Genomic DNA, 56225 nt, shown 5'->3' on the forward strand with positions numbered 1-56225 from the left:
CAGAACCCGGTCTTTTCTCCGGTGTCGCCCAGCTGGTCATGTGATGTCAGGACGACCAGAATTTTCTTTGCAGTCGAAGCCATGTGTTTTCTCCTAGTTCGGCCGGTTCACCCGGCCCGTGTCTTGTGTGATCGGGATATATGGCTGTTGCTGCTTGTTGATTAGTGCCGGATTTGGCAAAGCATTATTGCCGGCATGAAATAATGAGGCTGCGAGATGGCGCTGTGGGACGGGCTGGAAGAATTCCTGATGGTGGTCGAGACGGGGGGCTTCACTGCTGCGGCCCGGCGGCTTGGGGTTTCGGCCAGTCATGTCTCGCGTCAGGTCGCCCGGCTTGAGGATCGTTTGGGCGTCAAGCTTTTGGCGCGTTCGACCCGCGTGGTGCGCCTGACCGACGCCGGACGCGACTATCACGCGCGGGTGGCCGGGCTTGTGGCGGGTCTGGAAGAGGCGAACCAGTCGGCGGCAGGGGATCGGGCCCAGATCGCGGGGCGCATTCGCGTGTCGGCCGCCGGGCCATTTGCGGAACAATTCGTGGCGCCCGCTTTGGCGCGGTTCGCAAGCCTGCACCCCAAGCTCTCGGTCACCATCGACTTCAATTCGCGCCTTCTGAACCTGACCGAGGAAGGCTTCGACTTTGCCATCCGCTATGGCACGCTGACCGAAAGCGGGCTGATCGCGCGACGTCTGGCAACCCGACGAATGGTCTGCGTGGCCGCGCGCGGCTATCTCGACCGGCACGGAAGGCCGACCCATCCGGCCGACCTGCGGCATCATCAGTGCCTGATCACCAACAATGACCGGTGGGTATTCCGCGACCCCGGCTCGGGCGACCCGATCGAGGTTCGGGTGCATGGCCGGTGGCAGGCCAACAACCCGCACGCCGTTCTTTCTGCCGCGCGGCAAGGTCTGGGGGTCATGTACGCGCCCGAGATTTTTCTGGGCGCGAAGCGCCCCCCTGAGCTGGAGCCGATACTGCAGGGGTTCGAAGACCCAAGCCGCGCGAGTTGGATCGTCTATCCTGAACGGCGTCATCTGCCGCTGCGGGTGCGCCGGGCGATGGATTTCTTGGTCGAGGAACTGGGCGATGCGGTGCCCGACTAGGCGGGGCGCTGCGGATGCAGGTGCAGTTGCGCGCGATAGGCGGCGCGCTTGAACTCGCGGGTCAGCTTATCGGTCAACGGCGGTTTCGTCTGGATCGTCGAGCCGCCGATTTCACCGGCCACTTCCTGGTTGCCGCTGCCCAACAGCGCGTGGACGGGCTGGCCCGTGATCCAGTGCATCTGCAGGAACGTGTCCACCGGGCGGTCAATGCGGTCGGTGGCCGCCAGCAGACGTTCCGCCGCCTTCCGGCCCACCACCTGGCAGACGCATTGCAGTCCGATGACCTTGGGCAGGATCAGACGAAGGCCGTCATGCTCAGCGAGGGTCTGGGCTGCGGTTTCGCGCTGCTTGACCGGGATGCGGATATAATGGTCAGGGGTCGCGATTGGGCATAGCAGATCCAGCGCCGCCGACATCCGGTCAGTATCGACGCGCAGATCATCCTCGGCGGTGATTGCCAGGTCGATCCCCTCGTCGACCATCTTGCGCCAGATCCGGCGGTGGCTTTCGAACACGCCGATCTCGGCCGGGCGCAGGGTGAACGGGTAGCGTGGGCGATGCAGGTTGCCCGGGTGCAGCGTGACCCCAGCAATCTGCGCCGGATCGCGCCCGTTGACCGCTTCGATCAGTTCGGCATTGGGCAGGTCGGCGCAGAGCTGCTCGGCATTGGGTCGGCGCGCGGTGCTGGAGGACATATGGATGACGAAGGATCGCATGGTGTCGTGCATAGAACAGGGGCGCCGCCCGGGAAAGGCCTCGGTAAAACAAAAAAGACCCCGGCCGGAACCGGGGTCTTGGATCAAGCAAGGGGCAGGGCGGATTATTCCGCGCCTTCCTCTTTCTTTTCTTTCTTCTCGGGCACGATCTCTTCGCCGGTTTCCTGATCCACGCATTTCATCGACAGGCGGACCTTGCCGCGATCGTCGAAGCCCAGAAGTTTGACCTTCACTTCCTGGCCTTCCTTCAGAACGTCCGAAGGGTGGTTCAGGCGACGGTTTTCGATCTGAGACACGTGGACCAGACCGTCACGCTTGCCGAAGAAGTTCACGAAGGCGCCGAAATCGACGATTTTCACGACCTTGCCGGTATAGATCTGACCTTCTTCCGGCTCAGCCACGATCGAGTGGATCATCTCGTAGGCTTTCTTGATCGACTCACCATCGGGCGATGCGATCTTGATGATGCCGTCATCGTTGATGTCGACCTTGGCGCCGCTGGTTTCCACGATCTCGCGGATCACCTTGCCGCCCGAGCCGATCACTTCGCGGATCTTGTCGGTCGGGATCTGCATGGTCTCGATGCGCGGTGCGTGGATCGAGAACTCGGCAGTCTCGCTCAGCGCCTTGCTCATCTCGTTCAGGATGTGCAGACGGCCGTCCTTGGCCTGAGCCAGGGCTTTCTCCATGATCTCGGGCGTGATGCCCGCGACCTTGATGTCCATCTGCAGCGAGGTGATGCCGTTTTCGGTACCCGCAACCTTGAAGTCCATGTCGCCCAGGTGGTCTTCGTCACCCAGGATGTCGGTCAGAACGGCATAGTCGCCGTCGTCTTCCAGGATCAGACCCATGGCCACACCGGCCACCGGAGCCTTGAGCGGAACGCCCGCATCCATCATCGACAGCGAACCGCCGCAGACCGATGCCATCGAGGACGAGCCGTTCGACTCGGTGATCTCGGACACCACGCGGATGGTGTAGGGGAAATCGGTCGGAGCCGGCAGAACCGCCTGCAGGGCGCGCCATGCCAGTTTGCCGTGGCCGATTTCGCGGCGACCGGGCGAACCAACGCGGCCCACTTCGCCGACCGAGTAGGGCGGGAAGTTATAGTGCAGCAGGAAGTTCGATTTGAAGTTGCCGTGCAGCGCGTCGATGAACTGCTCGTCGTCACCAGTGCCCAGCGTCGTCACGGCCAGCGCCTGGGTTTCACCTCGGGTGAACAGGGCCGAACCATGGGTCCGCGGCAGCAGGCCGGTTTCGGCCACGATCGGGCGCACGTCGGTGGTCGAACGACCGTCGATCCGCTTGCCGCCCTTCACCACGTCGCCGCGCAGGATGCTGGCTTCGAGCTTTTTCATCGCCGAACCCAGGTTCGAGTCCTCAAGCTGCTCTTCGGTCAGAGCGGCCTTGATGGCCTCGCGCGCGGCAGCGACGGCTGCGGTGCGCTCTTGCTTGTCGGTGATTGCGAATGCGGCACGCATCTGCTCTTCACCGGCAGCTTTCACGGCAGCGTACAGCTCCGAGTAGTCGGGGGCTTCGAAGGCAAAGGGCTCTTTCGCGGCGTCTTCGGCCAGCGAGATGATCAGGTCGATCACCGGCTGGATCTGTTCGTGCGCGAAGGTCACGGCGCCCAGCATCTCGGCTTCGGTCAGCTCGTAGGCTTCCGACTCCACCATCATCACGGCGTCTTTGGTGCCGGCCACAACCAGATCCAGACGCTGTTCAGGGTTCAGGCGCAGGTCCTGCATGTCGTCCACGGTCGGGTTCAGGACGTACTCGCCATCCACGAAACCAACGCGGGCACCGGCGATCGGGCCGCGGAAGGGCGCGCCCGAGATGGTCAGGGCCGCCGATGCGGCGATCATCGCCACGATGTCGGGGTCGTTGACCAGATCGTGGCTCAGTACGGTGCACATCACCAGAACTTCGTTCTTGAACCCGTCAACGAACAGCGGACGGATCGGACGGTCGATCAGGCGCGCGGTCAGCGTCTCTTTCTCGGTCGGACGGGCCTCGCGCTTGAAGAAGCCACCCGGCACCTTGCCGGCGGCATAGTATTTTTCCTGATAGTGCACGGTCAGCGGGAAAAAGTCCTGACCGGGCTTCTGTTCCCGGGCAAAGGTCACGTTGGCCATGACGCTGGTCTCGCCCAGCGTGGCAATCACGCTGCCGTCAGCCTGACGGGCAACCTTGCCGGTTTCCAGTGTGAGCGTTTCCTCGCCCCACTGCATCGATTTCTTCGTTACATCAAACATATGCGTATCCTAGATGGGAGCACTCCCGCCCCTGCGGGTCTCCCGTTTTGCGTGGCGGCCCCATTGCCGCCGACCCCAATTTATCTTCCATTCGAGTGCCGGGGTCAGGGCACAACGTCTCAGATACCGCGCGCATACATGAGATTGCGTCGGATTGAAAGGGATAAGGCCGCAGAAGGCACACGGTCCTGCATCTGCCGTGGTTCGCCTTTGCGTCAGCCGACACCGCGAACGTTCCGATGCGTAAGCCCGCATAGCATCTGGCGTGCACCCGCTCGCAAACAGGACCATCGCTCGTCATCGAGGATATGCAGATCGGAAATCGGCGCGGCAGAGGCTGGAGAGAAACTCCGGGCTGCGACGGTGGTAGGAAAGCCGCGAAACTAATGCGACCCCGTCCTCTCGACCTCGGTCAGGCCATCGCTGGCCATGCGCAGACATATTCCCGCAGGCGAATGCATTTTGTGAAAAAGTGATTGCAGTGTAGCCTCTTACCACGGAACCCGCGGTCCAGACGACGAAAAGGCGCCAAGGGGGTAAGACTACTCACTGTCGTCCGACGGCCGAATACCTTGGCGTTTGCAATTCGCGCGAACGAAAGGGACGGCCACATGTCTCAGACCAAGAAAATGCTGGATCCGGATCCGCGGATCTATGATTTCGAAACGGAATACGAGCTGGGGCAGGACAATGTTCGCCCATTCGGGCTGGATATTCACAACCCGGTTTTTCTTATCTCAAGCATCCTGATCTTTGCCTTCGTGCTGATCGCTCTCGCCAATCAAGAGGCCGCAGCAACGTTCTTCGGTTGGCTGCGGCCGTGGCTGACCAGCACCTTCGACTGGTTCCTCGTCCTGTCGGTGGATGCAATCACACTGTTCTGCCTGGCCTTGATCGTTCTGCCGGTGGGCAAGGTGCGCATCGGCGGCAAAGACGCCAAGCCCGACTACTCCTACGCCGGCTGGATTGCGATGATGTTCGCGGCCGGGATCGGCATCGGATTGCTGTTTTTCGGCGTGTTAGAGCCGGTCTACTACAATTTCGCCGAGGATGGCGGCGCCCGTCCTTTGGGCATCGACATCGCGGTGCCGGGCAATGAATACATTGGTGTTGTCGGTACCATCCACCACTGGGGGCTGGAGGGCTGGGCGGTCTACGCCGCCGTGGGCCTGAGCCTCGCGATCTTCAGTTACAATCTCGGCCTGCCGCTGACCCTGCGCTCGGCCTTCTACCCGTTGCTGGGCGAGCGTGTCTGGGGCTGGTGGGGCCATGCGATCGACACGCTGGCGGTGTTTGCCACCCTGTTCGGCCTGACCACATCGCTGGGGCTGGGCGCGCAGCAGGTTGCCGCCGGTCTCTACGAGGTGTTCGGCATCGAACCCAGCCCCACCGTCGTCGTCCTGCTGATCATCGGTATCACGATGATCGCGCTGGGCTCGGTGCTGATGGGCATGGACGCGGGTGTGAAGCGGCTCAGCGAGATCAACATGATCATGGCCGTGGGCCTGTTCCTGTTCGTGATTGCAGTGACCGGGATCGGCACGGCGATCTCGCGCTATTTCAGCGTGATGACCGATTACGTCAGGCTGCTGCCGGCTTTGTCGAACCCGTTCGGGCGCGAAGACACCAGCTTCTTCCACGGTTGGACAACCTTCTACTGGGCCTGGTGGATCGCGTGGTCGCCTTTCGTGGGCATGTTCATCGCCCGCATCTCCAAGGGGCGCACGGTGCGTGAATTCGTGATCTGCGCGCTGCTGGCGCCCACGGCGGTCTGTGCGCTGTGGATGTCCACCTTTGGTGGCGCGGCAATCGACATGCTGAACGTCGGCGGTGCCGAGGGCGTCAAGGCCACGGTGATCGACAGCTATGCCCCCGAAGGCGCGCTGTTCGGCTTCCTGAAAGAGCTGCCGCTCTACGGCATCGTGGCCCCGATCGCGCTGATTTTGATCGTGGTCTTCTTTGTCACCTCATCCGACTCGGGGTCGCTGGTGATCGATACGATCACCGCCGGCGGCAAGATGGACGCCCCGGTGGTGCAGCGTGTGTTCTGGTGCACGCTGGAAGGTCTGGTCGCGATCGCGCTGCTGCTGGGTGGCGGCCTTGCCGCGCTGCAAGGTGCGGCGGTGTCAACTGGCATCCCGTTCACGCTTGTGGTGCTGATCATGTGCTACTGTCTGTGGCTGGCGCTGAAGTCTGAGCGCGCCAAGATCTGAGCCGCCCTCGACGGCCTATGAACGCCCGCCAATTGGCGGGTGTTTTTTCGCTTTAACCGGACCCAGCTGTAAGTTCCGAAGGTTTGACCCGGGTCGGAAGTCTCTATTCAGGATCTCGCAACAAAGCCTTCGCAAATTGAATGAACATTGCGATGAACACGCCGACCCCGACGAAAATGTAGATCACGGTGAAGACCTTGCCGATCTTGGTCGCCGGGGACAGATCGCCGAACCCGACCGTCGATAATGTGGTCGCGCTGAAATACAGCGCGTCAACCCAATGCCAGCCCTCGACGCTGCTGTAGAACAGCGTCCCGGACAGAAGAATAAGAATACATAGCAGCAAACCGCCCCGAAAATGCGGATCATCCCACGATCGGACGATCGCCTTGAGCAGACGGTAGGCATTGAGGATCAGAGCTATCATTCTATACGCCTTTCGGCTGTTTCGAGGGTACGTTCAGGATGCATGTTTTTGCGCGAATTTCCGCATGTACAAATCGGATTATTTGCTAAGATGGCGATGTTTGACAGGAGATACTTCATGCGTAGTCATCTTTTGGTGGCGCTGCTTGCCGCCACCTCGGTTTCCGCGCAGCAAGACCCGGCTCAGACCCTGATCACCAATGTGCATGTATTTGATGGCGTCAACGACGGGCGCATCGAGAACGCGAATGTTCTGATCGAGGGCAACCTGATTGCAGCTGTGTCGGCGGACCCGATCTCGGCCGAAGGAGCAACGGTGATCGACGGCGGTGGACGCACCCTGATCCCGGGTCTGATCGATGTACACTGGCACACGACATATGCGTATACCCCAGCAACCGTCTTGATCTTCAATCAAGGCGATATGTCGGAAGTGGCCATTCGTTCGATGACAGGGGCAAAGGAAACCCTGATGCGCGGCTTCACAACAGTGCGCGATCCCGGCGGCAATCCATTTGCAATCAAGAGACTGATCGATTCCGGCGAATACCCCGGGCACCGCATTCTGCCTTCGGGGCCGTTCATGAGCCAAACATCGGGTCATGCCGATTTCCACAGTTTGTTGGAAAACCCAAGAAACTCGACTTCCGAGTTGAGTTATTGGGAAAAGAACATGATGGCGATGGTGGCCGATGGGGTCCCCGAGGTTCGCAAAAGGACCCGCGAGATTCTCAAGTACGGTGCCTCCCAAGTCAAAATAACTACGGGCGGTGGCGTATCCTCACAGTATGATCCGCTGGATGTGAGCGAATACTCTGTTGATGAGATCGAAGCGGTCGTCGAAGAAGCTGCGAACTTCAATACTTACGTACTGGCCCATGTAATGACGGACCGCGGGATTCGCACCTCAGTCGAAGCCGGCGTCATGAGCATCGAGCATGGTTTCTTCGCGTCTCGTGAAACGCTCGAGCTCATGAAAGAAAAAGGGGCATGGCTAAGCCCCCAGACCATGAAAGAAGAGGACATGGTCTGGGACAGCCCGGTCAGCGCGGCAAAATACAAGCAGGTCACAGATGCCGTTGCGAACCTGTACCCGATGGCCAAAGAGGTGGGGGTGAACCTGGCCTTTGGGACCGACCAGCTTCTGGACGCCTCCAAGGCGTATCAACAAAGCCTTTATCTGGTGCGATTGGGCGAATGGTTCACCCCGTATGAAGTGTTGAAAATCGCCACTTCTGAAAACGCCCGGTTGCTGGAACTGAGCGGCCCCCGGCACCCGTATCAAGACGGCCCGCTGGGGGTCATCAAAGAGGGTGCCTATGCCGACCTGATCCTCGTCGACGGCAATCCGCTTGAAAACCTTGAGTTGGTTGGGAATCCGGGCGAGTACTTCGACCTGATCATGAAAGACGGTTTGGTCTACAAGAACACGCTGGACTGAACGCCGCGCGCCTCTGAAAAAAAACGCCCGCCAAATGGCGGGCGTCTCGAACTTGAAAGCGGTGTAGTCCGCGCTTAGCGGCGGATGCCCAGCTTTTTGATCAGGTCCTGGTAGCGCGCTTCTTCCTTGCCCTTCAGGTAGTCCAGCAGCTTGCGGCGCTGGGCGACCATCTTCAGAAGACCACGGCGGCCGTGGTTGTCTTTCTTGTGGGTCTTGAAGTGCTCGGTCAGGGTGTTGATGCGCGAGGTCAGGATAGCAACCTGGACTTCCGGCGAACCGGTGTCGCCGTCCTTGGTTGCGAATTCTTTCATGACGCGTGCTTTTTCTTCAGCAGTGATCGACATCGGGGTCTCCTTCGAAGGTTAGAGTTGATGGCGCAGGCCGGGATGTCGTCCAGCACAGGCCCATGGAGAAAACCGCACCGATTCCGATGCGGATGGGCGCGTATAGGCGCAATCGGAATAAATGGCAAAGGGATTCTGCGTATCTCAGCCCTTGGGGCTGGTCAGGGTCGGGTCCAGACCCGGAGTCAGTTGAATATCTTCGGGCCCAAGACCTTGGGCGCCGAACAGATAGGCCACCTCACGCCCGTTGACCAGAACGCGCGTCAGATCGGCGTTGTCCGCGTCTTGTTCAATCCCGATATCGGGCGCGTCAGGGCCGTTCCATTCGATCAGCAGCTTGTCTTCTCCGGGGGTGAAATCCACGACGCTGACTTCCTTCCCGGTGCCCGCTCCGTCGATGGCGATCTGGTCCGCTCCCTGACCGCCGGTGACGACATCTCCGGCACCGGCCCGGATCGTGTCGTCCCCCGCGCCGCCGTTCAGAAAATCGCTGGCGGGCGTCTCGCCATCGTCCCGGCCGGTCAGAGTGTCGTCGCCATCACCGCCGAACAGCGTGTCTGCCCCTGCGCCGCCGGCGAGCATGTCTTCGCCGTCGCCGCCTTGCAGCGCGTCTTCGCCCTCACCCCCGGCAAGGTCATCGTTGCCCTGACCGCCGTACAGATCGTCATCGCCTTCGCCACCAACCAACTGGTCGTCGCCGGCATGGCCGTACAATATGTCGTCACCGGCATTCCCCGAGAGGTCATCGTGACCGTTGCCACCGTGCAGAACATCATTGCCAGTGTTTCCGTTTAGCGTGTCATCCCCGTCAGCGCCGAACAACGTATCATTTCCGGCGCCACCATCGATAATGTCATCGCCGTCATAGCCGTTGATCTGATCGTTGCCCTCGACCCCGCTCAGATTGTCCACGCCCGGTCCGCCGGCGATGACCAGGTTTCCGTCCACGTCCGAAAGTATGGTTCCGGTGGACGCATCCTCGGCCTCGGCCGGGTCTTCGAAAGAATCGTCAATCTCAAGCAGATTTCCTTCGGGAATGTCTTCGACGGCATCTTCTTCGATGACATCGTCGTTGTCCTCGTCCTCATCCCCCGAGAATACGTCGCTGATCGCGTATGCTGCGCCGCCCATTGCGGCCAGGCCGAACAATCCGAGCAGAAACATGGGAACCCTCCGAAAGCGTGCCGCCCCGAGTGTGAAATATCCCATGTCGCCAGAGGGTTGGTCAAAGCCAACCTGAGTCTGTGGTTAACCCTTTGTCACCGGTTCCACGGTTCGGGTTGCTGGGTATACGCGATGTAGAGCGGATGCTTGGGGTGGCCTGCCTTGCTGAGCCCCAGGTGGAACAGCGGCTGGCCGGTGCCGCGCAGCAGGCGCTCGACCGCCGGGCCGCGATCCAGATGCGCGCCATGGGTGCCCCAGGCGGCGATCACCTGATCGGCCCAGTCCACGCCGGCCAGGATGGCGGCATCGTTCTCGGGCCCCACCGGATCGGCCGCCGCGCGCATCTTGCGCGGGTCGGTGTCGCGCCAGGCAAAGATGTTGGTCACCTGGAACGCCCCGAACCCCAAAGCCCGCGCGCGCCGCTCGCAACGCTCGACGGTCGGGTCATTCTGCACCTCGGTCGCGGTCGAAGGGTTCAGCATCACGAACAGCGCCCGGCGCCCGGCTGGATCCCAGATGCGGGTCAGGCTGTAGCGATAGCGTTCGCAGTCGGAATAGACGGCTGTCGAGGGCGCGTCGCCCTTGGTGTGGGACCGGGTGATCATGCGCCTTCGCTTAGCACGAGACCTAACCGGCGAACACCCGGCTGGGGTGCAGTTCACCGGATTTGTAGACCCCCACCGCCACGGCCTTGCCGTCGAACGATGCCCAGGCCTCGTCGCCGTATTCCACGTCGCCGGCCAGAACCATGCCGGGGTTGCCGTTGCGCAGGCGGGTGGCGCCTTCGGGGGTGCATTTCAGCTCGGGCAGGTCGGCCAGCCCTTCTTCCAGCGGGCGCAGGTGCTCATCCAGCGCCGGGGTTTTCGCCATCTCGTCGATCTGCTCGATGCTCAGGCCGTCCTCGGCCTCGAACGGGCCGGACCAGATCCGGCGCAGCTCCTTGACGTGGCCATGGCAGTCCAGCGTCTCACCCAGATCGCGTGCGATCGAACGGACATAGCCGCCCTTGCCGCAGGTCATTTCCAGCACGACATGGTCGGGATCGGGGCGGTCGACCAGCACCAGTTCCTCGACCCACAAGGGCCGGGCGGCCAGTTCGACATCCTCGCCGTCGCGGGCCAGCTTGTAGGCGCGCTGTCCGTCGATCTTGACCGCCGAGAACTTGGGCGGCACCTGCATGATCTCGCCCACGAAGGGCAAGAGGGCCTGTTTGATCTCGTCATCGGTGGGGCGCAGGCCGCTTTCCGCGATCACTTCGCCCTCGGCATCGTCGGTATTGGTTGCCTGACCCAGACGCACGGTAAAGGTATAGGCCTTGAGCGCATCGGTGATGTAGGGAACGGTCTTGGTGGCCTCGCCCAAAGCGACGGCCAGAACGCCGGTGGCTTCGGGGTCGAGCGTGCCGGCATGGCCCGCCTTTTTGGCGTCCAGCGCCCAGCGGACCTTGTTGACCACGGCGGTCGAGGTCATGCCTGCCGGCTTGTCGACCACCAGCCAACCGGAAATGTCACGACCCTTGCGTTTGCGTCCCATGATGCACCTAGAATTCTGCTGAGGCGCGCGACCTAGCGGATCGGTCCGGCGCTGTCAATTTGCCGGGATGTCCTCGACCACGCCGACGATCGGCCCCAGCGAGAATCCCACGTCCGATCGGTTCGCCGCCCGATCATACATGCGCGAGATGTTGCCGTCGAAAAATAGCGCGTTGGGCGTGTTCAGAACGTCGCGGAACAGGCGGCCGAACTCGTGGAAGGTGACGTAATCTTCGGAAATCACGAATACCGCACGGCTGCCATCGGCGCTGGTGCCCACCCCGTTGCGCACATAGCGCGAGGTCGAATCCTTTAGAAACCGCGGATGCAATTCGCCGTCGATCACCAGCATCGGGCCGGATTGGGTGGCAAAGCGGCAGTCGGGCTTGCGATCTAGATAGTCCAGCGTCTCGAACACGTCGGCACGGCCTTCGCGGATGCAGAACACCCCGTTGGGCAGCAGGCCGAAATTGCCGGGTCCGGCGTTGGGAATCACGCGCATGAGTTCCTGCCCGTCTTCGACATAGTGGCCCACGGGCGAGCGGTCCTCGTGATACATGCCGGCATTCATCGCAAAGCTCAGGCGTTGGCCCGCATCGGCCAGTTCCTCGTTCACCGACGAGAAGTGGCCCAGCACTTGGCCCGCTTCGTCATACAGGAACAGGCGCAGGTCCTCGGTGGTGGCGTCGACTTCGCACACGGTATAGCGCCGGTCTTCGTGTGCCACGCGCTCGCAGGTCACCGCACCGGCCTGTCCGGCCCAGAGCAACGCGATCAAAGCGGCGGTCCTGCGGATCACTCGTCCAGGTCCCGGCGCACGGCGTCCTGTTCGAACATCCGGCGTGTGTCGTCCATGCGGTCGAACGTTTCGTCCAGCCGGAAGCGCAGGTCGGGGGCGAATTTCAGGCCGACCTTCTTGCCGACCATGCGGCGCAGCTCGCCCTTGTTGCGGGCCAGCAGCTCGATCACGGTGTCCTGCCCCTTGCCGCCCAGCGGCAGCACGTAGGCGGTGGCGATCTTGAGGTCGGGCGAGGTGCGCACTTCGCCCACGGTGATCGACAGGCGGTTCAGGTCGGGGTCGTGCACGTCGCCGCGCGCCAGCACCTCGGACAGGGTGCGGCGGATCAGTTCGCCGACGCGAAGCTGCCGTTGCGAGGGGCCGGGGCCGTCGTGGAATTTGTTCTTAGCCATGTCCCCGATCTAAGCGCAAAGCGGGGCTTTGCCAAGCGGCCCCGAACCGGGTAGGAGGCTTTGAGCCGAATTTCAGAAGAAGGACCAGCGCAATGACGCATATTCCGGGAATCGTCGTGACCGGGGCTTCGGGCCGGATGGGGCAGATGCTGATCAAGACCATCACCGACAGCGAACAGGCGCGGCTGGTCGGTGCGGTCGAGCGCACGGGCCATGACTGGATCGGCGAGGACGTGGGCACCGCGATGGGCGGCCAGCCGCTGGGCGTGACCGTCACGGACGATCCGCTCGAGGCTTTTGCCCAGGCCCAGGCGGTGATCGACTTCACCGCGCCCGAGGCGACACTGGAGTTCGCCGCGCTGGCGGCGCAGGCGCGCTGCGTGCATGTGATCGGCACCACCGGCATGAGCGACGAACAGATCGCCGCGCTGGAACCCGCCGCGCGCCATGCGGTGATCGTGCGGGCCGGAAACATGAGCCTGGGCGTGAACCTGCTGGTGCAGCTGACCAAGAAGGTCGCCGCCGCGCTGGACGAGGATTTCGACATCGAGGTGATCGAGGCGCATCACCATCACAAGGTCGATGCGCCCTCGGGCACGGCGCTGATGCTGGGCGAGGCCGCGGCCGAGGGGCGGGGCGTGCAACTGGCCGATGTCGCCGACAGGGGCCGCGACGGGATCACCGGCGCCCGGCAGCGGGGCCATATCGGCTTCCACGCCATCCGCGGTGGCGACATCGTTGGCGAACACGACGTGCTGTTCGCGGCGCCGGGCGAACGGATCGTGCTGCGCCACGTGGCGACCGACCGGGCGATCTTTGCCCGAGGCGCGCTGAAGGCGGCGCTGTGGGGGCAGGGCAAGGCCCCCGGCCAATATGACATGGTGGATGTGCTGGGGCTTTAACCCTCGCCCAGATGCCGGTCGACCATGCGCTGAACCATCGGCGCGAAATGGTCGAAGTCGGGGGTGTCCATGTCGGGCCGTTTGCCGGCCTCGTCCAGATACCGGACCTGGATGATTTCCTTCAGGTTCGGGTTGGCCTCGAATGCGGCGACTTCCTCGGCGCTCATCGGGCCGCCCTGCAATTCCAGCGTATGGACCGAGGCCGCCGACAGGCGGTTGAAATACTCGGGCCTGGTTGCGCACAGGTACCGCTTGGCCGCGACGTGATAGCGGCAGCAATCGGTGATGACCGACGGAAAGAACCGCTCCAGCACCTCGGCGCCGGCATCCTCGTGGTGGCGGTCCTCGGTGTCGTCGGGGTGGTAGGTGCCGAATTCCGAGGTGAAATGCCCGATATCGTGCAGCAGAGCGCCCACGATGATCTCTTCGGGCATGCCGTTCTGCTCGGCGATTGTGGCGCCCTGCAGCATGTGCTGGGCCATGGTTACCGGCTCGCCCAGATATTCTTCGCCCCCGCGCCGGTCGAAGATATCGGCGATGAAGGCCACGATGTTGTCGCGAGTCAGGGTCTGGAAATCGGGTTTCATTCCGCCGCCTCCGGTTGCGCCATCCGCATCGCGGCGAGGGTCGACAGCAGCCCGTCCTTGTCGGCATAGCATCCCTGCAGCCAGCGCGACCCGGCACTCGAATATCCCAGACGCGCATGCAGGACGCGGGTGTTGTCGACGATGAAGCTTTCGCCCGGTTCCAGCTTGAACGCCACGCCCAAGGTCGGGTCGTCGATGATCTCGCCCAAACGGCGGTAAGCGGCGTAATAGGCCTCCATCCGGTCGAAGGGCACATCAACGAACGGGGCCGAGGACCGGTTGTTGAAGCGGATGCCGATCAATTCGCCATCGGGCGACAGCTCGATCATCGGGCGGCGCGCGCGCAGGCAGACCCCGTCCGAACCGCGGTATTCGAACCGCGCGGGATAGCCGGCCAGCAGGGCAAAGCCCTCGGGGTTTTCGTCGCGCAGGCGCTGGGCCGCGCGAAAGCCGTCGACCACGATCGACTCCCCGCCCTCGGCGCTGTTTTCCAGGCAATAGAGGATCTGCAGCGTGGGGACCGGGTCGCGATAGGGGTTGTCGGTGTGCGCCTGCAGGCCAAGGCCGGTATAGGCTAGGTTGGTCGGGTTCACCTCGGTCCGCACCTCGAAATAGGGGCCATAGTTGGTCTCGCGCACATACCCGAACAGATCGGCGACCTTCAGCAGCGAACCGGGCTCGGTCGGGCCGCCGGTCAGCTTGGCAAAGCCGAATTCGGCGACCGCCGCCAGCCAGTCGCGCTTGGCGGCGGGGTTTTCATGCACCTGCGTCCAGTCGCCAGCCGGGGCCGCGAACCCGCCGTCCCAGGTGGTGATACCCGGCGACAGCCAGCCCATCGGGCGGGTCTGGTCCCGATCATAGACATGCGCGGCCAACCAGTTTGCGGGGAAGGTGACGGTCTTGTCTTCGGGGGCGAAGGTCACCTGCAGGTCGCCGCCCGCCACCTCGGCTGCCTGTATCGCGATCTCTGCCGGAATGTCGCCGATCGTGATCAGGCGCTGGCCGTTGCCGGGGTCGCGCGTCTGCGGGTCCAGCGCATTGTCGCGCAGCCAGATGGCGTGGAAACGGGCGCGGGTGCCGTCTTCGAACTCAACCGAAACGACCGCCGGGTCATGGGTGGCGTGGCGCAGCATGGGGCTCTCCTGTTCAGCGCGGGCTTTGATTGAGGAGATACGCGGGATATGGCATTACGACAATTAAGGCTTGTTCCATCTGACGGTTGGAAAATCTAATGAGCAAGAAAAAGGTCGGCCTGCCCCCGCTGGACTGGCTGCGCGTGTTCGAGGCGGCCGGGCGGCTGGGCGGATTTTCGGCCGCGGCGCGCGAGTTCGGCCTGACCCAGGCGGCAGTCAGCCAGCGCATCGCCAATCTGGAATCCTGGCTGGGCCGGTCCCTGTTCGTGCGCGAAGCGCGCGGCGTGTCGCTGACGGTCGAGGGCGAAAGCTATCTGCCGCTGGTGCAGGACAGCCTGCGGGCGTTGGAACGCAACACCGAGGATCTGTTCGGCACCGCCCCGCGCGCGTTGCGGGTGGCCGGGCTGTCTTCGCATATCCAGGCACTCGTGCTGCCCAGCCTGGGGGCCTTTCGCGCCCTGCGGCCCGAGGTGCAGGTCACCACGGATTCGGTGGCGCGGCGGTCCTCGCTGGAGGACGAGCGGACCTGGCTTCAGATCCGCTATGGGCGCGGCAGCTGGCCGGGGCGCACCGCCGACCTGATCGCGCCCGAGGTTCTGACCCCGATGGCGGCGCCGGGCGTCAGCTGGGGCGCGCCGGTGATCGACCTACGCGGCGAACGGCCCGGCTGGCAGGACTGGATGCAGAAGACGGGCGACACGGATCTGCCACGCACCGGTCTGAGCTTTGATTCGATGGAACACGCCCTTGGCGCGGCGCGGCAGGGGCTGGGGGTCGCCTTGGGGTCGGTCGCTCTGGCCTCGGCAGATCTGGCCTCGGGCCGTCTGATCCGGCTGGGGCGTCCCGATTTGAAAACCCGCGACGGATACTGGCTGACCTGGCCGCGGGACCGGGCGCAGTCGAAAAAGCAGCAGGCCCTGATCGGCGATTTCCTGCAGGCCCTGCGCGCGGCGGTCTGAGCGGTCAGAAATCGATCGCGATGCCCTTCTTCTCCCAATCGCCATAGCGCGCGGGATCGAGGCCGTCGCGTCCGCCCAGCTCCTTGGGCAGGGGTTTGGCCTCGGCTTCAGCCTTGCGCCGGCGCTCTTCGGCCTCGGCCAGGGCGCGCCGGGCGGCGGGCGGCAGGTCTGTGCGGTCGTCGCTCATGACATCGGGTTCCTTTCCGTGCATGGCCTTGATATACGCCCTCGTCCGCTGATGGCAATGCGGGCGAAAACCTTGCAAAGGCGGTTTCATGACCAACACCCCGACTGCGGCGCGGCGCAGCGCCATCTATCTGCTGGATCAGATCCTGGGCGACGGGCGCTTGCTGTCCGAATGCCTCGCGGCCGGGGCGCTGGACCGCCTGGCCCCCGAAGACCGCGCCCGGGCGCAGCGCTTGACGCTGGAGACCCTGCGCGGGCTTGAACGCGCAGACCGCCTGCTGGAGGGGCATCTGCGGCGCACACCGGCGCTGACCGTCCAAAACGCGCTGCGTCTGGGAACGGTCGAACTGTGCCAGGGCGAGGCTGCGCATGGCGTCGTGAACGCTATGGTCGAGATCGTCGGCCGCTCGCGCAAGCACGGGCGGCTCAAGGGGCTGGTCAACGCGGTTCTGCGCAAGATCGCCGCCGAAGGCCCCGAGGCCTGGCCGAAGATGCGGGTGCCGCGCCTGCCGGACTGGCTGCGCGAACCGCTGATCGCGGCCTGGGGCGCGGATGCGGTCAAGGGCATGGAGCAGGCCCATTTCGCCGGCGCGCCGCTGGACCTGACGCCAAAACCCGGCGCAACGATCCCCATGGGCACCGAACTGCCGACCGGCTCGGTGCGGGTTGCTGACGCGGGGCAGGTCTCGGCCCTGCCGGGCTATGCGGCCGGAGACTGGTGGGTGCAGGATGCCGCCGCCGCCTTGCCAGCGCGGATTCTGACGCCCCGTCCGGGCGAGCGGGTTCTGGATATGTGCGCCGCGCCCGGCGGCAAGACGCTGCAACTGGCGGCGGCGGGGGCTGAGGTCACCGCGCTGGACATTTCCGAGGCCCGGCTGGCGCGGGTGCGGGAAAACCTCGAACGGACCGGTCTGTCGGCCCGGGTGGTCTCCGGCGACGCGCTGGACCATCAGGGCCAGTACGACGCGGTCCTGCTGGACGCGCCCTGTTCGGCGACCGGCACCATCCGGCGGCATCCGGATCTGCCCTTTGCCAAGGACGGCTCCGAATTCGGTGGGCTGATCGAGTTGCAGGCCCGGATGCTGGCCCATGCCTGGACCCTGTTGAAACCCGGCGGGCGGCTGGTCTATTGCACCTGCTCGCTGCTGCCTGACGAAGGCGAAGTGCAGATCGAAGAGGCTTTGCCGCAGCATTCCGACATGCAGGTGGACCGTGCCGCGCTGCAGGTGCCCGGCGTTCAGCCCGACTGGCTGACCGAGGAAGGCGGGCTGCGCCTGCGTCCCGATTTTTGGGCCGATCTGGGCGGAATGGACGGGTTTTATATCGCCTGCCTGAACAAATCGGCCTGACCGGTCGCTTTTCGATGACTTGACGAACCGGCCCGGCTATCGTTGGTTCAAACGCCAGCAGAGCGGCAGGGGCAGAGCAACACACGTCATGTCGAATTCGGACACCATGGCCAACCGATGGGTGCGGTTTCAGAACCGTCTCTACGCGCGCCTCAGCCAGCGCCGGAAACCCGTCAGCGGCTTTGTCGGTCAGCCCGAGCCGCGCACCGTCGGTTCATTTGCGCGCGGGCGGCAACTGGTGGCGGGAAATCTCTTGTTTGCCGGTTACCTTGTCGAAGCCCCGGACACGGGCTTGTGGGAGGTCGTGGCCCCCAACGCCGCATTCGATGCTGAACGCCACGGGTTTGCCTGGCTGGACGATCTGGCCGCGGTGGGTGATGCCGCGGCACGGGAAAAGGCGCAACGCTGGGTCTGGGGCTGGATCGAAACCCACGGCAAGGGGCAGGGTCCGGGCTGGGCTCCGGACCTGACCGGACGCCGCCTGATCCGCTGGATCAATCACGCGCTGTTCCTGCTGCGCGGTATGGACGAGGCCCATAGCCGCCTGTTTTTCCGGTCTCTGTCACAACAGACCTGGTTCCTGTCCAAACGCTGGCACGCGGCGACACCGGGGCTGCCCCGTTTCGAGGCGCTGGCCGGCCTGGTTCAGGCCGGTTTGGCGCTGGAGGGAATGGAAGACATCTCGGACCCGGCCGTTCGGGCTTTGGCGCGGGAATGCGAGGCTCAGATCGACGCCCAAGGCGGCATTCCCACGCGGAATCCGGAGGAACTGCTCGAGGTCTTTACCCTACTGGCCTGGACATCCGCCGCGCTCAGCGAAGTGGGGCGCGGTACGCCCGCCGCTCAGACGGCAGCAATCAAACGGATTGCCCCGACCCTGCGCAGCCTGCGTCATGCAGACGGCGGGTTGGCCCGGTTTCACGGCGGTGGCCGCGGTATAGAAGGCCGGTTGGAACAGGCGCTGGCCCAAAGCGGGGTCAAGCCCAAACCCGTCAAAGGTCTGACCATGGGCTATGCCCGTCTGGCCGCCGCCCGCACCACGGTGATCATCGACGCAGCACCCCCGGCCAAAGGGGCGGCCTCGTACATGGCGCACGCCTCGACGCTGGCTTTCGAGCTGACCTCGGGTCGTCGGCCATTGATCGTCAACTGCGGTTCGGGCGAAAGCTTCGGGTTGGAGTGGCGCCGGGCCGGGCGGGCCACGCCTTCGCACTCGACCCTTTGCCTGGATGGATACTCCAGCGCCCGGTTGGCTGCCCCGACCAAGGGAACCGCGAACGAAGCGCTGGTGGATGGCCCGAGCGAGGTGCCGGTAGAGTTCGAGGATTCGTTCGAAGGCGCGCGCGTGATGGCGGGCCATGATGGGTACGCCAAGGTGTTCGGACTTACCCATGCCCGTACGATCGAGCTGCGCTTTGACGGGCGCGAGGTAACAGGTGAAGACATCCTTCTGACGGCCACCGACAAGGCAAAACGCCAGTTCGACCGGGCGGTTGACGCATCCAAGCTGTCAGGGATCGGTTTTGACATCCGGTTTCACCTGCATCCGGACGTGGACGCAGCGCTGGATCTGGGGGGGTCTGCGGTGTCGATGGCGCTCAAAAGCGGCGAGATCTGGGTTTTTCGCCATGACGGCGCCGGAAAATTGTCTCTTGAGCCAAGCGTTTATCTGGAAAAAGGCCGTCTGAAGCCCCGCGCGACAAAACAGATCGTTCTATCCGGCCGCGCAATCGAGTATGCGACGCGCATCCGGTGGACGCTGAGCAAGGCGCAGGATACAGCCTATGCCGTGCGCGACGTGCACCGGGACGAGCCCGATTTCGACTGAGCCAAAAGGATCTTTGGACCCATGACCGACCTTCACCCCGTGCGCCGCGCGTTGCTTTCCGTTTCCGACAAGACCGGATTGATCGATCTGGGCAAGGCCCTGGCCGACCGCGGGGTCGAGCTGCTGTCGACCGGCGGCACCGCCAAGGCGCTGCGTGATGCGGGGCTTGCGGTCAAGGATGTCAGCGAGGTCACGGGGTTCCCCGAGATGATGGATGGCCGGGTCAAGACGCTGCACCCGATGGTGCATGGTGGCCTGCTGGCGCTGCGCGACAATGACGCCCATGTGGCGGCGATGCAGGAGCATGGCATCGGCCCGATCGACCTGCTGGTGGTCAACCTCTACCCGTTCGAGGAAACGGTGGCCAAGGGCGCGGGCTATGACGAATGCATCGAAAACATCGACATCGGCGGTCCCGCGATGATCCGCGCCGCGGCCAAGAACCACACCTTCGTCAACGTGGTGGTGGATGTCGAAGACTACTCGGCCCTGCTGGATCAGCTCGAGGAAAACTACGGCAAGACGTCGCTGGGCTTCCGCCAGTGGCTGGCGCAGAAAGCCTATGCCCGCACCGGAGCCTATGACGCGGCCGTGTCCAGCTGGCTGGCCGACGCGCTGCAAATCGACACCCCCAAGCGCCGCGTGTTCGCCGGCGAGCTGAAACAGCCCCTGCGCTATGGCGAGAACAGCCACCAGCAGGCGGCGTTCTATGTCGATGGCTCGGGCCGCCCCGGTGTCGCCACCGCCGTGCAGCATCAGGGCAAGGAGCTGAGCTACAACAACATCAACGACACCGACGCCGCCTTTGAACTGGTGGCCGAGTTCGACCCGCGTGACAGCGCCGCCTGCGCTATCATCAAGCACGCGAACCCCTGCGGCGTTGCAACGGGCGCCACGTTGCTCGAGGCATACAAGGCGGCGTTCGACTGCGACCGGACCTCGGCCTTTGGCGGGATCGTGGCGCTGAACCGGCCGCTGGACGCGGAAACCGCGCGCGAAATCACCGGCATCTTCACCGAGGTCGTGATCGCCCCCGGCGCCACCGACGAGGCCAAGGCGATCTTTGCCGCCAAGAAGAACCTGCGCCTGCTGACCACCGAGGCTCTGCCCGACGTGCGCGCCGGCGGCAAGACCGTGCGCCAGGTGGCCGGCGGGCTGCTGGTGCAGGACAAGGACAACGGGCATATCGAGATGGATGACCTGAAGGTCGTGACCAAGCTTGCCCCCACGCCCGAGCAGATGCGCGATCTGCTATTTGCCTGGAAAGTGGCCAAGCACGTCAAGTCGAACGCCATCGTCTACGTCAAGAACGAGGCCACGGTGGGCGTCGGCGCCGGTCAGATGAGCCGGGTGGATTCCGCCCTGATCGCCGCCAAGAAGGCCGAGCGTATGGCTGAAAGTCTGGGCCTGCCCGAACCGCTGACCATCGGCTCGGCCGTGGCTTCGGACGCGTTCTTTCCCTTCCCCGACGGGCTGATGGAGGCCGCCGCCGCAGGCGCGACCTGCGTGATCCAGCCGGGCGGGTCGATGCGCGATGACGAGGTGATCGCCGCCGCCGACGAAGCCGGTCTGGCCATGGTGTTCACCGGCATGCGGCATTTCCGTCACTGATGCGGGCCCGGGTTCTGCTCTGGGCCGGGCTGGCCGCATTTGTGATCGACCAGCTCAGCAAGTACCTGGTGGTCCACGTGTTGCGCGTGGCCGACCAGCCCGGCGGCATCGACGTGCTGCCGCCGCTGCTGACCTTTCGGTACGGCGAGAACCGCGGCATCAATTTCGGCCTGTTTCAGGGCAATTCCGAAGCCGCGCGCTGGTTTCTCATCGCTATTTCGCTGGCCATCAGCATCGGCGTTTTCGTCTGGCTCTGGCGTATGGCCGCATCAAGGCGGATGCTGGTTTTCGGCGGATTGCTGATCGGCGGAGCGTTGGGGAACGTGGTTGACCGGGTGCTTTATGGATACGTTCTGGATTTCCTGAACATGTCCTGCTGTGGCATCAACAACCCGTTCGTCTTCAACCTCGCCGACGTGTTCATTTTCGCGGGTGCCCTCGGGTTGGTGCTGTTCGAAGGCAAAAAGCCCTCGTGACGCGCCGGATGTTATGCGATAAAAGCGCCTGAAACAGGCTGGAGACCAAGATGCGGATGCCGCGCGCCATTATTGCTCTGACACTTGCTGCTGCGGTCGCAGGATGTTCCGATATCGGCCTGCGCCATCTCGAAGCGCCAGGGCCCGGGCCTGACGAGTTTTCGGTCATGCCGGTCAAGCCACTGACCCAGCCCAAAGATTATGCGTTCCTGCCCGCGCCGACGCCGGGTGGCGCGAACCTGACCGACCCGAACCCGAATGCCGATGCCGTGGCTGCGTTGGGTGGCAATCCCGGGGCGCTGAACCCCGGCACTGGTATTCCGTCGTCGGACGGGGCGCTGGTGACGGCTTCCAGCCGCTATGGCGTTTCCCCCAACACCCGCCAGGTTCTGGCGCAGGAAGATGCGGATTTCCGCAAGCGTCAAAGCCGGTGGACGCGGTTGCGCCTGTTCAAGGTGGACCGCTATTCGCAGGTCTACAAGCGCAATTCCATCGATCCCCAGGTGCAGACCGAAGCTTTGCGCAGACAGGGCGTGGAAACACCCTCGTCGCCGCCGGATGAATAATTCTTAACTTTCCGTCATCGCTCTTGAACCCGTTCGGCGTCACCGTAGTTTGAACACCGTAACGAAACGGAGGATGCCCCATGGCTCGGGCCTTGGCGTTTTGCGCCGCTTTGATGACCGCAACCCCGGTTTTGGCCGAAACCGGGCACGAGGCCGTCACCACCTTTACCCTGGACAACGGCATGGATGTCGTCGTGGTCGAAGATCACCGCGCGCCCGTGGTTCAGCATATGGTCTGGTATCGGGCCGGATCGGCGGACGAGCCGATCGGGTCGTCAGGTGTGGCGCATTTCCTCGAGCATCTTCTGTTCAAGGCCACCGATACGATGGCGGCGGGCGAGCTTTCGGCCACCGTTGCGGCCAATGGGGGCAACGACAACGCTTTCACCTCGTATGACTACACAGCCTATTTCCAGCGCGTCGCGGCCGACCGGCTGGAGTTGATGATGAAGATGGAGGCCGACCGGATGCGCAACATCCGGCTGACCGAGAGCGACATCGCCACCGAGCGCGACGTGATCCTGGAGGAACGCAACCAGCGCACCGAGAACAACCCCCGTGCCCTGTTCGGCGAACAGATGAGCGCGGCGCAGTATCTCAACCACCGCTACGGCGTTCCGGTGATCGGCTGGAAGCACGAGATGGAGACCTTGGACATGGAGGACGCGCTGTCCTTCTACCAGACCTATTATGCGCCCAACAATGCGATCCTGGTGGTGACCGGCGATGTGGACCCGGACGAGGTCAAAGCCTTGGCCGAGACGTATTATGGCGTGATCCCCGCCAACCCGGACCTGCCTGAACGGGTCCGATCGCAGGAACCGCCGCAGACCGCCGAGCGGCGTCTGACCTTCAAGGATGCGCGGGTTTCGCAACCATATGTTCAGCGCAGCTACCTCGCGCCCGAGCGTGATGCCGGTGCACAGGAAAAGGCTGCCGCGTTGTTCTTGCTGGCCGAACTGCTGGGCGGCAGCACCACGTCCTACCTGAACGAGAAACTGCAGCTTGAGCAGCAACTGGCTGTATATGCCGGGGCGTTTTATCGTGGGGTGTCGTTGGATGACACGACCTTTGATCTGATCGTTGTTCCGGCTGAAGGCGTGTCGCTGCAAGAGGCCGAGGATGCGATGGATCAGGCGGTGGTCGATTTCATCGCAGAAGGCGTCAACCCGGATGATCTGGACCGGATCAAGATGCAGCTGCGCGCCGCACAGGTCTATGCCCGAGACAACGTCGATGGAATCGGCAACCGCTATGGTCGGGCGCTGACCAGCGGCCTGACGGTCGAGGACGTGCAGGCCTGGCCCGACATCTTGCAGGCCGTCACCGGCGAAGAAATCATCGCCGCCGCGCGCGAGGTGCTTCAGCCCGAAGCGTCGGTCACCGGCTGGCTGATGCGTGATGACGAGGTGACCCAATGATCCGTTTCCTTGCCCCCTTGATCGCCCTGCTGATCGCTCTGCCTGCCTGGGCCGAGATCAAGATTCAGGAGGTCACCTCGCCCGGCGGCATCCGGGCCTGGCTGGTCGAGGATCACTCGATCCCGTTCACTGCGCTGGAACTGCGGTTCCGCGGGGGCACGTCACTGGACGATCCCGACAAACGCGGCGCGGTCTATCTGATGAGCGGCCTTCTCGAAGAAGGCGCGGGCGACATGGATTCTCGCACCTATGCGCGGGCGCTGGAATCCCTGGCGGCGTCGATCGGATACAGGGCCACCGATGACAGTGTTGCGATCTCGGCCCAGTTCCTGACTGAAAACCGGGACGACGCCGTTGACCTGCTGCGCACCACAATCCAGCAACCACGCTTTGATCAGGACGCGATCGACCGGGTTCGGGCGCAGGTCCTGTCCGGGCTGCGCTCGGAACAGACCGACCCCAATGACATCGCGGGTGAGGCATTCGCCAAAATGGCCTATGGCGATCATCCGTATGGATCCAACGGCAAAGGCTCGATCGACAGCGTATCGGCCCTGACCCGTGACGATATCATCGACGCATACAAAGGCGTCTTCGCCAAGGACCGTCTGTATGTGGGCGCAGTGGGCGACATCACACCCGAAGAGTTGGGTGCGTTGCTGGACAATCTGTTGTCGGACCTTCCCGAAACGGGCAAACCGATTCCCGGGAATGCCGAGGTAACGATCCCCGGTGGCGTCACGGTGGTCGAGTTCGACACGCCGCAATCAGTGGCGCTGTTCGGCCAGAAGGGCATCGACCGCGACGATCCGGATTTCTTTGCAGCCTACATCCTGAACCACATCCTCGGCGGCGGCGGCTTTGAAAGCCGCCTGATGCAGGAAGTGCGCGAAAAACGCGGCCTGACCTATGGCGTCGGGACCTATCTGGTGCCCAAGGATCTGGCCTCGGTCTATCTGGGGTCGGTATCCTCGGCCAATGACCGGATCGGGCAGGCTATCGAGGTAATTCGCGACGAATGGCGGCGCGCGGCGACCGAAGGCGTAACCCAGAAAGAGCTGGACGACGCCAAGACCTATCTGACCGGCGCTTACCCGTTGCGCTTTGACGGCAATGCCCAGATCGCGGGCATCATGGTGGGCATGCAGATGGAAGATCTTCCGATCGACTACATCGCGACCCGAAACGACAAGGTGAACGCGGTTACGCTGGACGAGGTGAACCGCGTCGCGGCCGAGCTGCTGGACCCGGACGGGCTGCATTTCGTGGTGGTGGGCAAACCCGAGGGGCTAGAGACCACGAACTGACGCGAAGGGCCGGCAGTCGGCAGGCCTTTTGCAGAACTCCCGACGAGCGGTCATTCAACGCCGCTCGCCCCGGGTCCCTTGAACCGGAAGCGTCCGCAACCTCTGGATCGTCCGCGGCTCCGGCATTTGTTCCGTGAAACCCGCATGGCCTTCACGGTCATGCGGGTCCGCCGGCGGGCTTGCTTCACTTGATGGACAGATGTCATCATGAAGCGGAACTATTTTCGCGGGTAAGGAAGGAGGGGTCCTTGATGCCCTATCAGTTCTGGCATTCGAAGTTGACCGACCCTCCCATCCACGTCCCGGCGATTGGACTGCAGTTGTTTGTCCGTATACCGCACGACACCACCGACGAGAATATATCGGTCATAGAGACCATAAATGAACCGGGGTTTGGCCCGCCCCTGCACCGTCACCCGCAAACTGAGATCTTTCGCGTTTTGGACGGGCGGTATCTCTATGAGTGCGATGGAAAGCGCTTTGTTGCAGAAACGGGCGACGTCGTCACGATCCCCGGTGGCGCCGCGCACGCATTTCGCAATCTTTCCGACTGGCCAGCGCGGCAACTGGTCATGATACTGCCCTCCTTCGACACGGTCGCCTTTTTCAACGGGCTGGGAGACATCATGGCAGACGGAGTTCCCGACCGGGAGGTGCTGAACGCATTCTCCGAGAAATGGCAGATCGAGTTTCTGGGGCCGCCCCTGCAGCTTTGACGTCAGTCCAATTTGCCTCGGGCGCCAAAGTTGGCGGCTGCGTCATGCATTCACCGGGTTTTCGCGTTTCTTTTCCGGCCAGAACTCATCCACGACCACGTAGGCTATGATGACGAACAGGGCCGCGCTTGCGACTTGCAGAACGCGAGTGATGCTTTTGACATCGGCCTCGTCCGAAAACGGTGAAATCGACCCGCCGTAGACAATCAGGACCGTCGTCAGGGCCGATCCGGCGGCGGCGGCCAGCGGGATCTGGGATTTGCCGAGCGCGCCCAGCGTCACACAGGCGAAAAAGCACAGCAGGATCGGCGTGAGAATGACCGGCGCGATGACGTTGACTTCGTAGCAGATGATGGACGCAGCTGCGCCGAGCAGGTTTGCCGTCAGCATCGCCTTGGCCACGGCTTTGCCGGCGGCAGGCATCGCAGCGAGCTGCTGGCTGAGAAGGGCCACAAAGAACAGAACCAGCAAGGCAGACGCCCCAGACACAAAAAATGCCAGGGCGAAAGGAACCGTGACAAGAGACATTCTGACGATGCGCCGATGCTTGTCAAAATCAGCGGCGGATGCGGCTTTGGCCTGCGTGGCTGTCTGGGGGGCGGCCGGAATCAGCGTGAACATCAGCGTCGATACGAAACCGGCAAACAACAGGTTCAGCGGGATCCAGAATACAAGCACTAGCGCCAGATCCGGAGATTGCAGAACGAGGTTGGGGATCATCAGCGCCCCCATCAGGGCGATGACGCCCGGCAGGACACCGGCGCCTGACACGGACCATATGAAGGACAGGATTATCCCGATCGCCACCAGTATCAGAAACACGACCGGATAGGGCGCGAAAACCGATGAGAGCAGGAAAGAAACGAACATCAACGCAATCGAGAAAACGAACAGTTTCGCAAACGCGGCCAGGGGCAACGCGGTAGGTGCCTGAAGGAAGAGCGCGGTGAACACCGCGCCAACAACCGCCAATGGCCACCCAAGGAAAAGCCCCAGAGAAAAGACGCCGGTCACACCCAGTGCAAGTCTGTAAACGGCGTGTCTGTCCTCAGTACGCATAAGAAAAGATCGAAACCAAACGAATGTATGTCCGACCGACCGCGTTCAGTATCCCGTTGTCGCTGAGGTACATGATGACATCCGCCTGACCGTTCAACTGAAACCTCAGGTCGTCTTCCGCGCTTCCGGCCTCGTAGCCCGGCAGTATGATGCGCACGGGAAACCGTTCAGGTTCGCGCAGAAAGCCTTTGGTGCTCGGCGGGCTTGCCAATTGTCCGGGTGTGTCGCCGCCACTCAGCGAGACCGCCGCGCTGAAGCTTTCGATTTTGCCCGGGATGATCTGACCGGGGTGCATATCCAGCACGACATCCACCGGAGACCCGACGGTGGCGCGCCCCAGATTGTTCTCGGTGAAATACGCCTCGATCCACACGTCCGTCGCATCAAGAAACGTCAGCAGATCCTGGCCGGACCGGGCGTATGTGCCGGGCGCAATCAACAAGTTGGATATGACGCCCGTAGCCGGCGCGCGCAGTTCGGTCCATTCCAGATTGAGCTCGGCATCGGCCAAAGCCGCCAAGGCACGTTGGATTTTGGGATTCTCATTCCCTTCGTCCCCAAGCCTTTGCTTGGCTTTCTCCAGATCCGCTTTGGCGTTTTCATAGTTTGCCTCGGACTCGGCCAGCTGGCCTCGGGCATCGTCAGCTTTCGAGATGGCAATCAGCCCTTTCTTCTCGAGCGCGAAGACCCGCTCCGTCTGAATGCGCATCGTATCCAGATCGCTCTGCGCGCGGGCCAACTTGGCTTGCGCCGCACTTACCTCCGCCGAGGACGCACCCACCTCTTGAGTGGCCGCCTCAAGGTCGGCCTGGGCTCTGTCGCGATCAATCTCGTAGGGTCTCGGGTCGATCCGAACCAGCAGATCGCCGGCCGAGACGATCTGCCCGTTTTCTACCAATACCTCGATCACGGTTCCCGTGACCTGCGGAACGATTTGGGTCGCCACGGCCTTTACCCGTGCGTTCCCGGTGAACGGCGTCTTGCGGTCGGCAACCAGATACCAGATGAGGAAGATGAGAATGACGGCCAGTGTCGTCCAGATCGTCTTCCTCATTTTGCGGCTCCCTCGGCGGTGTCATCGGTCGCTGGTGAGGCGTCGATCCAGACCTTGAACAACTCGTAGAAGACGGCGAACAAGACCGGACCCATGAAGATGCCGATCAGGCCATAGGCCATCATCCCGCCCAGCACCCCGATGAGGATCACGAGCATCGGGGTCTCCAGGCCTTTTGAAATGAAAACCGGCCGCAGGAAGCTGTCCATTATGCTGACGGGAATGGCCAGAACGGTGAAGATCAGCGCCGCACCGCCGGACATGGAACTCCATGCATAGATGACCAGCGGCAGAAGGACGAGGCCGGGGCCGATCTGGATGATCGAGAGGATCAGGCAGATGAACGCCAGCGTCGCGGCCGAGGATATCCCGAACAGCGCCAACAGGACCCAGACAACGACGGCCTGAATGGCGGCAACCCCGATTACTCCCTTGGTGACGTTCCGGATCGTGGCCCCAGCCAGAGTGACGAATTCGCCGCCGCGTGGCGCAAAGACGCGGTTGGCAAAGCGCTGAAGGCCCTGCACCAGATCCGGTCCGGGGCTGAACAGGGCGCCCATGATCAACACCGACAGGGCAAGGCCGAGAAGCCCGATTCCGATCCCCAGGACTTTGCCAAAGAGCGATTTGGTGATCTCGAGGATTTGCGCGCCGTATTTTGCAAGCGCACCATCCAAGTTCCGTTCAAACATGCCCCAGGCATCGGCAAGCTTGGCGCCGACCAGAGGCAGATCCTTCAGGCCTTCCGGCGCCGGCGGTATCTTCAACTCGCCCTTGTCAGCTTGCTCGGCAAACTCGAACCCCAGTTCCGCAGCCCCAGATACCGCCGTTGCTACCGGCCCCAATGTGAGAACCAGACCCAGCAAAACCAGGATCGTCGTTGCCAGCTTCTTCCGTCCTCCCAGCTTGGACTGAAGCCAATCGAAGGCGGGATAAAGCGCGACGCAGAGAATTGTGGCCCAGATGACGACGCTTGCAAGCGGGGCAACCATGACCAAGGCGCTGTAGAGAAACAGCCCGAGAAACAGTAACCTTATCGCAAGGTCGACAATCTTTGCGTCCTGAGTCTTTTCCATTCCATCCCCCTGGTATGTTTTTCCGTATGTTACACTCAAAAAAGCAAATATGTATATTTTTGAGCTCTTAGTGGTTTCCGGCAGTGCGGTGGTTGACTCAGCCCCCACTTTGCAAGCGGATCCTGAGGTGCAAAGCACGCTGTGGCTCACCTTGCCAGAGCCTATTTTTTCGGAGTCTCATCCTCCTGGGACAGGATCGTGTCGGCCACGGTCGTGGCGGCGGTGACGAAGATACCCAGACCCACGATTATGTACGCCATCGTAAAGATCTTGCCCGCAGCGGTTTCAGGAGAAAAGTCGCCAAAACCCACGGTCGAGATCGTCACTACGGAAAAATAGATAGAGTCCAACCAACTCCACCCCTCGACAAAATGGTAGAACACGGACGCCCAAAGGATCATTCCGACGGTGAAGGCGAGTATGCCCTTCACTCTGCCGTCCTTGAATGCGACACCTATCCCACGCGTTATTCTGGTTAGTGAATTCATCATGCCCTCATTCGCAAAAGAATTCACATATAGCAGTAAATGGATGATTGTGTGAATCCAAAGGGTGAGTTGGCCCGGGCAACGGCAATCTCGTGGCCTCAGAAGGCGCGCGAAACATGTATTCCATTAACATGATGGATAAATGCTCTAGGGTAATCACATGCTGAATCGGGACGCTGAGGGGAAACGTGCGAATAATTGTCAAAGGTGTCTTGATCTGTTGCGCGGTCGCGCTTGTGGTTTTTGCCGCGGCTTGGCTGTTTCTGTCTTCCGCTTTGTTCTCGTCGGTGCGGACCAGTTTCGTTGAGAACCTGATCTCAAGGAAGCTGGGTCAGCAGGTCTTGATTGAGGATGAGGTGCGTTTGGGCCTTGGTCGTCAGTTGCAGGTATCAGCAGCTGGACTGGTATTGCCCGCCACACCCAAGGCCGAGGCGGATCTGGCAGCGATTGATCAGATCGAGTTCGACGTATCTGCACGGGACCTGTGGAACAGCAAGCTGTCGGTGAGCAATCTTTCAGTGTCTGGGGTTCGTCTGAACCTGATGACAGACGAAGAAGGCGTGACCAACTGGCAGTCCTTTTCGCGCACCGGGGCCGAAACCGACAAGACTTCGGAACGCCCGACCCAACCTTTGGCCGGTATCCTGACGGATCGCACGATCGACCTCACGGATGTCACCGTACTCTATCAGAACGACCTGAACGGCATTGGACTGGACTTGCAGCTTCCAGAACTGGTTTTGCAGCGCGATGCCGAAACCGATGTTGCCTCGGCGGTCGGAACGGGGTCGCTCAACGGTCAGAGTTTTGACTTGAAGGGCACGTTCCCGCCCCAGGACCCGTTCCAAGTGGCATGGAACTTTGATCAGATTTCGGTCGAAGCCCAACAGATTCCTGTGGAGACCGGCCTTCAGGTCAAGGCGACCCTCGAGGTCGATCAGTTGGGTCAACTGCTCGATGTCTTGAAACTCAACCGCGTGTTGGAGGGTTCGGGCAATGTTGGTGCAACATTCAAACTGGCAGACGGCGTCGCACGGGTTGATGACCTGTCTGTTCTGGCCGAGCTGGATGGTGGCCAAAGCCTTTCCGTCACCGGACAAATCGGGAAATTGGGCAATCCAGAAGATGTTTCTCTGACGACCCGCATTCGCCTGTATCCTGAGGATGCCGAGCCGGCTCCGGCTGCCTCGCGGTATGACCTCAAGCTTATTGCTGTGGATATGGTCATCGACAGTGTCCCGGGACAGGTCCCGCAACGGCAGATGGTCATCAAGACGAACGGTTTCACGCTGGACACCTCTGGTGAGGGCCCGCCGCCGATCAAATTCTCCGAGCTTGCCAGAACGCCCGAAGGTGCCCTGAGCGTGGGCAACATCAATTTGAGGATCGGAAACCCCGCCGATCCGTTTATCATTCTGACCGGTTCGGTCGAGGATGCGTTGCAGTTGCAGGGCGTATCCGCCGAGGGTTTGATTAATATTCCGGCAAGCAGTCTGATCTCGCCCGAACTGCTGGGCCCCGATGACCAGCTGGGCAGGTTTTCGGGAGACTTTCATTTGAACGGAAACATCGAACAGCTTGCTTTGACCAATCTGGATGGTCAGACAAGCGAAACCGAGGTCTGGAGCCTGGAGGTGCACGGAACCGTAGAAAATGTCCTCAAGTTCGAGAATCTGGATCTGGCAATCGACGTGGATGTTCCGTCGGGCGCAGATCTTCTGAAGGCCTTGTCGCTGGAGCCGGTGGACACCGGTCGGGCCCATCTTGAAATCGACCTGGTAAGTGAAGGCACCGATTGGAATGCCAACGCCAATGTCGAGGTTTCCGAGTCGGTCTTGAAAATCGCGGCGGATCTTGATGACGCAACAAGCGATCCCGTGCTGCAGGGGTCGATCGAGAGCGATCTGATAAAAATCGATCAAATCCGGACCATCGTTCAGGCGGCCGCCCAACTGCGCAAGATAGGTGGTTCACCGCCGGAGCAGGAAGATGCCGAGCAAGGCGACGGTGACACAGGTCCGTTGAGGGATGTGACCCTCAAACCCATCGGGCGGGCCATTTTGCTGTCGGGTGTGAATGTAGATGTCGACATAGACCTGCGTCACATTGAGGGTGCCAAGGGCATCAGCAGCCTGCAGAGCGAACTGACTCTGGACGAAAACGAGCTACGGGCCGGACCTCTGAAGTTTGAATACGGAGGTGGTCATTTCGACGTCAGCGGGCAAATGGATCTTTCGAATGAGGCGCATCTGCTGACCCTGACCGGAAAGGCGGGCGGATGGCAGTTGGATGACCTTCTGCAAAACCTGAACTTCAAGAAAGGCGCCAGCGGCACGGTGTACGCAGATTTCTCGGTTACGGGGGGCACGGATACCGTCAAGCAATTCGTCGGCAGCATGAGTGGCAATGCCACGGTTTCAATGCGCGACGGTTCGATCGAAACCCAGCTTCTGGATCTAGCCGGGCTGGGTATTCTTCCGTGGGTATTTACCAAGGAAAAACAGAAAGTGGCGCCAATCGTGTGCCTGCGCGCTCCGATCAGCATTTCCAACGGAAAAATTGAGACGAAACAGACGACGCTGGAAACAGATCATGTTCAGGTCGTTGTCTTTGGCGCTGTCGACCTGACGGACAAGGTGTTGGACCTGAACATCCAGCCAAGAAAGATTGGCGAGCCACTTGCGCGCAGCCCGTGGCCAGTGACCCTGAGGGGCGCGCTCGCTGAGCCCAAGGTCAAAGTCAAGGATGGTCCGAAAAGGCTGAAGCGGTCGGATGGTGCAGACCAGATGCCGGCACAAAGAAAGCTCTGCATCCCGGATATCCTGCAGTTGCAGTAGCGGCGGTTTGCCAAGCGGCCACGGCCCTGCCTGTGTTCGGCAAGGCCGGCCAAGCCTGTCGGACGCGGATCACCCCTTTTTCATGCTGCGCAGCATCTGCCCCATCATCTGGCCGAACTGACCCGAGCCGCGCTGATACAGCGCCCCGTCCACGGCCAGAACCGTACCGCTGACATAGCTGGCCATGTCCGAGGCCAGGAACAGACAGGCGTTGGCCACGTCCTGAGGCGTGCCCCAGCGGCCCAGCGGCACGTCTCGGCGCAGCTGCTCGCCCGCGTCGGGGGTGGGGGCCAGACGCTTGGCGCCCTCGGTGCCCTCGATGAAACCCGGCACCACCGAGTTCACCCGGATGCCTTCCACACCCCATTCCATCGACAGGGTGCGGGTGATCTGATCGACACCCGCCTTGGCCGCGCAGACATGGGCCTGGCCCTCGTAGGGCAGGTAAGATTGCGGGGCCGAAATGTTGATGATGTTGCCGCCGGGCCGTTTCAGATAGGGATAGGCGCCTTTCAGCACATGTACAGTACCCATCAGGTCGATCTCGACCACGGTGCGGAAGGCGTTGACCGACATCTCCGCCATCAGCGCCGGGAAGTTGCCCGCCGCCCCCGAAACCAGCACGTCGAAATCACCGAGCGCCGCGTGGAACTGTTCCAGCCCCGCGGCGACCGCCTCGGCATCACGAACGTCGAAGGCCGCGCCGATGGTCTCGGCCGCGCCGGCTGCCTTCAGCGCGGCGATGGTGTCGTCCACCTTCTCCTGCGAGCGGCTGGCCACGGCCAGTTTGGCGCCCGAGGCCGCGAAGGCCTCGGCGATGCCCCGATTGATACCGCTGGTCCCGCCGATGACGATGACCGTCTTTCCTGCAAAGTCCATGTAGAGCCTCCCGCTTTGGAGGGGCCCTACTCGCCGTAGGGCACCCAGATGTTCTTGATCTCGGTCGCAGCCTGCAGGAAGCGGCGGGTGTGGTCCATGCCCCAATCGAATGCCGTCGCGTTATTGACCCAGGTCCGTTTCAGGTTCCCGGCCGAGACGACCTCGATCTGTGCTGACAGGTCCGACGACGAGAAGGACCAGACCGCATCCACGTTCAGATGCGAGGCCAGCGGTTTGGCCAGTTCCTCATGACTGCCGGTCAGGATGTTGACCACGCCTGCGGGCACGTCCGAGGTGTCCAGTACCTGATAGAAATCGGTCGCCGCCAGCGGATAGGGCTCGGACGCCACCAGAACCACCCGGTTGCCCATCGCGATCGCCGGGGCCATGGCCGAGACCAGACCCAGCAGCGGCGCTTCGTCAGCGCAAAGCGCGCCGATCACGCCCACCGGTTCCTTCATCGCAATCGCCACGCCCCGGATCGGAACGCCATGCACCTGGCCGTCATACTTGTCGGCCCAGGCGGCTGCGGTGAACAGGCGCTGGATTGCGGCGTCGACCTCTTTCGTACCGTCCTTGCGGCCGGTCATCGCGTCGATGCGATGCGCGAACTCATCGGCGCGGGCCGAGAGGTTCTCACCGATGTAATACAGGATCTGCGCCCGCAGATGGCCGGTGGTTTTCGACCAGCCCGCCGCGCCGGCCGCGGCCTCGACCGCGTTGCGCACGTCCTTGCGGTTGGCTAGACCCACATGGCCCAGCAGCCCCGCCTTGCCCCAGACCGCGCGGGAATAGCCGCCATCGGGCCGCGCCTGCTTGCCGCCGACATACAGTTTGGCCGTGCGGTCGACCGGATCGACTGGGCCGCCTTCGCCCACAATAGGTTCGATCTTGGCCAGCGGCTTGGCTTTGCCCTTGGGCTTGGAATAGGCGCTCAGCCCTTCCCAGCCGCCTTCACGGCCAAAGCCGCTTTCGCGCACGCCGCCAAAGCCCGCGGCCGCGTCGAACAGGTTGGTGGCATTGACCCAGACCACGCCCGCGACCAGCTTGGGTGCGATGTCCAGCGCAAGGTTGACGTTCTCGGTCCAGACCGTGGCCGCCAGCCCGTAACGGGTGTTGTTGGCCAGCTCGACCGCCTCGGCCGGGGTGCGGAAGGTTGATGAGACCAGAACCGGACCGAATATCTCCTCCTGCATCAGCGGGTCCGAGGTCTCGAGTCCGGTGATCAGCGTTGGCGGGTAGTAGCAGCCGTTCGCGGGCAACTCACAGGCGGGTTGGTAAACCTGGCCTACCGCGTTGCCCTCGACCATCGACTTGATGGTCTGCAGCTGCACCGGGTCCACCACGGCGCCCACGTCGATGCATTTGTCCAGCGGGTTGCCGATGCGCAGCGTGTCCATGCGGGCGCGCAGCTTGGCATAGAACCGCTCGGCGATGCCCTCCTGCACCAGCAGGCGCGAGCCCGCGCAGCAGACCTGGCCCTGGTTGAACCAGATCGCATCGACCAGACCTTCGATGGCACTGTCGATGTCGGCATCGTCAAAGACGATGTAGGGCGACTTGCCGCCCAGCTCGAGCGTGAGGGCCTTGCCCGACCCGGCGGTGGCCTCGCGGATGCGGCGCCCAACGATCGTCGAGCCGGTAAAGGCGATCTTGTCCACGTCTGCCTTCACGATCATCTCGCCCACCGCGCCGTCGCCGGTGACGATGTTGACCACGCCCTTGGGCAGACCGGCCTGCATGCAGATATCGGCAAACAGCAGCGCCGTCAGCGAAGTGTATTCGGCAGGCTTCAACACCACCGTGTTGCCCATGGCCAGCGCCGGGGCCACCTTCCACGCCAGCATCAGCAGCGGGAAGTTCCACGGGATGATCTGGCCGCAGACCCCCTGCGCCTGTGCGTCGGGCAGCTCGGTTTCCATCAGCTGGGCCATGCCCGCGTGATGGTAGAAATGCCGCTGCACCAGAGGAATGTCGATGTCGCGCGATTCCCGGATCGGCTTGCCGTTGTCGAGCGTCTCCAGCACCGCGAACAGGCGGGCGTGTTTCTGGATCAGCCGCGCGATCGCATAGAGGTATCGGGCGCGGGCGGGGCCGCCCAGCTTTTCCCATTTGGGCTGCGCCTTGCGGGCGGCGGCCACGGCGGCGTCCACATCGGCCTGCGTGGCCTGGGTCAGCTTGGCCAGAACCTCGCCCGTGGCCGGGTTGCGGCTTTCAAACCCTTTGCCGGGCTTGGTGAAGGCGCCGTCGATGAAATGGCCGAACTTGTCGCCCTGATCGACCAGCCATGCCAGGGCCTCGGCGGCACTTTCCGGGGCGGGTCCGTATTCCATGGTCTCGAAAATCTCTTTGACTGTCATTGTTCCTGTCCTCAGCCCATCGGGTGCCGGTAACCGGCCGAGTATGCCCCGGTGACGAAATGTTCCAACTGCCGCTCGATATCGCCCAGCAGGGACGACGCGCCGAACCGGAACAGGTCGGGTTGCAGCCAGCGGTCGCCCAGCTCGTCCTTGATCAGCGACAGGTAGACCAGCGCATCCTTGGCCTTGGAAATCCCGCCGGCGGGCTTGTAGCCCACGCGATAGCCGGTGCGGTCATAGTAGTCACGGATCGCGCGGATCATGACCAGCGACACGGGCAGGGTGGCGTTGACGCTTTCCTTGCCGGTCGAGGTTTTGATGAAATCGGCCCCCGCCATCATGCAGATCAGCGAGGCACGCGCCACGTTGCGCAGGCTGCCCAGCTCGCCGGTGGCGAGGATGGCCTTTACATGCGCCTCGCCGCAGGCTGCGCGGAACGCCTTCATCTCGTCATACAGCGCCTGCCAGTTGTCCTGCAGCACATGGCGGCGCGAGATCACGATGTCGATCTCCTCGGCCCCGGCCTTCACGCTCTCCTCAATCTCGGCCACGCGCAGGTGAAAGGGCGACAGGCCCGCCGGAAACCCGGTGGATACGGCCGCGACCGGAATGCCGGTGCCTGTCAGCGCATCCACCGCCGTTTCGATCATGTCGTGATAGACGCAGACCGCGCCGGTGGTAATCGGCGGCATGCCAAGCGCCCTCAGCAGGGCGGGTGACACGGGCTGGCGGGCCTTAGCGCACAGGCGGCGCACGCGGCCCTCGGTGTCATCGCCCGACAGGGTGGTCAGGTCGATCATGGTGATCGCCTTCAGCAGCCAGGCGGCCTGATGCTCTTTCTTGACCGACCGGCGTCCGGGCAGGGTCGCGGCGCGGCGCTCGATGGCCGAGGTGTTGGCCTGCACGGCGCGCACCCAGTCGAGATCCAGATCCATGCCGGGGTTTCGGGGCTCGGTCACTTGCGGCAGATGCGCGGTGCGCACGGGGCTTTCTGAGCTCTGCGTATCCATTGTCACGTCCTTTGGGAGGTTTGCGCCAAAATCGCACGGGAAACGGCCAAAGGAAAGGCAAACCGGGCGCCTTTGGCCACTTTTTTGACCAAATGGACAAATCCGGCTTTTTCTTGCGAGTAATTCGCAACACGGTTGACTTAGTTGCGAATGGTTCGCATATTCATTCTCAACTGGTACTCGGAACGAGGTCACACATGATTCGCCGCAGTTTTCTTTTTGCCCTTGCTCTTGGTGCCGCGCTGCCCTTGGCGGCGTGGGCCGAGGCGCCGCTGAAGGTCGTGGCGACGACCGGAATGATTGCGGACGCCGTGCAGCAGGTCGGCGGTGATCAGGTCGAAGTCAAAGGGCTGATGGGGCCCGGAGTCGACCCGCACGGTTATCGCCAGACCCGCAGCGATATCGTTGCCGCGACAAGGGCCGACCTGGTCTTGTGGCACGGCTTGTATCTTGAGGCGCAGATGGAAGACTTCTTCCACGACCTCGGGCGCAAACGCAAAGTCGTTGCCGTGGCGGATGCCATCGACAAGTTAAAACTGCGTGCACATGCCGACTATGCCGACAAATACGATCCGCATGTGTGGATGAGCCCGGTTCTGTGGAAAGACGTCGTGGTCGAGGTGCAAAAGGCGCTGACCGACGTGCGGCCGGACTCCGCCGCTTACTTCGCCGCCAACGCCCAGCGTTTTCTGGCTGAAATCGACCAGTTGGACGCCTATGGGAAAAAGGTGCTGGCCCAGGTGCCCGAAGACAACCGTGTTCTGGTCACCGCCCATGACGCCTTTGCCTATTTCGGTGAGGAATTCGGGTTCGAAGTGTTGGGGATACAGGGTATCTCGACCCAGTCCGAGGCGGGGCTGAACCGGATCGGAGAATTGGTCAACACTTTGGTCGCGCGCAACCTGACCGCCGTCTTCGTCGAAAGCTCGGTCTCGGATCGGTCGATGCGGGCGTTGATCGAGGGTGCGGCGGCGAAGGGTCATACCGTCTCGGTCGGGGGTGAGTTGTATTCGGACGCCATGGGCGAGCCGGGCACCTACGAGGGCACCTATATCGGGATGCTGGATCACAACATCACGGTCATTGCACGGGGCCTGGGTGCGGATGTGCCTGAACGCGGCATGTCCGGCAAGCTGTCTGCGGGGCTCTGACCATGTTGGAGCTTGCGGCTGGAAAATCGTCGTCAAGCGGGGACCTGACGGTGCAGGACAGCCCGCTTGTGATCCGGGGGATGACGGTATCCTACGGTCAGAAACCGGCCATTTTCTCGGTAGACATGACCGTGCAACCCGGGGCCATGACGGCCATCATCGGACCGAACGGCGCTGGCAAATCGACGCTGCTCAAGGCGGCGCTTGGTATCGTCAAGCCGCTGTCGGGCCAGGTGCTGGTGTTCGGCAAGGCGTTGGACCGGCAGCGGGCCCGAATCGCCTATGTGCCGCAGCGCGCCAGCGTCGATTGGGATTTCCCGACGCGGGTCATCGACGTGGTCCTGATGGGCCTGTCACGGGAACTGGGCTTGCTGGGCCGGGTCCGGATGCGACACATGGCCCACGCGATGGAGTGTCTGCATCGGGTCGGGATGCATGAGTTTGCGGACCGCCAAATCGGCCAGCTTTCGGGTGGTCAGCAGCAACGGGTGTTTCTGGCGCGCGCACTTGCTCAGGATGCCGATCTGTACCTGCTGGATGAACCGTTTGCCGGGGTCGATGCCGCCACCGAAAAAGCCATCATCTCGGTCCTCAAATCCCTAAAGGAAGCCGGCAAGACGGTGGTCGTGGTCCACCATGACCTTGCCACGGTCGCAGATTATTTCGACCACGTGTTCCTGATCAATACCCGCAAGGTCGCCGAGGGCCCGGTCGAGCAGGCCTTTACCGCCGAAACTCTTCAGGCCGCCTACGGGGGGCGGCTTGCCACCGCCCAGATCAACCAGATCTCGGGCACTTCGGGCTGACACATGCTGTGGGACGCTCTGACCCTGCAATTGGGGTACAACGCCACCTTGGTTGCCATCGGGGCCACGCTGCTTGGTTTTTCGGCTGGCGTGACAGGCACCTTTCTGTTTCTGCGCAAGCGAGCGCTGGTCAGTGACGCCATCAGTCACGCGACGCTTCCGGGCGTCTGCATCGCCTTTATGGTTTTAGTGGCGCTGGGCGGAACCGGGCGAAACCTGATCGGACTGCTGTCCGGTTCCGCGATTTCGGCCGCCATGGGCCTTTTGTGCATGAATTGGCTGATCCGCCGCACCCGTCTGGCCGAGGACGCAGCGATCGGGGCGGTCCTGTCGGTCTTCTTCGGCTTTGGTATCGTTCTGCTGACAATCATCCAGACCATGGGAGTGGGCCGACAGGCCGGGCTTGAGGGGTTCTTGCTGGGCTCGACGGCCGGGATGCTGTGGTCTGACGCTCTGATCATCGCGATCGGCGGCGCTGCAACGCTGCTGCTCGTCATGATCATCCGCCGCCCCATGATGATGGTGGCGTTCGATTCCGAATATGCGGCCGCCTTGGGGCTGCCAGTGCATCGCATCGACCTTGCGATGATGGGACTTGTCATGGCGGTCACGGTTGTCGGGCTGAAGATCGTCGGATTGATCCTGATCGTGGCTTTGCTGATCATACCCGCCGTCACGGCGCGGTTTTGGTCGGACCGGTCCGACTATGTGGTGCTGTTGTCGGGGGTCATTGGTGGGTTGTCGGGCTATCTGGGTGCGACGGTGTCCGCCTCGGCGCCCAACTTGCCGACTGGACCGATCATCGTCCTGTTCAGCTTCGGCTTTTTTGTCGTATCGCTGTTCCTGGCTCCGGTGCGCGGCGTATTGGCCGCAATCGTGCGGCATCTGCGGTTCCAGCGGCGAGTTCACATCCGACAGGGGTTGCTGGCGCTTGCACAAGGCCAGAACATCTATGAGCCCTACACATTGCGCCTGCTGCGTCAGGCCGGACTTGCCCGGCCCGACGGGGTGGCTACGGACGCCGGCAGAGCGCAGGCGGCCAAGGCGCTGCGCGACGAGAAACGCTGGGAAATCGTACGCGCCGACAATGCGCACGAGGCAGCCGCCGCCCTGTATGACGGGTTACGCGACATCGAAACGGTTCTGACCCGGGACCAGATCGACGACATCGACCGCCGCATTGGCGGACCACGGGAGGTTCGCCCATGAGCGGTGAAGAATTCGTTCCCCTGTCCCTGACGCCGCTGCTGATCGGGACCTTCGCGGCCATCGCCTGCGCATTGCCCGGAAACTTCCTTGTGCTCCGCAAACAGGCACTGATCGGCGACGCCATCAGCCATGTGGTTCTGCCCGGAATCGTCGTGGCCTTTCTCGTCACCGGCGCGATCTCAACCTGGCCGATGATGCTGGGCGCCGCGGGCGCGGCGGTTGTCGCCGTTGTGCTGATCGAGACCATCCGGAGGCTGGGCCAGATCGAACCGGGCGCCGCAATGGGCGTCGTGTTCACCACCATGTTCGCCGGAGGGGTGCTGCTGTTGGAGCAGACCGACACCTCGAGCGTTCATCTGGATGTCGAACACGCACTGTATGGCAGCCTGGAAAGCCTGATCTGGCTTGACGCGACTGGCTGGTCCTCGCTGCTGGATCCGGTCGCGCTGGCCGGTCTGCCGCCTGAGCTTGCTCGGATCGCCCTGACATTGGTGGGTGTCAGCCTGTTCGTCTGGCTGTTCTGGCGGCCGCTCAAGATCTCGACCTTCGACGAAGGCTTTGCCCGGACGATCGGAATTCGAACCGGGGCGCTGGGAATGGCGCTGGTGATTGCGGCGGCGATTGCAGCCGTGGCCGCGTTTGATGCCGTCGGCTCGATCATCGTGATCGCAATGTTCATCTGCCCGCCGGCCGCCGCCCGGATGATGACCGACCGGCTTGAGACCCAGATTGCCTGGAGTGTTGTCTTCGCCATCCTATCCGCCGTGTCCGGCTATGTCCTGGCTGGATATGGCCCGCTGTGGTTGGGCGGGTCGGACGCCGTCAGTGCGGCCGGGATGATTGCCACCATGTCCGGCCTGATTCTGGCTTTCACGGCCGTGTTTGGCCCCTGCCGGATGCGCGCAGCAGCGCCGGGTCCGGGCTGATCCGGCGTGTTCCCGCCACCCGGTCCGGTCGGTGATCGGCCAAACTTTGCCCACCAATCGGGGCAAGCGAACCTTAAGCAGATTTGTCCAACGCACCGTGTTAGACACCGCGCCATTACATCGTTAATGACCACCACTCACCACGGATCGTCCGGGCAATCGTGAAACTTATGGCAACCAATTCGGGTTGTGCATCTCGATTGGCCGGGCGATCCGACCCCCTATACCAAAGCAGCGTAAACCGGTGGCAGAATCGCGTGCGATTGTGCTAGGTCTAGCGGTATGGCGCAGGCAAACCCCAATATCAGCGAAAATCGCCCGGTAATCCGGCAACTCGACGAGGCCGCGATCAACCGTATCGCCGCCGGTGAAGTGGTCGAACGCCCGGCCTCGGCCGTCAAGGAACTGGTGGAGAACGCGATCGACGCCGGAGCGACCCGGATCGCCATCGACATCGCCGATGGCGGCAAGACCTTGATTCGCGTCACCGACGACGGGTGTGGCATCGCGCCCGAGGATCTGCCGCTGGCCCTGTCGCGCCACGCGACCTCCAAGATCGACGGGTCGGACCTGCTCAACATCCACACCTTCGGGTTCCGGGGCGAGGCGCTGCCCTCGCTGGGCGCGGTGGGGCGTCTGACCATCACCAGCCGCGCGCCGGGGACCGAGGCGGCCCAGATCCGCGTGGCCGGCGGCAAGATGGAGGGCGTCAAGCCTGCCGCCCTGCGCGCCGGTACCGTGGTCGAGTTGCGCGACCTGTTCTATGCCACGCCCGCGCGGCTGAAATTCATGCGCACCGACCGGGCCGAGGCGCAGGCGATCTCGGACACGGTCAAGCGGCTGGCCATGGCAGAACCCTCCATCACCTTCACCCTGCGCGATGTCTCGGGTGGGGGCGAGGGGCGCGTGGTGTTCCGCGCCGACCGCGAGAACGGAGACCTGTTCGACGCGCTGCACGCCCGGCTGGCCCGCATCCTGGGGCGCGAGTTTGCCGAGAATGCCTTGCGGATCGACGCCACCCGCGAGGGGATCCGGCTGTACGGATATGCCGCGTTGCCGACCTATTCGCGCGGCGCCGCAGTGGCGCAGTTCCTGTTCGTCAACGGCCGACCGGTGCGCGACAAGATGCTTACCGGCGCCCTGCGCGCGGCCTATTTCGATTTCCTCAGCCGCGACCGGCACCCGGCGGCGGCGCTGTTCATCGACTGCGAGCCCACCTTGGTGGACGTGAACGTTCACCCGGCGAAATCCGAGGTGCGCTTCCGCGATCCCGGAGTGGCGCGCGGGCTGATCGTCTCGAGCCTGCGGCACGCGCTGGCCGAGGCGGGGCACCGCGCCTCGACCACCGTGGCCAACGCGACGCTGGGTGCGATGCGGCCCGAGCCGGCCCCCGCGATGCCCGCGCGGGTCTATCAGATGGACCGGCCCTCGCCCGCGGCGCGGGCCATGGCCTATCAGGCGCAGGCGCCCGGCTTTGCCGATCTGGCCAATGCCTACAGCGGCAGCGTGGTCGAGCCCGTGGCCGAAGCCGAGCAGCCCGACCAGATCCCGCCCGAGCACCTACCCCTGGGGGCCGCGCGCGGGCAGGTGCATGAAAACTACATCATCGCCCAGACCGCCGACGGCATGGTGATCGTGGACCAGCACGCCGCGCATGAACGGCTGGTCTATGAGAAACTCAAGACACAGATGGCCGAGAACGGCGTGGCCGCGCAGGCGCTGCTGATCCCCGAGATCGTCGAACTGTCCGAGGGCGACTGCGCCCGCCTGCTCGCGGTGGCCGACGACCTGTCGCGCCTGGGCCTGACCATCGAGCCCTTCGGCGGCGGCGCGGTGGCGGTGCGCGAGACCCCAGCCATTCTGGGCGAGGTCAACGCGCGGGCGATGATCCTGGATATTCTGGACGAGCTGGCCGATCAGGGCGAAAGCCAGACGGTGCAGGCGCGGATCGAGGCGATCCTCAGCCGGGTGGCCTGCCATGGCTCGGTCCGCTCGGGCCGCCGGATGCGCGCCGAAGAGATGAACGCCCTGCTGCGCGAGATGGAGGCCACGCCCCATTCCGGTCAGTGCAACCACGGGCGTCCGACATATGTGGAACTGAAGCTGAGCGAAATCGAACGGTTGTTCGGCCGCAGTTGATTCGGCCGCCGGTCGGCGATAGAAAAGAAGAAACAAAACAAGAACGCGCAGGTTGAGATGATCGAGATTGCAGGCACCCGATATTCGCTGGAAGACCCCATGGTGATGGCCGCCCTGATCGGGGCGGGGGTGGTTCTGTTGATCCTCGTCCTGCTGTTTCTGGCCCTGCGCGCGGCCAACCGCTCGGCCCGGATGGCCGAGCCGCTGGCGCAGCAGCTGGCCTATCTGGGCCAGCATGTGCAGCAGTTGGGGCAGGGGCAGGAGCAATTGCGCGGCGGGTTGCAGCATGTCTCGGACACGCAGGCCAATGCGCAGGTGCAGGTGATCCAGACGGTCGAGGCGCGGCTGTCGGCGGTGCAGCAGCACATGAACGACCGGCTGGCCGACAACGCCATGAAATCCGCCCGCGCGCTGGCCGAGATGCAGGAGCGGATGAAGGAAACCCTGCATGGGTCTTCGAAACAGACCGCGACCTCGCTGACCCAGTTGCAGGAACGGCTGGCCGCCATCGACAAGGCGCAGGACAACATCACCAAACTGTCGGGCGACGTGCTGTCGCTGCAGGACATCCTGTCGAACAAGCAGACCCGCGGCGCCTTCGGCGAGATCCAGTTGAACGACATCGTGTCCAAGGCGCTGCCCTCGGACAGCTATGTGCTGCAGGCGACCCTGTCGAACGGCAGACGCGCCGACTGCCTGATCAGCCTGCCCAACCCGCCGGGGCCCATCGTGATCGACAGCAAGTTCCCGCTGGAGGCCTATGAGGCGCTGGTGGGCGCGGGCAATGACATGGAGTTGAAGGCGGCCGTGCAGATGTTCCGTAGCACGGTGCGCAAGCACATCACCGACATCTCGACGAAATACATCCTGGACGGTGAAACCGCTGACGGGGCGCTGATGTTCCTGCCCTCCGAGGCGGTCTATGCCGAACTGCACGCCAAGTTCCCCGAACTGGTGCAGGAGAGTTTCTCGAAACGGGTCTGGATCGTCTCGCCGACCACCTGCATGGCCACGTTGAATACGATGCGGGCGATCCTCAAGGACGCGAGGATGCGCGAACAGGCGGGCGCGATCCGCAAGGAACTGGGCATGCTGCACAAGGATGTCGAGCGTCTGGGCGACCGGGTGGCCAATCTCGACCGGCATTTCGGGCAGGCGGCCAAGGATATCTCGGAAATCAAGATCAGCGCCGAAAAGGCCGGCAGGCGCGCGCAGCGGCTGGACAATTTCGATTTCGAGGAACTGGCCCCCGAAGACCGCGCCAACGTGGTGCCGCTGGGCAAGTCCGAGGGCTGAGGCCTACTGGATCGACAGGTCCAGATTGTAGCCGACGGTCTTGCCGGTATCGCGGTCGTTGCCCATCAGGTAGACGCGGATGGTATAGTCTCCGTCCTCGGGCAGGGTGATGCGGGCTGTGTTGCCGTTGACTGAGCCATTGTAGATCGCAACCCCGTCGCTGCCCGGCGGCAGGATGTTGAAATAGACTACGCCGCTGCCGTTGGTGTCGCTGACCTGAAGCTCGGCAAACAATTCCTGCCTGCCTTTTGCACCCAGCACGTAGTCGGAATATTCATCACCCGTAATGGTGCCGTTGACCATCGTCCCGAAGTTTCCGGGCTGGAATCTCACCTCGGCTGTCCTTTGGGCCAAGGCGGGCAAGGCCACAACGGCAATGAACAGGGCTGCCAGAGCTTGTTTCAACATTCTGCATATCCTCCCGGTGATTCCCGGCTCCAAGCCTAGCACAACCGAGGGACCGTTCAGATTCGCAGGAAGGGCTGCACCAAACGTGGGATCAGGCTGTTGAACTTCAGCGGAGCGTCGGTCACCGCCAGGCAGATGCAATCTTCGGACATGTCGGCCACGGGCGTGTGTTCCAAGTCCTCGTCTGCGATCTCGACATCGCCGCGGGCGAAATGATCCACCTCGTCGGAAAACGCGCCTTGCAGAACCATGGTCAGTTCCATGCCCTTGTGGCCGTGGTCCGGTACCGCCGCACCGGCCGGGATGAACAACAAGCGCGCCGTGGCATCGCGCGAGGTTGGCAATATGGCCTGCTTGACGCCCATGCCAATCGGCTTCCAGCGGATGCTGTTCACGTCACCGCCGACGTAATCCTGCAACGGGGCCGGCAGCACGTCGCATTTCGCGCGCGCGGGCTTGGGGGTCGGCGCACCCTGCGCGATCAGAGCCATTGTTGATGACAGGGCATCTGCGGACAAAGGCGCGGCTTCGACCTGGTCCTCAAGCATGTGTCCGCCCACCGCGTCGTAACTCTCGGCGCGGGCGCGACAATGGTCGCACAGGGACAGGTGGGTCGCGACCATCAGGTCGAACGCTTCGGGCAGTGTGCCCGAGGCGTAGGCCATCAGCAGGTCGTCCGTCAAGTGATGTTTGATCTCGTGGCTCATCTCTATCATCTCAGTTCATCGCGTGGCGCAAGCGGTCCAGCGCCAGCCGTATTCTTGATTTGATGGTGCCCAACGGAAGCCCGGTCTGCGAGGCGATCTCGCGATGGCTCAGGTCACCAAAATATGCCTTCTCTATCAGTTCCCGCTGTGCCTCGGGCAATTGCAGCAGGGCCGTCTTCAGATGCGCCGTTTCCTGTTGCAGCGCGATTACGTCTTCCTGTTCAGGTTCCGCTTCGGGACCCCATGTCAGTTCTTCCGGTTCAGGACGCCGCTGTTTGCGAATGGCGTCGATGCGTTTGTTCCGCGCGATCGTAAAGACCCATGTCGCCACGGTGGCCCGTGACGGATCAAACAGATGCGCCTTGTGCCACAACGTGGCCATGACTTCCTGCGCGCACTCCTCGGCCAACGTCGCGTCCGAACCCGACCGGATCAGGAACGCTTTGACCCGAGGGGCAAAGTGCTGGAACAGCTCGGCAAATGCCGCCTGATCCTGCGACTGCCGGATGCGTTTGACGTGGGACACCCACTCGCACTTTGCCGCGCCATTGTTCTTCGTACCGTTCACCGACGATCCCTTGGTTCGTTTCGTGCCGTGCCCAGCCGGCCGCGCCGCCGGGGCGGTCGCGACATCGTCCGGAACAACGGTGTCCATCTCGGTAAACATAACTGTATTACGCTGCCGCACCCAAGTCGGATCACGCCTGCCCGAGATTTTTGATCCGGTCGCGCGTTTTTTTCGTATCATGACCATGGATGTTCGCTGAAAAACCCAGCCGATCCAGAATGTTGACCGCTAGAAAAGATCAGTCCGACCATGCCAGAAATCGACTTCGTTCCGGCCCATACCTTTCACGGAAGGAAAGGTGCGATCGAGAACGCCTTTCGCTACTCGGTCGACTACATCCTGCTGGATCCCGAACAAGTGGCGGAAACGCCCGCGTTGTTTTCGTTAGATAAACCCAACCTCACCGGCTGGCGGACCCGGGATCATGGAGGGGAGCCTGGCGATGGTCGAGGTGCCCCGTGGCTCCGCGACGGTCTGCGGGCGATGCAAATCCCCCAACCCGCGCAGGTCCTGTTGCTGACCCAACCCCGGGTGCTGGGCCACGTATTCAACCCGGTCAGTTTCTGGTTTTGCCTGAATGACGCAGGCGCGCTGTTTGCCGTGGTGGCCGAGGTCACCAACACTCATGGAACGCGGCACAGCTATGTCTGCCACAAGCCGGGGTTTGACGTGATCGCTCCTTCCGATCGGATTTGCGCGACCAAGGTGATGCATGTCTCGCCGTTTCAAAAGATCGAGGGCACTTACACTTTCCGGTTCGACCTGCGCCCGGATCGGGTCGGGGTTTGGATCGACTACGGCCGCGACGGGGGCGGTTTGATTGCTACGCTCACGGGCGTCCGGCAACCTCTCACCAATGGCGCGATCCTTCGTTCGCTGCTGCGACGCCCGTTTGGCGCGCGGCGGGCGGTTGCATTGATCCACTGGCAGGCGCTGAAACTGTGGATCAAGAAGGCCACTTTCCGACCGTTCCGCACCGCGCCGGTGCCATCTCACCCCGTCTCGCGCCCACGCGAGTGACGATCTGCAGTTTGCGCAAGATCAAGGACGCAGGCGCGATGCAATGGTTGAGATGGACTCCAATTGCGGACAGAGGAGTTGAAACCAATGCTGGAAATCTCGCCAACCAAAGTCGCCCAAGTCGCCATGATGGGCCGCGAGCTGGATCGCGCCGAGGGCGAGCTGCGGGCTTTTATCGATCGCATGGACGAGGACGAGCAAGCCGAGTTGGTGGCGATCATGTGGATTGGACGTGAAAGCTTTTTCCCGGACGACCTCAGCGAGGCGATCGCTACGGCCAAGGCCGAGGCCTCGACGCCATGCGCCGATTACCTCATCGGCACGCCGCATCTGTCGGATCACCTTGAGAACGGGTTGGACGCGCTGGGCATCTCGGCCGAAGATGTCGAGAACGACCTGATGTAGACTTGGTCGCCCGCACGGTGTTTCTGCGCTATGCTCCGGGGCAGAGGGCGCCATGTATGGTGCAGCGCCCGGTCCACAGCAGGGGCGCCAGATGCCGCGCATGTTGAAGACGATATTGGTGTTGGCCCTTATGTCCGTTCCGGCGTGGCCGCAGCGTCCGGCGCTGGCCTGCACCGTTTGTCTGGCACTTCCCGAAAACTCTCTGGCCGACCGGTTGTTGTCTGCTTCGGTCATCCTTCTGGCCGCGCCCGCGCCCGACGACCCGTTCCGCTATGCACCCGTCGGGTTGCTGAAAGGCAGTTGGGACGAGGTTGCAGACCTCCCCCAGATACCGTTTCTGGTGGACAGCAGCACCCGGAATGCCCTGCGCGCCGATCCTGACCGGGTGGTCTTGATGATCTATGGCCCAGGCCGCCGGGACAAGGCCGGGCGCGCCTTTGATCAGTCCTGGACCAAGGGATTTCTGATGACGCCGCAGCGGGCCGATTTTGTTGCCGAGGTACAGGCGCAAGGCCAAGGCTGGCGGTTGGACGGATCCCGATCCGCCGAGCGCGCCGCGTTTTTCGCGGCCTATCTGAATTCCGGAGACCGGTTGTTGCGGAACACCGCTCTCATTGAACTCCACCGGGCACCCTATGCGTCTGCGCGCGGCCTGCGCGACGCTGCTGCAACCCCGGATCTTCTGCGCGATTTGCGGAGCCTGAATCGCGTAGCCTATGCCCCGGCAACGATCCGGCTGCTGGGCCTGCAATCTGATCCGGCCGCGGCAGAGGCGGTGCGCACGGTCTATCCAAAGGCGGTCGCCACCGGAGGGTTCAACCTGCGCGAATGGGCGCTTGCCGGTATCGAAATCGACGGCGACCAAGCCCTGAATACGATCCAGGAGGCTCTGACCGCCAGCCCGCTTTCTCCAAAGGATCGCCAGGCGATCATCGCGGCGCTGATCGACGGCGGCGATGCGATGCCGGAACACCGCGGGAAGATCCTGGATATCTTTGCCGGCGAGATTGCGCACGACCAAAGCACGGCCGGGCAGATCGCCCTGGCCACGCGCGATTGGGGGGATGATAAGCTTGCCCCTGCGCTGCGGGCGCTTCTGGCTGACCCGCAGATCGACCCCGCCACCGCCTTCGCCATCCGATTGGCCCTGCCATCCGGTCAGTGACCCCGCCAACCCTGACGTTAGGTTAACAAAGCTTAATCCGTTGGTCCGGAACCGTTAACGCGGCGTCCTTTTATCTGATGACAGTACTGCAATGCAGTTCGGATTTCAGGAGGACAAACCAATGGCAACCGCACAAACCACACAGTCGAACCACAGCCTGTTTCATGACCTTTTTGCAAAATACGCCGAGGCCAAGACCGAACGGTTTCGGAAGCAGATCTTTGCGAAGACGGTCCGTGACCTCGAACGCCTGAGCGACCAGCAGCTCCACGATATCGGCATCACCCGCTCAGACATCCCCCAAACGGCCTATCAGAGCGTCTATCAGCGGGCCGCGTTGACGCAGTAACCGGGGCCGCGCCCCAACAGGACACCGGCCAAACTGGGAGGAAACAGCCGATGCTCGACACAATGCAACCGACTCAACAACCCTGCCCATCCGCCAGCGCGCTGCTTCTGTTCGACCGCGCCATGCGCATCCGGGCGGTCAAGGATGACATCGTACGCGCGGCGCAACATTTGAGTGGTCTGGATGACCGGCAGCTGTCCGAGCTTGGCATCAACCGCAGCGATCTTGAGGAAACGATCGAGCGCTACATCTGAACCACAGGCGCCAATCCAACGGTTGGTGAAAACACCAGAAAAAAGCCATTCCGGTGCGTCCGGAATGGCTTTTTGGTTGGGTCAGGCCAGGTGGTCGACCACCTGTAGGTGCTGTGCCAGTTTGTCGATCTCGGCCATCCACCCCTGAACCAGTTTCGGATCGCTGGGCGCGGCATGGACACCGGCGGGAATGGCGCGGTTCAGCACCGCTTCGACCGCCAGCGAGACCGGGATCGACACCAAACGCGCCATCGCGCTGCCGCGTGCGTCGCCCCAGGCGTCCATCACATAGGTCTTGTGCCAGACCGGTATGCCGTCCTTCTCGGCCTTCAGGCCGACGCAGAGCACGACGCGGTCGGGCTCGCCCTCCTCATAGGCGTTCTCGGCCCAGAACTGGTCGGACATTTCGTTGAGCCGGGCATCGCCCTCGGGGCCTTCCAGCGTTTCGATTTCGCGGAACACGTCCGACCACGCATCCGACCAGCCGTTCAGCCGCAGAGTGCCGCGGACGAATTCCTTGACCGGCCAGTGCTCCTCGAAATGGTACTGCTGCATGAAGGGGATCGAGTCGCGGTTGGGATAGACCTCGAAGCTTTCGGGCGTGGGCAGCGGCGCGACATAGGTGCTGATCGCGTCCCAGGGCCGGGCCACGTCCAGCGGGGCATAGTCGCGGATCGACCGCGAGGGCGAGCGCAGCGCCTTGAGCACGCCCAGGGGCGACCAGCTGAACTTGTAGCGGAACGGGTTGGGGTTCTTGGGGATGCCGCCGCAATAGGAAATGAAGCTGAGGTGGTTTTCCGGGTCGAAGGCGTCGGACGCGCGGTAGTCATCGACCAGCGCATGGGCCATCAGGTGGTCGATGCCGGGGTCCAGCCCGACCTCGTTGACCAGCGCGACGCCGGCTTCGCGGGCCTTGTCGTCCAGCGCGCGCATCTCGGGCGCGATATACGAGGACGAGACGAAATGCGCGCCCTTCGCGATCGCCAGTTCTGCCAGCGGCACGTGCCAGTCGCCCGGCAGCATCGAGACGATCACGTCGCCCTTTTCCAGCACCGCGCTCAGAGCATCAATGTCGAAGGCCCGGATGTCGTCGGTCAGGTCGCCGACCTCGGCGCGGGCCTTGTCGACGGTCCGGTTCCAGACGGTGACCTTGTGGCCGGCCTCGATCAGGCGGCGCAGGCCGGGGATGGCCGACAGGCCGGTGCCACACCAGTGAATCGTCATGGCTCAGATCCTTTCGATATGGGATTTGAAGGTGTCCTCGGCCCGCGCCCAAACGCCCGAGGTCAGGTCTGTCAGGGTCAGCAACGAGGGCAGAAGTTGCGCGGCGTAGTCTTCCGAGCTTTCGACCGGCAGCATTGAGGGCAGGTTGTCGATGGCCATCACGTCCAGCACCGGGTCGGTGGCCACGCGCAGGGCGGGTTCTTCCCAGGTTGTGGCGCGGTCATAGACCGGCACCGGGTTGTAGTCGCTGTCGGGGTCGCAGGCCACGTCGCCGATGGCGGTCAGCTTGCGCGGGGCATTCAGCGCCTCCCGCGGGACGAAGACCGGGGTGCCGGGGCGCGCGAAGATGCAGTTGAGGAAGATGTCGTTTTCTAGGATTTCCGGGAACGGCCCGCCATCGGCGGTTTCGGCCATGTCCCACTTGGTCACCTCGACCCCCATCGCCTCGCACAGGTCGGACGCGCCGGTGCCGACCCTTCCCAGCGCGCCGATGACGATGGCGCGGGGGCGGGGGGCGCCGGTGGCGTCCAACTCGGCCAGAAGTTCGGCGTTCAGCGCGTCCTTGCCGGGATAGACGCCGACGGGGCCGCAAATCTCGCCGCGCTGCTGCGCCGCCCAAGTCTTGAGCGTCACCGCCGCGCCCGCGTAGCCCGCCCAATAGCCGAAGGCCGCGACCCGCCGCCCGTTTTCATCGACCAGGTATTCCAGATCATACAGCGTGCCGCCGCCGACCTTGAAGCGCTCCAGTAGCTTGCGGCCCGAATGCTGGCCCTTGAAAGCATGACCGAACATGATGTGGCGATGCGGCAGGGGCGTACCGTCCTCGGGCAGTTCCTTGAGGCCGAAGATGACCGCATCCAGCGGCGCCTCCGGCCACGAGTTCTCCGGCGCGATTTCGCAACCCGCCGCGCGGTAGCCGTCGATCGGGATGGCGCGGACATGGCTCTCCTCGACCGTCACGCGGATGCCGGCGGAGATCAGTTGCGCCGCGCCATCGGGCGTCAGGCCCACCCGTTCCTCGTTCGGGCGTTGTTCAGCCCGGACCCAAAGATGTGTCATGCGATGTCCTTTTGTCAGAGCATTCCGGCGGCCCGTACCGCCTGAACCGAGGGTCGGGCCTCCATCGCCGCGCGGAAGGCCTGGATCTTGGGAAAGGCCGTGACATCGACCCCGTCACCTTCCAACCAGCTGCAAACCACGTAGAGATAGGCGTCGGCCAGCGAGAATGCCTCGCCCAAAACAAACGGGCCGCGCAGCCCGTTGGACGAGATGTAAGCGCAGGACTCGGTCATCGTTTGGGCCACCTTGCCTTTCATGTCCTGCCAGCTGGACTCCTGATCCGCCCAACGATGACCGCGCATCTTGTGCGCATGGTTCACATGCATGGTCGAGGCCAGGTAGTACATCACCTCGCGCATCCGCGCGGCCAGGACCGGATTGTCCGGAACAAGCCCGGCCTTCGGGGCCTTGGCTGCGATGTATTCAAGCAGAGCGCCGGTTTCCGTCAGAATGCCACCATCGACCACCAGAGCGGGAACGCGACCCTTGGGGTTGATCTGCTTGTAGGCTGCCGTCGTCTGCTCGCCCGCTGCGAAGTCGAGCTTGATCGCCTCATAGTCCAGACCGGCTTCCTCAAGCGCGATGACAACGGCGATCGAGATAGTGCGGGGTGCGTAGTAGATCTGCATCTGGGACCTCCGATCCGGTTACAGGTGGGTCTGGGCGAAATGCCGGTCCGGCGCTTCCAGATGCGGAACCGCGTTGAACAGAACCGGGCTCAGGTCCGCTCCGATCGGGTGCAGACGATGCAATGAGGTGTTCATGATGGCAAGGGCCACGCGCGCCATCGCCGGGATGTCCAGCCCCATCGCCTGCCGCACCACCATCGAGATTAACCCACCCGAGGTCACCACGATGGCCGGCCCGTCGCCGTCATGGATTTCGCGCAGAGCGTCCGAGACGCGGGTTTCAAACTGCTCGAAGGTTTCGGGCGCGTTCCGAATGTCGCCGTTGGCCCAGGCCTTGAAGGTCAGCGGCAGGTGCTGAACGAAGCCTTCGCGGTCCGTCGGGATCGTCACGCCGTGCTGTTCTTCGAACAATTGCGCAAGGGTGAAATACTCGATTTCATTCAGACGTGCATCACGGACGGGTTCCGGCAGACCCATGCTTGCCGCCGTTTCCACATGCCGGGTCAGGGTGCCGCAAAACACCCGTGGATAATGGGCTTTGGTCTCGCGCAGATGGGCCCCAAGCCAGCGCGCCTGCTGATGCCCAAGCTCGCTGAGCTTGTCATAACTGTCTTCGTCTCGTGCGGTGGTGTTGGCCTGCCCGTGGCGTACCAATGTGATGTATGACATGTCGGTCCCTCTTGGCCCGAAGTCTTAGGGCAGCTTGCACGCAGGGGCCAGAGGTGTTCGGCCGGTTGCCGTCAAAAAACCGGGACAGGCTGCAACCGGGCTTGCGGGCGGACGGCCCGGCGATAGAGTTGCGGCAAGCGACAAGAAAGGACAGCGCAATGGCCGTGAATGCGCAGAGGTTTCTGGATGATCTGCACAAGCTGCGGGAATTCGGAGCTGCGGGGGTTGGTAAAGGCGTCGTGCGCCCGGCATATTCAGACGCGGACATTGCGGCGCGGCGATGGCTGGCCGACCGGTTTCAGGAGGCCGGGCTGCAACCGCATTTTGATCCGGTCGGAAACCTGTTCGGTCTGGCATCCGCGCCGTCGCTTTTGATGGGGTCACATTCAGACAGCCAGCCCGAGGGCGGTTGGCTGGATGGCGCGCTGGGCGTAATCGCGGCGTTGGAGCTGGCTCGCTCCAGCCAGCGCCCGATCTCGGTGGTCAGCTTTCAGGATGAGGAGGGCCGGTTCGGCGTCACGACCGGATCAGCCATCTGGTCCGGCAAGTTGCCCCTTGCGCAGGCCGACGACCTGACCGACCACGCGGGCATAGGGTTTGGCGATGCGCGCGCTCGGATGCAAAGTCTGACGCAGGATTTTGTGAACCCCGCCCAATTCACCGGGTTCATCGAAATGCATATCGAGCAGGGTCCGGTTCTGGATGCCAACGCCGAGGCCATCGGTGTGGTCTCGGACATCGTGGGCATTCGCGACGTGGTCATCGAGTTTTCCGGCCAGCAGAACCACGCCGGCACGACGCCGATGCACCTGCGCCGAGACGCGTTCCAGGCTCTGACGATCTTCAATGGCCTGATCAACGAGCGGTTCCGCAACGTGGTGACCCCGCAGACGGTCTGGACGATCGGTCATGTTGAGCTGTCTCCGAATGCCTCGTCAATCGTTCCTGGCCGGGTCCGTTTCTCGATGCAGTGGCGCGATCAGGAGACGGATCGTCTGGCCCGAATGGAAAGCATCATTCGTACGACCGCCCAAGAGGTGAGTGAATCCATCGGGGGCGATGCGCAGTTCGGGCCAATGTTGGGCATCGAACCGGTTGAGATGGATCCAACCCTCCGGCGGTCGCTGGAACACGGAGCCCAGACCGTCGCGCCCGGCAACTGGCGGGTCATGCCATCCGGGGCCTTGCACGATGCGTCGAACGTGGCAGCCTTGATGCCGGTCGGAATGCTGTTCGTGCCATCCATCAACGGTATCAGTCATGATTTCGCGGAGGACACTGCTGAAGGCGATCTGGTGACGGGGTTGAAGGCCTTGGAGGCGGCACTTGCCGATCGCTGAGGTATGGGGCCGCCGACCGTGAATATTGCAATTTCAGCTGTTGCGTAACGGAAAAAAGTTTCCTATACGACACAAAGCTGCAGCATGCAGATGTATACTCCTTGTCCATGAGCGATTTAGGCCGTGATGAATACCTGCGATCTGAAGTCGGACGGAACACCGCCAGCCGTGAAGTTGCCGGTACCGGAAAATGCATGTCGCCCTGCCAGAATTCCTCTGACTCGATCCGAAAAGGCTGCCGTGGCATGGTATTCCCAGCCATATGCTTCCGGATCCAGTCCATCGCGTCACTTTTGCCAAAAGAAAGAACACTGACATGCCTGGAATGAAGCGCACGCCGTTGTATGACCTTCATGTTGAGTTGGGAGGCAAGCTGGTTGATTTTGCGGGCTGGGAGATGCCCGTTCAGTATCCTTTGGGAATCATGGGCGAACACAAGCAGTGCCGCGAGAAGGCGGCGTTGTTCGACGTGAGCCACATGGGCCAGGTGATACTGCGGGGCGAGAATGTGGGCGAGAAGCTCGAGGCGCTGTGCCCGCAGGCTTTTGCGACGCTGCCCGAGGGCAAGGCGCGCTATGGGTTCTTCATCAACGCGGACGGCGGGATCATGGATGATCTGATCGTGTCGAACGCGGGCGATCATTTCTTCGTGGTGGTAAACGCGGCGCTGCGCGATCAGGACATTCCGCACATGCGCGCGCATCTGGACGGGGTCGAGGTGACCGAGATCTTCGACCGCGCGCTGGTGGCGGTTCAGGGCCCGAAAGCCGAGGACGTGGTGGGCGCACTGTGCCCCGCGGCCCGCGATCTGAAGTTCATGGAAACCACCGTGGCCCGGATTAACGGCGTCGAATGCCGGATCTCGCGACTGGGTTACACGGGCGAGGACGGCTATGAGATCTCGATCCCCGAGGACAAGGCGATCGAGGTCACCCGCGCCCTGCTGGCGCATGAGGATTGCGAACCAGCGGGCCTGGGCGCGCGCGACAGCCTGCGGCTGGAGGCGGGTCTGTGCCTCTACGGCAATGACATCGACCAAAGCACCTCGCCGATCGAGGCCAACCTTGCCTGGGCGATCCAGAAGCGGCGCAAGGAAGAGGGCGGCTTTCCCGGCGCGGATCGCATCCAGCGCGAACTGGCCGAAGGCCCGGCACGCAAGCTGGTGGGGATCAAACCCGACGGCCGCGCCCCGGCGCGACAGGGGGTCGAGGTGCAGGATCTTCAAGGTAACACGATCGGTCAGATCACCTCGGGCGGGTTCGGGCCAACGGTCGGCGGCCCGGTTGCGATGGGGTATGTCGCGGTCGGTCATACCGAGCCGGGCGAACAGGTGAATCTGATCATCCGGGGCAAGGCGCAGCCGGCGCGGATCGTGGCGCTGCCCTTCGTCAAACAGAATTACAAGCGTTGAAGTCAGGAGAGAGACAGCATGGCAACCTATTATTCCGAAGAACATGAATGGCTGACGGTCGAGGGCGACACGGCCACGCTGGGCATCACCAAGCATGCGGCCGAGCAGCTGGGCGAGGTGGTGTTCGTCGAGCAGCAGGACGTGGGTGAGGAGTTCGCGAAGGACGGTGAGATCGGGGTGATCGAATCCGTCAAGGCGGCCTCCGAGATCTATGCCCCGGTCGATGGCGAGATCCTCGAGGTGAACGAGGCGCTGGCCGACAATCCGGGCGCGCTGAACGAGGATCCCGAGGGCGAGGCGTGGATCTACAAGATCAAGATCACCGATGCCGCGCAGTTGGAAGATCTGATGGACGAGGCCGGCTACAAGGCGTTCATCGGCTAAACCCACGGGGTCCCGGCCTGGGGCTCCATCGTTTTGACTTGTGCCGCCGAATTTGGGCTCCGCCCGTTCGGGCCTGAAACTGTCCACCGGACAGTTCCCGGGACGGCCCCTACTTCCCGCCGGAGGCTTCCTCAGTCTCCGTCGGGCCTGACCTATCCATGGGAGCGCTGCAATGGCCTTCAAACTGACCGACTACGAAGCCTATGACTTTGCCAACCGTCGCCATATCGGTCCCAGCCCGACCGAGATGCGCGACATGCTCAAGGTGATCGGCTTCAAGACGCTGGACGATCTGATCGACGCCACCGTCCCCCCGGCGATCCGGCAGAAAGAGCCGCTGGACTGGGGCCCGGCGATGACGGAACGCGACGCGCTCTATCACATGAAAAAAGTGGCGGGGAAGAACAAGGTTCTGACCTCGCTGATCGGTCAGGGCTATTACGGCACCACCACCCCGGCGCCGATCCTGCGCAACATCCTGGAGAACCCGGCCTGGTACACCGCCTACACGCCCTATCAGCCCGAGATCAGCCAGGGCCGGCTCGAGGCGCTGCTGAACTTCCAGACCATGGTCAGCGACCTGACCGGGCTCGATGTGGCCAACGCATCCTTGCTGGACGAGGCGACCGCGGCGGCCGAAGCGATGGCGATGGCCAAGCGCGGCGGTCGGTCCAAGGCCAACAACGCGGCCTTCTTCGTGGACCGCAACTGCCACCCGCAGACCATCGCGGTGATCAAGACCCGGGCCGAGCCCCTGGGCATCGACGTCAAGGTCGCCGACCCTGACGAGCTGGACGCGGGCGCGGTGTTCGGCGCGATCTTCCAGTATCCGGGCACCTATGGCCATGTGCGCGACTTCACATCGGAAATCGCGGCGCTGCATGAACACAACGCCATCGCCATCGTGGCCGCCGAC

General features: G+C 62.9%; 56 protein-coding genes (2 of these 56 running past the window's edge). 29 read left to right on the top strand and 27 right to left on the bottom strand.

Annotated features, from left to right (window positions below):
• Window positions 1-83, bottom strand: partial view of a type 1 glutamine amidotransferase domain-containing protein gene (locus tag ACR0LD_RS12245; protein WP_170439133.1) — the 5' end (the start) only. It extends 613 nt beyond the left edge of the window; the window shows 83 of its 696 coding nt (coding positions 1-83); it begins with the start codon at window positions 81-83; its stop codon lies off the left edge, out of view.
• Between the two features lie 133 nt (window positions 84-216).
• On the opposite strand from ACR0LD_RS12245, the gene ACR0LD_RS12250 reads away from it, so the two are divergent.
• Complete coding sequence (locus ACR0LD_RS12250) at window positions 217-1104, top strand: LysR family transcriptional regulator (RefSeq protein WP_170459764.1); 888 nt, start codon at window positions 217-219, stop codon at window positions 1102-1104.
• Here the strand turns inward: ACR0LD_RS12250 and ACR0LD_RS12255 are convergent.
• Together ACR0LD_RS12255 and pnp are read right to left on the bottom strand one after the other, a co-directional pair.
• Window positions 1101-1832, bottom strand: coding sequence for a glycosyltransferase family 25 protein (locus ACR0LD_RS12255; protein WP_480637163.1), 732 nt, complete (start codon window positions 1830-1832; stop codon window positions 1101-1103). The two genes, ACR0LD_RS12250 and ACR0LD_RS12255, sit on opposite strands and share 4 nt — an antisense overlap.
• A 92-nt stretch (window positions 1833-1924) precedes the next feature.
• Window positions 1925-4075, bottom strand: a complete 2151-nt coding sequence (gene pnp / locus ACR0LD_RS12260) for a polyribonucleotide nucleotidyltransferase (protein WP_170341993.1) — start codon at window positions 4073-4075, stop codon at window positions 1925-1927.
• Window positions 4076-4686: 611 nt separating this feature from the next.
• Between pnp and ACR0LD_RS12265 the strand changes: the two genes are divergently transcribed.
• On the top strand, window positions 4687-6288 hold the full coding sequence (locus ACR0LD_RS12265; protein WP_170341096.1) for a BCCT family transporter: 1602 nt from the start codon (window positions 4687-4689) through the stop codon (window positions 6286-6288).
• A gap of 103 nt (window positions 6289-6391) precedes the next feature.
• On the opposite strand, the gene ACR0LD_RS12270 is transcribed toward ACR0LD_RS12265, so the two are convergent.
• On the bottom strand, window positions 6392-6715 hold the full coding sequence (locus ACR0LD_RS12270) for a potassium channel family protein (RefSeq protein WP_170341097.1): 324 nt from the start codon (window positions 6713-6715) through the stop codon (window positions 6392-6394).
• Window positions 6716-6757: 42 nt separating this feature from the next.
• On the opposite strand from ACR0LD_RS12270, the gene ACR0LD_RS12275 reads away from it, so the two are divergent.
• Window positions 6758-8155, top strand: a complete 1398-nt coding sequence (locus ACR0LD_RS12275; RefSeq protein WP_480637166.1) for a metal-dependent hydrolase family protein — start codon at window positions 6758-6760, stop codon at window positions 8153-8155.
• Window positions 8156-8229: 74 nt separating this feature from the next.
• Here the strand turns inward: ACR0LD_RS12275 and rpsO are convergent, their stop codons facing one another.
• From rpsO to rbfA, 6 genes are all read right to left on the bottom strand, one after another.
• Window positions 8230-8499 carry a 30S ribosomal protein S15 gene (rpsO, locus tag ACR0LD_RS12280; protein WP_005980247.1) on the bottom strand — a complete coding sequence of 90 codons (270 nt, stop codon included), beginning with the start codon at window positions 8497-8499 and terminating at the stop codon, window positions 8230-8232.
• A gap of 144 nt (window positions 8500-8643) precedes the next feature.
• Window positions 8644-9663, bottom strand: a complete 1020-nt coding sequence (locus ACR0LD_RS12285) for a calcium-binding protein (RefSeq protein WP_170360588.1) — start codon at window positions 9661-9663, stop codon at window positions 8644-8646.
• Between the two features lie 95 nt (window positions 9664-9758).
• Window positions 9759-10268, bottom strand: a complete 510-nt coding sequence (locus tag ACR0LD_RS12290) for a DUF1643 domain-containing protein (RefSeq protein WP_170341998.1) — start codon at window positions 10266-10268, stop codon at window positions 9759-9761.
• Between the two features lie 22 nt (window positions 10269-10290).
• Window positions 10291-11196, bottom strand: a complete 906-nt coding sequence (gene truB, locus ACR0LD_RS12295) for a tRNA pseudouridine(55) synthase TruB (protein ID WP_480637169.1) — start codon at window positions 11194-11196, stop codon at window positions 10291-10293.
• Between the two features lie 54 nt (window positions 11197-11250).
• Window positions 11251-11994 carry a phosphodiester glycosidase family protein gene (locus ACR0LD_RS12300; RefSeq protein WP_170364721.1) on the bottom strand — a complete coding sequence of 248 codons (744 nt, stop codon included), beginning with the start codon at window positions 11992-11994 and terminating at the stop codon, window positions 11251-11253.
• Entirely contained in the window at window positions 11991-12386 is a 396-nt protein-coding gene (gene rbfA, locus ACR0LD_RS12305; RefSeq protein WP_093964142.1) for a 30S ribosome-binding factor RbfA, read from the bottom strand. Before rbfA ends, ACR0LD_RS12300 begins: the two co-directional genes overlap by 4 nt.
• A gap of 92 nt (window positions 12387-12478) precedes the next feature.
• Between rbfA and dapB the strand changes: the two genes are divergently transcribed.
• Window positions 12479-13288 (top strand): 4-hydroxy-tetrahydrodipicolinate reductase, encoded by an 810-nt coding sequence (gene dapB, locus ACR0LD_RS12310; RefSeq protein WP_170444100.1) that lies wholly within the window; start codon window positions 12479-12481, stop codon window positions 13286-13288.
• On the opposite strand, the gene tmpB is transcribed toward dapB, so the two are convergent.
• Window positions 13285-13875 (bottom strand): (R)-1-hydroxy-2-trimethylaminoethylphosphonate oxygenase, encoded by a 591-nt coding sequence (tmpB, locus tag ACR0LD_RS12315; protein WP_480637172.1) that lies wholly within the window; start codon window positions 13873-13875, stop codon window positions 13285-13287. The genes dapB and tmpB overlap by 4 nt on opposite strands.
• A complete protein-coding gene (gene tmpA, locus ACR0LD_RS12320) occupies window positions 13872-15008 on the bottom strand; it encodes a 2-trimethylaminoethylphosphonate dioxygenase (protein WP_480637174.1) in 1137 nt (378 codons plus the stop codon). The genes tmpB and tmpA overlap by 4 nt, the downstream gene beginning before the upstream one ends.
• A gap of 98 nt (window positions 15009-15106) precedes the next feature.
• Between tmpA and ACR0LD_RS12325 the strand changes: the two genes are divergently transcribed.
• Window positions 15107-15967, top strand: coding sequence for a LysR family transcriptional regulator (locus ACR0LD_RS12325; RefSeq protein ID WP_170360602.1), 861 nt, complete (start codon window positions 15107-15109; stop codon window positions 15965-15967).
• A gap of 4 nt (window positions 15968-15971) precedes the next feature.
• Here ACR0LD_RS12325 and ACR0LD_RS12330 read toward each other — a convergent pair whose 3' ends face one another.
• On the bottom strand, window positions 15972-16154 hold the full coding sequence (locus ACR0LD_RS12330; RefSeq protein ID WP_170360604.1) for a DUF1674 domain-containing protein: 183 nt from the start codon (window positions 16152-16154) through the stop codon (window positions 15972-15974).
• An 88-nt stretch (window positions 16155-16242) separates the two neighbouring features.
• Here ACR0LD_RS12330 and ACR0LD_RS12335 point away from each other — a divergent pair, with 88 nt between their 5' ends.
• The 8 genes from ACR0LD_RS12335 (at window position 16243) to ACR0LD_RS12370 (ending at window position 25427) form a co-directional block, all read left to right on the top strand.
• Entirely contained in the window at window positions 16243-17502 is a 1260-nt protein-coding gene (locus ACR0LD_RS12335) for an RsmB/NOP family class I SAM-dependent RNA methyltransferase (protein WP_480633699.1), read from the top strand.
• Between the two features lie 88 nt (window positions 17503-17590).
• Entirely contained in the window at window positions 17591-19330 is a 1740-nt protein-coding gene (locus ACR0LD_RS12340; RefSeq protein WP_170372912.1) for a heparinase II/III family protein, read from the top strand.
• A gap of 21 nt (window positions 19331-19351) precedes the next feature.
• Complete coding sequence (gene purH / locus ACR0LD_RS12345; protein WP_480637177.1) at window positions 19352-20941, top strand: bifunctional phosphoribosylaminoimidazolecarboxamide formyltransferase/IMP cyclohydrolase; 1590 nt, start codon at window positions 19352-19354, stop codon at window positions 20939-20941.
• Window positions 20941-21417, top strand: coding sequence for a signal peptidase II (lspA, locus tag ACR0LD_RS12350; protein WP_480637179.1), 477 nt, complete (start codon window positions 20941-20943; stop codon window positions 21415-21417). The genes purH and lspA overlap by 1 nt, the downstream gene beginning before the upstream one ends.
• 50 nt (window positions 21418-21467) lie before the next feature.
• Window positions 21468-21983, top strand: coding sequence for a DUF3035 domain-containing protein (locus ACR0LD_RS12355; protein ID WP_170341119.1), 516 nt, complete (start codon window positions 21468-21470; stop codon window positions 21981-21983).
• Window positions 21984-22063: 80 nt separating this feature from the next.
• Complete coding sequence (locus tag ACR0LD_RS12360; protein WP_480637182.1) at window positions 22064-23404, top strand: M16 family metallopeptidase; 1341 nt, start codon at window positions 22064-22066, stop codon at window positions 23402-23404.
• Window positions 23401-24711: a M16 family metallopeptidase gene (locus tag ACR0LD_RS12365; RefSeq protein WP_480637184.1), complete on the top strand. Its 1311-nt coding sequence runs from the start codon at window positions 23401-23403 to the stop codon at window positions 24709-24711. The genes ACR0LD_RS12360 and ACR0LD_RS12365 overlap by 4 nt, the downstream gene beginning before the upstream one ends.
• A 251-nt stretch (window positions 24712-24962) precedes the next feature.
• A complete protein-coding gene (locus tag ACR0LD_RS12370) occupies window positions 24963-25427 on the top strand; it encodes a cupin domain-containing protein (protein WP_170525677.1) in 465 nt (154 codons plus the stop codon).
• 42 nt (window positions 25428-25469) lie between these two features.
• Here ACR0LD_RS12370 and ACR0LD_RS12375 read toward each other — a convergent pair whose 3' ends face one another.
• From ACR0LD_RS12375 to ACR0LD_RS12390, 4 genes are all read right to left on the bottom strand, one after another.
• Entirely contained in the window at window positions 25470-26486 is a 1017-nt protein-coding gene (locus ACR0LD_RS12375; RefSeq protein ID WP_170433853.1) for a DUF2955 domain-containing protein, read from the bottom strand.
• Window positions 26476-27540, bottom strand: coding sequence for an HlyD family secretion protein (locus ACR0LD_RS12380; RefSeq protein WP_480637187.1), 1065 nt, complete (start codon window positions 27538-27540; stop codon window positions 26476-26478). The genes ACR0LD_RS12375 and ACR0LD_RS12380 overlap by 11 nt, the downstream gene beginning before the upstream one ends.
• Complete coding sequence (locus ACR0LD_RS12385) at window positions 27537-28616, bottom strand: AI-2E family transporter (protein ID WP_480637189.1); 1080 nt, start codon at window positions 28614-28616, stop codon at window positions 27537-27539. The genes ACR0LD_RS12380 and ACR0LD_RS12385 overlap by 4 nt, the downstream gene beginning before the upstream one ends.
• A 161-nt stretch (window positions 28617-28777) precedes the next feature.
• Window positions 28778-29047 (bottom strand): potassium channel family protein, encoded by a 270-nt coding sequence (locus ACR0LD_RS12390; protein WP_342355333.1) that lies wholly within the window; start codon window positions 29045-29047, stop codon window positions 28778-28780.
• 245 nt (window positions 29048-29292) lie between these two features.
• On the opposite strand from ACR0LD_RS12390, the gene ACR0LD_RS12395 reads away from it, so the two are divergent.
• Complete coding sequence (locus ACR0LD_RS12395) at window positions 29293-31941, top strand: AsmA family protein (protein ID WP_480637191.1); 2649 nt, start codon at window positions 29293-29295, stop codon at window positions 31939-31941.
• A 69-nt stretch (window positions 31942-32010) separates the two neighbouring features.
• Here ACR0LD_RS12395 and ACR0LD_RS12400 read toward each other — a convergent pair whose 3' ends face one another.
• From ACR0LD_RS12400 to deoC, 3 genes are read right to left on the bottom strand one after another with little or no spacing between them, the layout of a single operon-like run.
• The gene (locus tag ACR0LD_RS12400) at window positions 32011-32820 is read right to left on the bottom strand and encodes an SDR family oxidoreductase (RefSeq protein ID WP_170419938.1); all 810 of its coding nucleotides are present in this window, start codon (window positions 32818-32820) and stop codon (window positions 32011-32013) included.
• Window positions 32821-32846: 26 nt separating this feature from the next.
• Window positions 32847-35180, bottom strand: a complete 2334-nt coding sequence (locus ACR0LD_RS12405) for an aldehyde dehydrogenase family protein (RefSeq protein ID WP_480637194.1) — start codon at window positions 35178-35180, stop codon at window positions 32847-32849.
• Window positions 35181-35191: 11 nt separating this feature from the next.
• Window positions 35192-36190 (bottom strand): deoxyribose-phosphate aldolase, encoded by a 999-nt coding sequence (gene deoC, locus ACR0LD_RS12410; RefSeq protein ID WP_480637196.1) that lies wholly within the window; start codon window positions 36188-36190, stop codon window positions 35192-35194.
• Window positions 36191-36387: 197 nt separating this feature from the next.
• Here deoC and ACR0LD_RS12415 point away from each other — a divergent pair, with 197 nt between their 5' ends.
• From ACR0LD_RS12415 to ACR0LD_RS12440, 6 genes are all read left to right on the top strand, one after another.
• Complete coding sequence (locus ACR0LD_RS12415) at window positions 36388-37341, top strand: metal ABC transporter solute-binding protein, Zn/Mn family (protein WP_480637198.1); 954 nt, start codon at window positions 36388-36390, stop codon at window positions 37339-37341.
• 2 nt (window positions 37342-37343) lie between these two features.
• A complete protein-coding gene (locus ACR0LD_RS12420) occupies window positions 37344-38147 on the top strand; it encodes a metal ABC transporter ATP-binding protein (protein ID WP_170360632.1) in 804 nt (267 codons plus the stop codon).
• 3 nt (window positions 38148-38150) lie between these two features.
• On the top strand, window positions 38151-39356 hold the full coding sequence (locus tag ACR0LD_RS12425; protein ID WP_480637201.1) for a metal ABC transporter permease: 1206 nt from the start codon (window positions 38151-38153) through the stop codon (window positions 39354-39356).
• Window positions 39353-40282 carry a metal ABC transporter permease gene (locus tag ACR0LD_RS12430; protein WP_480637202.1) on the top strand — a complete coding sequence of 310 codons (930 nt, stop codon included), beginning with the start codon at window positions 39353-39355 and terminating at the stop codon, window positions 40280-40282. Before ACR0LD_RS12425 ends, ACR0LD_RS12430 begins: the two co-directional genes overlap by 4 nt.
• A gap of 282 nt (window positions 40283-40564) precedes the next feature.
• Window positions 40565-42421 carry a DNA mismatch repair endonuclease MutL gene (mutL, locus tag ACR0LD_RS12435; protein WP_480637204.1) on the top strand — a complete coding sequence of 619 codons (1857 nt, stop codon included), beginning with the start codon at window positions 40565-40567 and terminating at the stop codon, window positions 42419-42421.
• A gap of 57 nt (window positions 42422-42478) precedes the next feature.
• On the top strand, window positions 42479-43717 hold the full coding sequence (locus ACR0LD_RS12440) for a DNA recombination protein RmuC (protein WP_480637206.1): 1239 nt from the start codon (window positions 42479-42481) through the stop codon (window positions 43715-43717).
• Between the two features lie 3 nt (window positions 43718-43720).
• On the opposite strand, the gene ACR0LD_RS12445 is transcribed toward ACR0LD_RS12440, so the two are convergent.
• From ACR0LD_RS12445 to ACR0LD_RS12455, 3 genes are read right to left on the bottom strand one after another with little or no spacing between them, the layout of a single operon-like run.
• On the bottom strand, window positions 43721-44125 hold the full coding sequence (locus ACR0LD_RS12445) for a hypothetical protein (protein ID WP_480637208.1): 405 nt from the start codon (window positions 44123-44125) through the stop codon (window positions 43721-43723).
• Window positions 44126-44181: 56 nt separating this feature from the next.
• Window positions 44182-44832, bottom strand: coding sequence for a ChrR family anti-sigma-E factor (locus ACR0LD_RS12450; protein ID WP_170596485.1), 651 nt, complete (start codon window positions 44830-44832; stop codon window positions 44182-44184).
• A gap of 10 nt (window positions 44833-44842) precedes the next feature.
• A complete protein-coding gene (locus ACR0LD_RS12455; RefSeq protein ID WP_480637210.1) occupies window positions 44843-45499 on the bottom strand; it encodes a sigma-70 family RNA polymerase sigma factor in 657 nt (218 codons plus the stop codon).
• A 150-nt stretch (window positions 45500-45649) separates the two neighbouring features.
• Here ACR0LD_RS12455 and ACR0LD_RS12460 point away from each other — a divergent pair, with 150 nt between their 5' ends.
• The 5 genes from ACR0LD_RS12460 (at window position 45650) to ACR0LD_RS12480 (ending at window position 48593) form a co-directional block, all read left to right on the top strand.
• Window positions 45650-46420, top strand: a complete 771-nt coding sequence (locus ACR0LD_RS12460; protein ID WP_170444159.1) for a DUF1365 domain-containing protein — start codon at window positions 45650-45652, stop codon at window positions 46418-46420.
• An 87-nt stretch (window positions 46421-46507) separates the two neighbouring features.
• Window positions 46508-46825 (top strand): DUF3775 domain-containing protein, encoded by a 318-nt coding sequence (locus ACR0LD_RS12465; RefSeq protein ID WP_093964170.1) that lies wholly within the window; start codon window positions 46508-46510, stop codon window positions 46823-46825.
• A gap of 91 nt (window positions 46826-46916) precedes the next feature.
• Window positions 46917-47990: a hypothetical protein gene (locus ACR0LD_RS12470; protein WP_480637212.1), complete on the top strand. Its 1074-nt coding sequence runs from the start codon at window positions 46917-46919 to the stop codon at window positions 47988-47990.
• A 121-nt stretch (window positions 47991-48111) separates the two neighbouring features.
• Window positions 48112-48339: a DUF1127 domain-containing protein gene (locus ACR0LD_RS12475; protein WP_170360650.1), complete on the top strand. Its 228-nt coding sequence runs from the start codon at window positions 48112-48114 to the stop codon at window positions 48337-48339.
• A gap of 50 nt (window positions 48340-48389) precedes the next feature.
• Complete coding sequence (locus tag ACR0LD_RS12480; protein ID WP_093964173.1) at window positions 48390-48593, top strand: DUF1127 domain-containing protein; 204 nt, start codon at window positions 48390-48392, stop codon at window positions 48591-48593.
• 81 nt (window positions 48594-48674) lie between these two features.
• Here the strand turns inward: ACR0LD_RS12480 and ACR0LD_RS12485 are convergent, their stop codons facing one another.
• The 4 genes from ACR0LD_RS12485 to ACR0LD_RS12500 are packed head-to-tail and all read right to left on the bottom strand — an operon-like array spanning window position 48675 to window position 52174.
• Window positions 48675-49817 carry a saccharopine dehydrogenase family protein gene (locus tag ACR0LD_RS12485; RefSeq protein ID WP_480637214.1) on the bottom strand — a complete coding sequence of 381 codons (1143 nt, stop codon included), beginning with the start codon at window positions 49815-49817 and terminating at the stop codon, window positions 48675-48677.
• 3 nt (window positions 49818-49820) lie between these two features.
• Entirely contained in the window at window positions 49821-50876 is a 1056-nt protein-coding gene (locus ACR0LD_RS12490; RefSeq protein ID WP_480637215.1) for a saccharopine dehydrogenase, read from the bottom strand.
• Between the two features lie 14 nt (window positions 50877-50890).
• Window positions 50891-51505, bottom strand: coding sequence for a glutathione S-transferase family protein (locus ACR0LD_RS12495; RefSeq protein ID WP_170439871.1), 615 nt, complete (start codon window positions 51503-51505; stop codon window positions 50891-50893).
• 18 nt (window positions 51506-51523) lie between these two features.
• Window positions 51524-52174 (bottom strand): histidine phosphatase family protein, encoded by a 651-nt coding sequence (locus ACR0LD_RS12500; RefSeq protein ID WP_170342072.1) that lies wholly within the window; start codon window positions 52172-52174, stop codon window positions 51524-51526.
• A gap of 158 nt (window positions 52175-52332) precedes the next feature.
• Here ACR0LD_RS12500 and ACR0LD_RS12505 point away from each other — a divergent pair, with 158 nt between their 5' ends.
• From ACR0LD_RS12505 to gcvP, 4 genes are all read left to right on the top strand, one after another.
• Entirely contained in the window at window positions 52333-53514 is a 1182-nt protein-coding gene (locus tag ACR0LD_RS12505; protein ID WP_480637218.1) for a hydantoinase/carbamoylase family amidase, read from the top strand.
• A gap of 316 nt (window positions 53515-53830) precedes the next feature.
• A complete protein-coding gene (gene gcvT / locus ACR0LD_RS12510; protein WP_480637220.1) occupies window positions 53831-54925 on the top strand; it encodes a glycine cleavage system aminomethyltransferase GcvT in 1095 nt (364 codons plus the stop codon).
• A gap of 18 nt (window positions 54926-54943) precedes the next feature.
• The gene (gene gcvH, locus ACR0LD_RS12515; protein WP_170360662.1) at window positions 54944-55309 is read left to right on the top strand and encodes a glycine cleavage system protein GcvH; all 366 of its coding nucleotides are present in this window, start codon (window positions 54944-54946) and stop codon (window positions 55307-55309) included.
• A gap of 172 nt (window positions 55310-55481) precedes the next feature.
• Window positions 55482-56225, top strand: partial view of an aminomethyl-transferring glycine dehydrogenase gene (gene gcvP, locus ACR0LD_RS12520; RefSeq protein WP_480637222.1) — the start only. It continues 2112 nt past the right edge of the window; the window shows 744 of its 2856 coding nt (coding positions 1-744); its start codon is at window positions 55482-55484; its stop codon lies off the right edge, out of view.

It is taken from the genome of Ruegeria sp. BF8 (assembly GCF_056538625.1).

Coding starts and splice junctions, on each gene's coding strand:
- ACR0LD_RS12270 (WP_170341097.1), bottom strand. CDS start 6,715: ATGATAGCTCTGATCCTCAATGCCTACCGTCTGCTCAAGGCGATCGTC.
- ACR0LD_RS12370 (WP_170525677.1), top strand. CDS start 24,963: ATGCCCTATCAGTTCTGGCATTCGAAGTTGACCGACCCTCCCATCCAC.
- gcvT (WP_480637220.1), top strand. CDS start 53,831: ATGCCTGGAATGAAGCGCACGCCGTTGTATGACCTTCATGTTGAGTTG.
- ACR0LD_RS12365 (WP_480637184.1), top strand. CDS start 23,401: ATGATCCGTTTCCTTGCCCCCTTGATCGCCCTGCTGATCGCTCTGCCT.
- dapB (WP_170444100.1), top strand. CDS start 12,479: ATGACGCATATTCCGGGAATCGTCGTGACCGGGGCTTCGGGCCGGATG.
- ACR0LD_RS12325 (WP_170360602.1), top strand. CDS start 15,107: ATGAGCAAGAAAAAGGTCGGCCTGCCCCCGCTGGACTGGCTGCGCGTG.
- ACR0LD_RS12465 (WP_093964170.1), top strand. CDS start 46,508: ATGCTGGAAATCTCGCCAACCAAAGTCGCCCAAGTCGCCATGATGGGC.
- ACR0LD_RS12490 (WP_480637215.1), bottom strand. CDS start 50,876: ATGACACATCTTTGGGTCCGGGCTGAACAACGCCCGAACGAGGAACGG.
- ACR0LD_RS12495 (WP_170439871.1), bottom strand. CDS start 51,505: ATGCAGATCTACTACGCACCCCGCACTATCTCGATCGCCGTTGTCATC.
- rpsO (WP_005980247.1), bottom strand. CDS start 8,499: ATGTCGATCACTGCTGAAGAAAAAGCACGCGTCATGAAAGAATTCGCA.
- ACR0LD_RS12420 (WP_170360632.1), top strand. CDS start 37,344: ATGTTGGAGCTTGCGGCTGGAAAATCGTCGTCAAGCGGGGACCTGACG.
- ACR0LD_RS12500 (WP_170342072.1), bottom strand. CDS start 52,174: ATGTCATACATCACATTGGTACGCCACGGGCAGGCCAACACCACCGCA.
- tmpA (WP_480637174.1), bottom strand. CDS start 15,008: ATGCTGCGCCACGCCACCCATGACCCGGCGGTCGTTTCGGTTGAGTTC.
- lspA (WP_480637179.1), top strand. CDS start 20,941: ATGCGGGCCCGGGTTCTGCTCTGGGCCGGGCTGGCCGCATTTGTGATC.
- ACR0LD_RS12425 (WP_480637201.1), top strand. CDS start 38,151: ATGCTGTGGGACGCTCTGACCCTGCAATTGGGGTACAACGCCACCTTG.
- ACR0LD_RS12440 (WP_480637206.1), top strand. CDS start 42,479: ATGATCGAGATTGCAGGCACCCGATATTCGCTGGAAGACCCCATGGTG.
- mutL (WP_480637204.1), top strand. CDS start 40,565: ATGGCGCAGGCAAACCCCAATATCAGCGAAAATCGCCCGGTAATCCGG.
- ACR0LD_RS12460 (WP_170444159.1), top strand. CDS start 45,650: ATGCCAGAAATCGACTTCGTTCCGGCCCATACCTTTCACGGAAGGAAA.
- ACR0LD_RS12340 (WP_170372912.1), top strand. CDS start 17,591: ATGTCGAATTCGGACACCATGGCCAACCGATGGGTGCGGTTTCAGAAC.
- purH (WP_480637177.1), top strand. CDS start 19,352: ATGACCGACCTTCACCCCGTGCGCCGCGCGTTGCTTTCCGTTTCCGAC.
- ACR0LD_RS12250 (WP_170459764.1), top strand. CDS start 217: ATGGCGCTGTGGGACGGGCTGGAAGAATTCCTGATGGTGGTCGAGACG.
- ACR0LD_RS12255 (WP_480637163.1), bottom strand. CDS start 1,832: ATGCACGACACCATGCGATCCTTCGTCATCCATATGTCCTCCAGCACC.
- ACR0LD_RS12335 (WP_480633699.1), top strand. CDS start 16,243: ATGACCAACACCCCGACTGCGGCGCGGCGCAGCGCCATCTATCTGCTG.
- ACR0LD_RS12445 (WP_480637208.1), bottom strand. CDS start 44,125: ATGTTGAAACAAGCTCTGGCAGCCCTGTTCATTGCCGTTGTGGCCTTG.
- ACR0LD_RS12265 (WP_170341096.1), top strand. CDS start 4,687: ATGTCTCAGACCAAGAAAATGCTGGATCCGGATCCGCGGATCTATGAT.
- deoC (WP_480637196.1), bottom strand. CDS start 36,190: ATGGATACGCAGAGCTCAGAAAGCCCCGTGCGCACCGCGCATCTGCCG.
- ACR0LD_RS12415 (WP_480637198.1), top strand. CDS start 36,388: ATGATTCGCCGCAGTTTTCTTTTTGCCCTTGCTCTTGGTGCCGCGCTG.
- ACR0LD_RS12330 (WP_170360604.1), bottom strand. CDS start 16,154: ATGAGCGACGACCGCACAGACCTGCCGCCCGCCGCCCGGCGCGCCCTG.
- ACR0LD_RS12385 (WP_480637189.1), bottom strand. CDS start 28,616: ATGGAAAAGACTCAGGACGCAAAGATTGTCGACCTTGCGATAAGGTTA.
- ACR0LD_RS12475 (WP_170360650.1), top strand. CDS start 48,112: ATGGCAACCGCACAAACCACACAGTCGAACCACAGCCTGTTTCATGAC.
- ACR0LD_RS12380 (WP_480637187.1), bottom strand. CDS start 27,540: ATGAGGAAGACGATCTGGACGACACTGGCCGTCATTCTCATCTTCCTC.
- ACR0LD_RS12430 (WP_480637202.1), top strand. CDS start 39,353: ATGAGCGGTGAAGAATTCGTTCCCCTGTCCCTGACGCCGCTGCTGATC.
- ACR0LD_RS12470 (WP_480637212.1), top strand. CDS start 46,917: ATGCCGCGCATGTTGAAGACGATATTGGTGTTGGCCCTTATGTCCGTT.
- ACR0LD_RS12360 (WP_480637182.1), top strand. CDS start 22,064: ATGGCTCGGGCCTTGGCGTTTTGCGCCGCTTTGATGACCGCAACCCCG.
- ACR0LD_RS12450 (WP_170596485.1), bottom strand. CDS start 44,832: ATGAGCCACGAGATCAAACATCACTTGACGGACGACCTGCTGATGGCC.
- ACR0LD_RS12290 (WP_170341998.1), bottom strand. CDS start 10,268: ATGATCACCCGGTCCCACACCAAGGGCGACGCGCCCTCGACAGCCGTC.
- pnp (WP_170341993.1), bottom strand. CDS start 4,075: ATGTTTGATGTAACGAAGAAATCGATGCAGTGGGGCGAGGAAACGCTC.
- ACR0LD_RS12405 (WP_480637194.1), bottom strand. CDS start 35,180: ATGACAGTCAAAGAGATTTTCGAGACCATGGAATACGGACCCGCCCCG.
- ACR0LD_RS12285 (WP_170360588.1), bottom strand. CDS start 9,663: ATGTTTCTGCTCGGATTGTTCGGCCTGGCCGCAATGGGCGGCGCAGCA.
- ACR0LD_RS12455 (WP_480637210.1), bottom strand. CDS start 45,499: ATGTTTACCGAGATGGACACCGTTGTTCCGGACGATGTCGCGACCGCC.
- ACR0LD_RS12485 (WP_480637214.1), bottom strand. CDS start 49,817: ATGACGATTCACTGGTGTGGCACCGGCCTGTCGGCCATCCCCGGCCTG.
- truB (WP_480637169.1), bottom strand. CDS start 11,196: ATGGGACGCAAACGCAAGGGTCGTGACATTTCCGGTTGGCTGGTGGTC.
- rbfA (WP_093964142.1), bottom strand. CDS start 12,386: ATGGCTAAGAACAAATTCCACGACGGCCCCGGCCCCTCGCAACGGCAG.
- ACR0LD_RS12275 (WP_480637166.1), top strand. CDS start 6,758: ATGTTTTTGCGCGAATTTCCGCATGTACAAATCGGATTATTTGCTAAG.
- ACR0LD_RS12400 (WP_170419938.1), bottom strand. CDS start 32,820: ATGGACTTTGCAGGAAAGACGGTCATCGTCATCGGCGGGACCAGCGGT.
- tmpB (WP_480637172.1), bottom strand. CDS start 13,875: ATGAAACCCGATTTCCAGACCCTGACTCGCGACAACATCGTGGCCTTC.
- ACR0LD_RS12355 (WP_170341119.1), top strand. CDS start 21,468: ATGCGGATGCCGCGCGCCATTATTGCTCTGACACTTGCTGCTGCGGTC.
- gcvH (WP_170360662.1), top strand. CDS start 54,944: ATGGCAACCTATTATTCCGAAGAACATGAATGGCTGACGGTCGAGGGC.
- ACR0LD_RS12480 (WP_093964173.1), top strand. CDS start 48,390: ATGCTCGACACAATGCAACCGACTCAACAACCCTGCCCATCCGCCAGC.
- ACR0LD_RS12505 (WP_480637218.1), top strand. CDS start 52,333: ATGGCCGTGAATGCGCAGAGGTTTCTGGATGATCTGCACAAGCTGCGG.
- ACR0LD_RS12375 (WP_170433853.1), bottom strand. CDS start 26,486: ATGCGTACTGAGGACAGACACGCCGTTTACAGACTTGCACTGGGTGTG.